The sequence below is a fragment of the Streptomyces sp. NPDC127595 genome (assembly GCF_042671685.1).
Lineage (GTDB): Bacteria > Actinomycetota > Actinomycetes > Streptomycetales > Streptomycetaceae > Streptomyces.
Map to the genome: position 1 here is coordinate 465,496 of NZ_JBHXWK010000007.1, position 42,982 is coordinate 508,477.

Genomic DNA, 42,982 nt, shown 5'->3' on the forward strand with positions numbered 1-42,982 from the left:
GTCGGTATGGAGGGCAACGTCAGCATCTTCCCCGATCTGCCGTCCACCGTGCAGCATTCGGCAACGCTCAACGGCGGCAATTCCGGCGGCCCGCTGCTCAACGGGAACGCGGAACTCGTCGGCATCAACACCTTCAGTCTTTCGGGCACAGAAGGCCAGTACTACTCCATCAGCAGCAACCACGCCCAACCCCTCCTCCAAGGACTCGCTGACGGACAGAGCAAGGACAATCCCGGATGGCAGGGGCTGATCTCGATCTCCGACCCGGACTTCGCCTCCTACTTCTCCGAGGACGCCCAGACCGACGCGCTGGCCCTGCAGAAACGGCTCTTGGCCAACAACATCGACGGCCTCTTCGTGTCGACCGTGGACAGCAACTCTCCGGCCGCCGACGCACAGTTGGTGCCCGGTGACGTCATCACCCAGCTCAAGGACAGTCCCGTCAACACCGTTCAGCAGGTCTGCGACATCCTTCAGTCGTCCACGCCCGGTGAGAAACTCGGCGTCACCGGCGCCTACACGGACAGCGGGACCTACGACGACGGGACACCATACGCGTTCGGCGACCCCTGGCAGATCAACGTCACCCTGAAGCAGTGACGCGACGGCAGAGACGTACTCCCCCTGCGCCAGCCACTGGCGACACGGTCGCAGGGGCGCACTCCCGCTACGCCACCCACTGCTGATACGCCAGATTCGCCACCAGCGCGAACACCACCGTCAGCAGCACGACCCGTACGAACCCGCTCCCCTTCTTGAGCGCGGTGTGCGCCCCGACCATCCCGCCCGCGAGGTTGAAGACGGCCATCAGCGCGGCCAGTTGCCAGAACACCGTGCCCTTCCAGGCGAAGGTCGCGAGGGCGCCGGCGTTGGTGCAGCAGTTGACGATCTTGGCGGTGGCCGAGGCGGTCACCAGGTCGAGGTGGAGGAGCGCGGTGAGGGCGAGCACGAGGAACGTACCCGTGCCGGGGCCGATGAGCCCGTCGTAGAAGCCGATGCCCAGGCCCGCGAGTCCGATCGCGGCGACGACGCGGCGCGGCGAGACCGGGGTGGTCGGCGGCGCCGTGCCGAAGGCGGGCCTGACGAGGACGAAGGCTCCGACGCCGAGCAGGACGACCATGACCACGGGCTTCAGTACGTCGGTACTCATGCCCGTCGCGACGAACGCCCCCGCCGTGGAACCCGCCAGCGCCCCGAGCCCGATCCGTACGGCCATGCCGACGTCCACGGGCGCCTTGCGCGCGTACGTCACCGCCGCGCCCGTCGTCCCCACGATGGCGACCGCCTTGTTCGTCCCGAGCGCGTACGCGGCCGAGGTGCCGCCCGGCAGCCCGAGCAGCATCGCCGGGAGCAGGAGCAGCCCGCCGCCGCCCACCACCGCGTCGATCCAGCCGGCCGCGAGTGAGGCGAGGCAGAGGACGGCGACCGTGGTCAGTGATATGTCGGGCATGATCGCGACCCTATGGACGAGATAGATGTGCCGTCCATGGGTCTCGGGAAGCTTGAGGGTCTTCTGAGCTTCGCCACGTGGTGAGGCCGCCCGCGGCGGGCGGGGCCTTGGCACCCGCTGGGCTCACCCCTGCGGGCGGGGCTTCTGCGACTCGGCACACGCTGAGGCCGCCGGGGCGGGCGGGACTCCAGCGGCTTCGCGCCTGCTGGGCGCGCCCGTGCGGCCGGGGCTTCCGCGCCTCGGCACACGCTGAGGCCGCCGGGGCGGGCGGGGCTTCAGCGGCTTCCCACCCGCCTGGACCCACCCATGCGGCCGGGACTTCCGCGCCTCGGCACACGCCGAGCCCGCCGGGTCGGGCGGGACTTCAGCGGCTTCCCACCCGCCTGGACCCACCCATGCGGCCGGGACTTCCGCGCCTCGGCACACGCCGAGCCCGCCGGGGCGACCAGGACATCCACCGCCCGGCACCCGCCCAACCCGCCCACGCGACCAGGACCCCCACCGCCGCCACCCACCCAACCCGCCCACGTGGCCGGGGCTTCTACCGCCCGCCACCCACCCAACCCGCCCACGTGGCCGGGGTTTCTACCGCCCGGCGGGCTGAGCCGTCCCTGCAGCTGGGTTTTCCGGTGTTCGGTGGAGTACTCCCGGGCTACCCGGTGACCTGAGGCCCGGCCCGCTGAGCTGCCGTACGGCCTGGTCATCCGAGGTTCGGCCCGCGGGCCCCCGCATCCTCACATCCGGCCCCGGGCCCCGCTGAGCGCAGCGTTCCCTCCGGGAAACAGCCGGGATGCGGCCGGGTAACACCGGCCCCGCACGCTGCGGTCATGACCTCGAATACGCGTGTGGTGGTGATCGGCGCCGGGCCCGCAGGCGTACGGCCCACTCGGCGGCCGGTCGAGTTCGGCACCGACGACGGAGGCTTCTGATGCAGACGGACACCACGAAGGCGGCGATGGCGGCCGACGGGTCCGCGTCCGCGCACACCATCGTGCTCGTCGGTCACGGCATGGTCGGTCAGCGCTTCCTCGAAGCGCTCGCCGAGCGCGGGCTGACCGGCACGCACCGGGTGGTCGTGCTGTGCGAGGAGCCCCGCCCGGCGTACGACCGGGTCCAGCTCACCTCGTACTTCTCGGGCCGGACGCCGGACGAACTCTCGCTCACGGACCGGGAGTTCATCGAAGAGCACGGCATCGAGCTGCACCTCGGCGACCCGGCCGAGACGATCGACCGGGAGGCGCGGACGGTAACGGCCCGCTCCGGCCGGGTGGTTGCGTACGACACTCTCGTCCTCGCCACCGGCTCCTACCCGTTCGTCCCTCCCGTCCCGGGCAAGGACGCGGAGGGCTGCTTCGTCTACCGCACCATCGAGGACCTGCTCGCCATCGAGGAGTACGCGAAGGCGCGCGCCACCACAGGCGCCGTCGTGGGCGGCGGGCTCCTCGGCCTTGAGGCGGCCGGCGCGCTCAAGGGGCTCGGACTGGCCACGCACATCGTGGAGTTCGCGCCGCGCCTGATGCCGGTGCAGGTCGACGACGGCGGTGGCGCGGCGCTGCTGCGCACCATCGAGAACATGGGCCTGTCCGTGCACACGGGCACCGGCACGCAGGAGATCGTCGTCGGCGACGACGGCGCCGTCACCGGCATGAAGCTGTCCGACGGATCCCAACTCTCCGCCGATCTGGTGGTGTTCTCGGCCGGCGTGCGCCCGCGCGACCAGCTGGCCCGCGACACCGGGCTCACGGTCGGTGCGCGCGGCGGCATCACGGTCGACGAGCAGTGCCGTACCTCGGACCCGCGGGTGTTCGCGATCGGCGAGTGCGCGCTGGCGTCGGACGGCCGGGTGTACGGGCTGGTCGCGCCGGGCTACGAGATGGCCGCGACGGCCGCCGCCACCATCGCCGCGGACGAGTCGAGCTTCACCGGCGCCGACCTCTCCACCAAGCTCAAGCTCCTCGGCGTCGACGTCGCGTCCTTCGGCGACGCGCACGGTGCGACCGCGGACTGCCTCGACGTCGTCTACTCCGACTCACGCTCGGGCACGTACAAGAAGCTGGTCATCGGCCGCGGCGGCGAGCTGCTCGGCGGGATCCTGGTCGGCGACGCGGACGCGTACGGCACCCTGCGCGCCTTCACCGGTTCGGTCCCGCCGGTCTCCCCCGAGCAGTTGGTCCTCCCGGCCGGCGCGGGCGCCCCGGTCGCCCTCGGCCCTTCCGCGCTCCCCGACTCCGCCGTCATCTGCTCCTGCCACAACGTCAGCAAGGGCACGGTCCGCGGCGCGGTCACCGAGCACTCCTGCGCCACCGTGCCCGAGGTCAAGAAGTGCACCAAGGCCGGTACGGGCTGCGGGAGTTGCGTGAAGGTGCTCGGACAGCTCGTCAACGACGAACTGGAGGCGAGCGGCGTCGAGGTCGACCACGGCCTGTGCGGCTGCTTCGGGCACACCCGCGAGCAGCTGTACGAGATCGTCCTCTCGCTCCGGATCACCTCGCACCAGGTCCTGCTCGACCGCTACGGCCGCGAGGGCGCCCGGGGCGGCGACGGCTGCGAGATCTGCAAGCCCACCGTCGCCTCCATCATCGCCTCCCTCGCCCCGACGATCGGGGCCAATGGCTATGTCCTGGCGGGCGAACAGGCCGCACTCCAGGACACCAACGACCACTTCCTCGCCAACCTCCAGAAGAACGGCTCCTATTCGATCGTGCCGCGCATCCCCGGCGGCGAGATCACCCCGGAGAAACTGATCGTGATCGGTGAGGTGGCGCGGGACTTCGGCCTCTACACCAAGATCACCGGCGGTCAGCGCATCGACATGTTCGGCGCGCGGGTGGAGCAACTCCCGCTGATCTGGTCCCGGTTGGTGGACGCGGGCTTCGAGTCGGGGCACGCGTACGGGAAGTCGCTGCGCACGGTGAAGTCCTGTGTGGGCCGGACCTGGTGCCGCTACGGCGTCCAGGACTCCGTCCGCATGGCCATCGACCTGGAGCTGCGCTACCGGGGGCTGCGTTCCCCGCACAAGCTCAAGTCGGCCGTCTCCGGGTGCGCCCGTGAGTGCGCCGAGGCCCAGTCCAAGGACTTCGGCATCATCGCCACCGCCGGCGGCTGGAACCTGTACGTCGGCGGCAACGGCGGCGCCACCCCGCGCCACGCGGACCTCCTCGCGCAGGACCTCTCCGACGCCGAACTCATCCGTCTCATCGACCGGTTCCTGATGTTCTACATCCGCACCGCCGACCGGCTGGAGCGCACCTCCACCTGGCTGGAGCGGATCCCGGGCGGCCTGGAGCACGTGCGCGAGGTGGTGGTGGAGGACTCGCTGGGCATCTGCGAGGAGCTGGAGTCGCTGATGGCCGCGCATGTGGCGGGCTACCGCGACGAGTGGGCCGAGACCATCAACGACCCGGAGAAACTGGCCCGGTTCGTGTCCTTCGTGAACGCCCCGGACACCCCCGACCCGGTCGTCGGTTTCGTCCCCGAGCGCGACCAGATCAAGCCCGACCTGCCGCTGCTGACCATCGGCACCCGCCCCCTGGAAGGAAGCGCCCAGCGATGACTCCTGCTCCCGAGACAACGGCGCTCAAGGTCCAACTCCTGCTGACGAAAGGCTGGTTCACGGTCTGCGAGCTGAGCCTGCTGACCCCGGGCCGCGGAGTCGCCGCGCTTCTCCCCGACGGCCGCCAGGTGGCGGTGTTCCGCGACCGCGCGGGCCGCACGTACGCCGTCGACAACCGCGACCCGTTCACCGGCGCGGCCGTCCTCTCCCGCGGCCTCACCGGCACCCACCAGGGCCGGGCCTTCGTCGCCTCGCCGCTCCTGAAGCAGCGGTTCGACCTGGAGTCGGGGCAGTGCCTTGACGATCCTGAGGTGCGGGTGGCGGTGTACGAGGTGCGCGCGGCCTGACGGTCCAGTGGGACCGCCCGGAACTCACATCTCCAGCTCGCCTCGAATGTCACACCTTCAACGCGTCGTACGTCACGCCCGTCAGCTCCTCCGAAGCCTCCCAGAGCCGCTCCCCCGCCACGTCGTTGAGCGTCCACCCCGCCCGCCAGGACTTCGCGGGCGAGCCCCGCCACATCGCGAACGAGGGCCCGGTGAAGGAGTCGGGCAGTACGCCGGGCGCGGTGGCGGCGTACAGCGAGGGCAGCGCGCCGGCTTCGGCGCTCTGCCCGAAGACCCGGTTGGCGATCTCGGCACCCCGCTCCGCGCTCTTGCGTCCGGCCAGCTTCGGGCCGGCCGTCTGGAGGTTCGTGGAGGCGTACCCGGGGTGCGCGGCGGCCGCGACGACCTCGGAGCCGATGGTGGCGAGGCGCCGGGCGAGTTCGTGCGTGAAGAGCAGGTTGGCGGTCTTGGAACGGCCGTAGGCGATCCAACGCCGGTACCTGCCCTCGCTGTTGAGGTCCCGGATGTCGATGTTGGCGAGCGCGTGGACGAAGCTGGAGAGGGTCACGACGCGGGCGCCGGGCGTGCCGAGCAGGGTGGGCAGGAGCAGCCCGGTGAGGGCGAAGTGCCCGAGGTGGTTGACGCCGAACTGCGTCTCGAACCCGTCCGCCGTACGGCCGTAAGGCAGCGCCATCACACCGGCGTTGTTGACGAGCAGGTCGAGCCGGTCGTAACCGCGCTCGTACGTCACCGCGAACTCGCGTACCGATTCCAGGTCCCCGAGATCCAGCCGTACGAACTCGACGAGCGCGCCCGGCACTTCGGAGACCAGCCGGTCCTCCGCCTCGGCCCCCCGCGCCTCACTGCGGCAGCCGAGGACGACCCGGGCACCCTTGCGGGCCAGCTCCCGTGCCGTGACGTATCCGATACCGCTGTTGGCGCCGGTGACGACGGCGGTGCGGCCGCTCTGGTCGGGGATGTCGCTCGTGTTCCAGCCCGTCATGACTGAGCTCCCTCCGGGTGTGCCGGTGGCGGACACTCCAGCGTATGCCGCGAGGCGGCCCGGTCCGCCCCCGCGGTGCCGCCGTCCGCGCCACCGTCGCCGGGGGCCTGACCGGCCCCCGGCTGGGTGAGGGCCCGACCGGCCCCCACCCAGCCGTCCGCCCACCCGTCACGGATTGTCCATGACACGTCAACTCGGCGCGTCTAGGATCCGTCAGCGCGCGACCCCGCCATCGACCCCGGCGGCGGGGCGGTCACGGCCCTCTGGAGCGAGAGTGGAACGTCGTACCCTTCTGCGTGCAGCCGTCCTCGGTGGTTCGTCCGCCGTGCTTGGCGGAACCCTGTGGCGTGGCGCCGCCTACGCGGCACCCGCCCAGCCCGGCACCGGCCCCTACGGAGCGCTCGGCACGGCCGACGCCAACGGCATCCAGCTGCCGGCCGGATTCACCAGCCGGGTGATCGCCCGTTCCGGGCAGACGGTGCCCGGCACCTCGTACACCTGGCACAGCGCCCCGGACGGCGGCGCCTGTTACGCCGACGGCACGGGCTGGATCTATGTCTCCAACTCGGAGATCAGCCCGTCGGGCGGGGTGAGCGCGGTGAAGTTCTCGTCCACCGGCGCGATCACCGCGGCGTACCGGATCCTCGCCAACACCCGGACGAACTGCGCGGGCGGCAAGACCCCGTGGAACACCTGGCTGTCCTGCGAGGAGGTGTCCCTCGGCTATGTCTACGAGACCGACCCGTGGGGCGTGAACGCGGCGGTGCAGCGGGCCGCGCTCGGCCGCTTCAAGCACGAGGCCGCCGCGGCCGACCCGGTGCGCCAGGTGATCTATCTGACCGAGGACGAGACCAACGGCTGCCTCTACCGCTTCGTCCCGACCACCTGGGGCAACCTGTCCTCCGGCACACTCCAGGTCCTCGTCGCGGGGACCGCCACCTCCGGCTCCTTCACCTGGACCAACATCCCCGACCCGGACGGCTCCCCGACGACCACTCGCACCCAGGTCGCCGCGGCGAAGAAGTTCAACGGGGGTGAGGGCTGCCACTACGCCGACAACACGGTCTGGTTCACCACCAAGGGCGACAACCGCGTCTGGCAGCTCAACCTGGCAAGCAGCACGTACGAGTTGGCGTACGACGACTCGCTCGTGACGTCCGGCACCGCCCCGCTGACGGGCGTCGACAACATCACCGGCACCGCCTCCGGCGACCTCTTCGTCGCGGAGGACGGCGGCAACATGGAGATCTGCGTGATCACGCCCAGCGACGTGATCGCCCCGTTCCTGCGCATCAGCGGCCAGTCGCTCTCGGAGATCACGGGGCCGGCCTTCTCGCCCGACGGCAGGCGGCTGTACTTCTCCAGCCAGCGCGGTACCAGCGGGAGTTCCTCGGGCGGGATCACGTACGAGGTGACGGGGCCTTTCAGGTCGTAACCACCCCGAGAGAGGTGCGGGTGGGACATATGGCGACCTCGGCGTAGTTCATGAAGTTCCCAGGGAGCGCTGCTTATCTGTGCTCGCCATGTCCCATCCGCTCTCTCCCCGGAGGCCTCGAGCCATGCCTCGGAACCATCCCGCCCCCACCCGCCGCTCGTTCCTCGGCGGTGCCGCTCTCGCTTCGTTCGCACTCGCGGCCGGCGCCGGAACGGCGAACGCCTCGTCCGCGCCCCGGACTTCCTCGTATCCCACCGAGATCCCGCTCCCGAACGGCTTCCTCCCCGAGGGAGTCGCCATCGGCGCCCAGCCGTACGCCTACTTCGGCTCACGCGCCAACGGCGCCGTCTACCGCGCCGACCTGCGCACCGGCGAGGGCGTCGTCCTCTACGCGGGCGCGACCGGCACGATCACCAACGGGCTGAAGCTGGACGACCGTGACGGCCTGCTGTACCTCTCGTCGGGGTCCGCCGGAGGCGCCGCGCGAGTCGTCGACTCCCGTACCGGCAGTCTGGTCGCCACGTACCAACTGACCGACCCGACCGGCCACTTCATCAACGACGTCGTCCTGCTCGGCGACCGCGCCTGGTTCACCGACTCCTACGGCGCCGTCCTCTACGGCGTGCCGCGCGGCGGCACGGGAACCGTCCGCGAGCTGCCGATCGGCGGCGCCTGGGTCCAGTCGGCCACGGGAATCAGCGCCAACGGCATCGTCGACAGCCCCGACGGCAAGGCTCTGATCGTCGTCAACGGCGGCAAGCTCTACAACGTGCCGCTCGCGACCGGCACAGCCACCGAGATCACCCTGAGCGGCACCACCGCCCTCACCAACGGCGACGGCCTCCTACGGATCGACCACACGCTGTACGTCGTCCAGAACCGCCTCAACCAGGTCAGCGTCCTCACCCTCGACGCCAAGGCCACCACCGCCACCCTGACCCGCACGATCACCGACCCGCGCTTCAACATCCCCACCACGGCCGCCGTGTTCGGCAGTCTCCTCTACGTCGCCAACGCCCAACTGGGCCTGCCCACAACCCCGGACACTCCGTTCAACGCGGTGGCGGTCGCGCTCTGACCCACCACGGCGACTCCTGAAACGCACACGGGCCGAGCAGGTCGGCGGTCAGCCCTCGTAGGCGTAGTCGGCGCCGAGTTCCCGCATGTACCCGGCCAGCGCCCGCAGGCCGTCGGCGCCGAGTCGTCGGGCCACGAGCGCGTCGAACTCGGCGACGAAGACGGCGAGTCCCTGTTCGGCCTGTGCGCGGCCGGCCGGCGTGAGCACGGCGTTGGTGACCCGCCGGTCGGACGCGGAGGGCTGCCGCTCGATGAGCCCGGCCTGCTCAAGGCGGTCGGCGAGCTTGGTGAAGCCCCCGCTGGACACCGAGATGGTCCGGGACAACTTGGTCAGCGACACGGGCTGATCGCCGGCCCGTAGCAGCCGGACAAGGACGTCGAAGGAACGCCCCGGCACCCCGGTCGCCGCCTCGACCTTGCCGGTGAGGTCCCGCGACACACGGTTGTACGTGAGAACGATCGTGGTCCACGCCTCGACGAGTTCCTCGGACGACGGACTCTCCCCGGGGACACTCGGCGGGAGTTCGGGCTGGGGTGGAGGCGCGACGGATGCCATGCCTCATGGTACCGACCGGCATGAATCTTGCTGGAAAAAAGCTTCCCGGCTAACCTCTTCCCAGGAAGATAAAATGGCTTTGCATTCCACCCACGCGGGCTTGGATCGGCCCTCTCCCCATTTCCAGGCCGACGCCAGATTCCGCACCCCCCGGGCCGGTCAGCCGACCGGCCAAGAAGCCGGAGTCGACAATGTCCACCCCTCCCCCACGCTTCAACGCGGCGGCCACACTATGGGCCATCACCCTCGTCATCGGCCTCGGCCTGGTCACCAACGGCGTCATTCCCAGCGTAGGGATGCTGGTGATCGTCCCCCAGGTCGTCTTCGCGCTGCTCCACGGCGCCCGGCGCTACGGCTGGCGCGCCATCTGGGTCTTCGTCGCCGCAGGTCTCCTGATCAGCAACTTCCTGGAAAACCTCGCCATCAAGGTCGGCTTCCCGTTCGGCAACTACCACTACACCGGCGGCGGCAAGCTCCTCCAGGTGCCCTGGTTCATCGGCCCGGCCTACCTGGCCACCGGCTACCTCGCCTGGATCGTCGCCACCGTGCTGCTCGGCGACGTACGCCGCAACTCGCCCTGGCTGACCACGATCGGCACCCCGGTCGTCGCGGCCTTCGCGATGACCGCCTGGGACCTGTCGCTCGACCCCAGGTCCGCGACCATCAAGCAGACGTGGATCTGGGAGCACGGCGGCGGCTACTTCGGCGTACCCATGGGCAACTTCCTGGGCTGGACCTTCACCGTCTGGCTCTTCATGCAGGTCTTCGCCCTCTACCTGCGCAGCCGGGGTCCGCTGCCCATCGCCGACCCGCGCGAGACCACCACCAGTGACCTCCAGGCAGTGCTGCTCTACCTGCTGACCACGGTGTCCTTCTTCACCCGGCTCTTCACCGGCGAGCACACGACCGTCACCGACGCGTCGGGCACCACCTGGCAGACCGCCGACATCTACGAGACCTCGGCGCTGGTCACGGTCTACGGCATGTGCTTCTTCGCCCTCCTGGCGCTCCTCCGGATCGCCCAGCGGCACACCGCGACACCGGCGCCGGCCCCACCGGTCGAGACACCCGAACCGACGGACCGCGAAAGTCTGCACCCGGCCGCGTAGCGCCCGCCGGCCACACATGAAGGAGGGGCTGCACCCCCGCACAGGGTGCAGCCCCTCCTTCGTGCGCCGGGACCGTCGTCGAGCCGGTGAGGGTCGGGTGACCCGACAGTGGTCCCGGGGGTTTCAGGGGGTCAGCGGTGGTCGCTGCCCGATGACGACGACGCCGCGCGGCCTGCCTCCAGGCGGGCCACCGGGATCCGGAACGGCGAGCAGGAGACGTAGTCGAGTCCGACCTCGTGGAAGAAGTGGACCGACTCGGGGTCGCCGCCGTGTTCGCCGCAGACGCCGAGTTTCAGGTCGGGGCGGGTCTTACGGCCGGCGATGACGGCGTCGTGTACGAGCTTGCCGACGCCGTCGCGGTCGATGGTCTCGAAGGGGGAGACGCCGAAGATGCCCTTCTCCAGGTAGGCGGTGAAGAAGGAGGCCTCCACGTCGTCGCGGGAGAAGCCCCAGACCGTCTGGGTGAGGTCGTTCGTGCCGAAGGAGAAGAACTCGGCCGCCTCGGCGATCTGCCCGGCCGTCAGCGCGGCCCGCGGGAGTTCGATCATCGTGCCGATGGCGAGCTTGAGGTCGGTGCCCGTCGCGGCCTGGACCTCGGCGATGACCTGGTCGGCCTCCTCGCGGACGATCTCCAGCTCCTGCACGGTGCCGACGAGCGGGATCATGATCTCGGCGCGCGGGTCGGCCTTGGCGTTCTTCCGCTCGGCGGCCGCCTCGGCGATCGCCCGTACCTGCATGGTGAAGAGGCCGGGGATGACCAGGCCGAGGCGTACGCCGCGCAGCCCCAGCATCGGGTTCGACTCGTGCAGACGATGCACGGCCTGGAGGAGGCGCAGGTCGTTCTCGTTGGAGTCCTTGCGGGACTCCGCGAGGGCCACCCGGACCGACAGCTCGGTGATGTCCGGCAGGAACTCGTGCAGCGGCGGGTCGAGGAGGCGGACCGTCACCGGCAGGCCGTCCATCGCCTCGAACAGCTCGATGAAGTCCTGCTTCTGGAGCGGCAACAGCTCCTTGAGCGACTCCTCGCGCTCCGCGTCCGTGTCGGCCAGGATCAGCCGCTCCACGAGCTCGCGGCGGTCGCCGAGGAACATGTGCTCGGTGCGGCACAGGCCGATGCCCTGGGCGCCAAAGCGACGGGCCCGCAGCGCGTCCTCGGCGTTGTCCGCGTTGGCGCGCACCCGCAGCCGACGGACCCGGTCGGCGTACGCCATGATCCGGTGCACGGCGGCGACCAGTTCGTCGGCGTCGTCGGCGCCCGCGTGCATCCGGCCCTCGAAGTACTCGACGACCGGGGACGGGACGACGGGGACCTCACCCACGTACACCTTGCCGGTGGAGCCGTCGATGGAGACGACGTCGCCCTCCTCGATGACGGTCCCGCCCGGCGCGGTCAACCGCCGCCGCTTGGTGTCGACTTCGAGCTCCTCGGCGCCGCACACACACGTCTTGCCCATGCCGCGCGCGACGACGGCCGCGTGGGAGGTCTTGCCGCCACGGCTGGTCAGGATGCCCTCGGCCGCGATCATCCCGTCGAGGTCGTCAGGGTTCGTCTCGCGGCGGATCAGGATGACCTTCTCGCCCGAACGCGACCACTTGATCGCGGTGTACGAGTCGAAGACCGCCTTGCCGACCGCCGCACCCGGCGAGGCGGCGATACCCCGGCCGATCTGCTCGACCTTCGCCTGGTCGTCGAAGCGCGGGAACATCAACTGCGCGAGCTGCGCGCCCGTCACCCGCTGGAGCGCCTCCGCCTCGTCGATCAGTCCCTGGTCGACGAGCTGCGTGGCGATCCGGAAGGCCGCGCCTGCCGTGCGCTTGCCCACCCGCGTCTGGAGCATCCACAGCTGACCGCGCTCGATGGTGAACTCGATGTCGCAGAGGTCCTTGTAGTGGTTCTCCAGGGTCTTCATGATCTGCATGAGCTGGTCGTACGACTTCTTGTCGATCTGCTCCAGCTCGGCGAGCGGGACCGTGTTGCGGATACCCGCGACGACGTCCTCGCCCTGCGCGTTCTGGAGGTAGTCGCCGTACACGCCCTGGTGACCGGAGGCCGGGTCACGGGTGAAGGCGACTCCGGTGCCCGAGTCGGGGCCGAGGTTGCCGAAGACCATCGAGCAGACGTTGACCGCCGTACCGAGGTCGTGCGGGATGCGCTCCTGGCGGCGGTAGAGCTTGGCGCGGTCGGTGTTCCAGGAGTCGAAGACCGCGTGGATGGCGAGGTCCATCTGCTCGCGCGGGTCCTGCGGGAAGTCCCGCCCGGCCTCGGTCTTGACGATCTTCTTGAACTTCGTGACCAGCTTCTTCAGATCGGCCGCTTCGAGGTCCGTGTCGACGGTGACCTTCTTGGCCGCCTTCGCCGCCTCCAGCGCGTCCTCGAAGAGGTCGCCGTCGACGCCGAGGACCGTCTTGCCGAACATCTGGATGAGCCGGCGGTACGAGTCCCACGCGAAGCGTTCGTCACCGGCCTGCTTGGCGAGGCCCTGGACCGACTTGTCGGAGAGCCCGATGTTCAGGACGGTGTCCATCATGCCGGGCATGGAGAACTTCGCCCCGGAACGGACGGATACGAGCAGGGGATTATCGGCCTGCCCGAGCGTCTTGCCCATCCGCTGCTCCAGCGCGTCGAGGTGTGCACTCACCTCGTCACGCAGTGCCGCCGGCTCCTCGCCGCTGTCGAGGTAGGTCTTGCACGCCTCGGTGGAGATCGTGAAGCCCGGAGGGACGGGAAGACCCAGGTTGGTCATCTCGGCGAGGTTCGCTCCCTTGCCGCCGAGGAGGTCCTTGAGGTCCTTGTTGCCCTCAGTGAAGTCATAAACGAACTTCACACCCCCCACCGCGCTCTCGGCTACGTGGGGATCTTTGTTTTCCGACACGAGTCTCGACTCCTCGACGTCGCGGTGGCTGCCCTGACGACGGGGAACATACCCAGATCGAAGGCGTCTGGGTACGTCCACTTGTGCGTCATGTGCCTGTAACCACTCGTCCGCCACCAGATCGAAAGTCAAGGCTTGGCAAGCGATGAGATGACGATGTTTTCACTTCTTGAACGGGCCGACGCCCGCAGACCGGTTTATTCACTCATCTGAGCGGCTCATGCCACGCCTGAGTTCAGTTGCTGAACGATCAAGGGGTGGCACTGAGTGCCACCCCTTGGAGAAGTGCAGCCGCTCATGATCCGCTCATCTGAGCCTATTCCCTATCAGGCGTGGCGAGAATCACGCCGGGACGGGGGCCGGATTTCACCATGCGGACCACGATGTGGACACGTCACACGGATGTCACACGACTACCCGAGCCGGTTCCGGTGCGGTCATGCGGCGGGCGGGTCACACCCCCAGCGCCGCCAGCCGCTCCTCGACCCGCTCCGGTGCGTACAGGTACTCCACGACCAGCGCCCCGGCCCCGACCAGACCGGCCCGCTCGCCGAGCCGCGAGGTCACCACGTCCAGATGAGCGGTGGAGCGGGGCAGCGCCCGCTGGTACAGCAGCTCGCGTACGCCCGTGAGGAAGGGAGTTCCGGCCAAATCTCCGGCGATCATCAGGACACCGGGGTTGAGCAGCGTCACCACGGTTGCCAGTACGTCACCCACCTGGCGCCCCGCCTCCCTTGCGAGCGCCATCGCCTCCGGATGCCCGGACGTCAGCAGGTCCCGCACGTCCGATCCAGAGGCGGCCGCCACCCCGGACTCGACGAGCCTGCGCGCCACCGCGCCGCCACTGGCCACGGCTGCCAGACAGCCCCGCGATCCGCACCGGCACAGCACGTCGGCACCCACCCGGATGTGCCCGATGTCGCCGGCGCCGCCGTCGATCCCGCGGTAGATCGTGCCGCCGACGACCATTCCCGCGCCGATACCGGTGGAGACCTTGACCAGCGCGAACGCCGAACAGTCGGGGTAGCCGGTGCGCTGCTCCCCGTACGCCATGAGGTTGGCGTCGTTGTCGACGAGTACCGGGACGCCGGGGCCCGTGCCCGTGTGGTGGGCGAACGCGCGGCCCAGTCTGCCTCTTATGTCGTAACCGTCCCAGCCCGGCATGATCGGCGGCTGCACGACCCGGCCGGTGTCCATGTCGACCGGCCCCGGCACGGCGAGTCCGATGCCGCACACGGCCTCGGCAGGCGTTCCGGCCTTCACCAGCAGGTCGGCGAACCAGCGGCCGAGTTCGCCGAGGACCGCCTCCGGGCCCTCGTCGATGACCAGGAGCCCCGACTGTTCGGCCAGGATCTCGCCGGTCAGGGTGAGGACGGCCGCCCGGCCGTGCCGGGTGTCGAGGTCGGCGGCGAGGACGACGGCGTGGGCGTCGTCGAACTCGAGGGTGATGGAGGGGCGCCCGCCCAGCGGTGAGTCCACCGGGCCGCCGGCGCCCTCGCGCAGCCAGCCCGCGCGGAAGAGCCGGTCGAGGCGCTGGCCGACCGTGGCCCGGGACAGCCCGGTGGCCTGTTGCAGCGCGCCGCGTGTCGTGGCTCGTCCGCTGCGCACCAGTTCGAGCAGCTCTCCGGCGGTTGCCTGATTCCCTGCCCTCACGGTCCTGTCCGCCCTTCCTGACATGCCCACCCTCTTGCGTTCCTCAACTCTGCATTACATATTGAGTTTTGCGTGTTAAATAGACGTAACCCTACGGTAGCTACAGCCGAACTGGTCGGCAGGATGTCTTCCGGGAGACCTGAGTGGACCGCACAACCCAGCTCACCGCCTTGCGCACGGAAATCACCACCTCCGTGCGCACCTCAGGCACACCCCTGGCCGCCTCGGGACCACCCTCCTCGCCCGGCCGGGCCGAGGTAACCCGTACCGGAACACTTGTATACGATCCTGCCGGGACGGCGGGTTCGCTGCACCTCAGGGCGGCCCGGGTTCTGAACGGCAACTGGACAGGAACGTCCACCGTGCCCTCGCGCGGTCTGTACCCGCACCAGTGGTCCTGGGACTCCGCCTTCATCTCCATCGGACTGCGCCATCTGTCCCCCCTGCGGGCGCAGACGGAGCTGGAGACGCTGCTCGGCGCGCAGTGGGGCGACGGCCGGATCCCGCACATCGTCTTCAACCCCTCCGTGCCGCTCGACGCGTACTTCCCGAGCCCCGACTTCTGGCGCTCCTCGGCCGCGGGGGCCGCCGCCGGTGCCCCGCGCACCGTACAGACGTCCGGCATCGTGCAGCCACCCGTGCACGCGCTCGCCGCGTGGCTGGTGCACCAGGCCGACCCGGGCCTCTCGCGGGCCCGCGGTTTCCTCTCCCGCGTCTATCCCCGGCTGGCGGCCTGGCACCGCTATCTGCTGCACCGCCGGGACCTGGGCGGCGGCGGTCTGGCCTCCGTGGTCCACCCCTGGGAACAGGGCATGGACAACAGCCCCTGCTGGGACGCCCCGCTGAGCCGGATCACCCCGGCCCCGCCCCGCTCCTTCCGCCGCGCCGACCTCGACCACGGGGCCGCCGAGGACCGGCCTACGGATCTGGACTACGGGCGGTACGTGCGGCTGGCGACGGACTACCGGGACGGTGGGTACGCCGACGGCGGCGGCGAGTTCGCGGTCGAGGACCCCGCGTTCAACGCACTGCTGATCGCCTCCGAGCACGCCCTCGCCCACATCGCCCAGGAACTGGGTGCGGCGGGAACCGCCCGCCACGCCCGCGCGGAGCGCCTCACGGCGGCCCTGGTGGAGCGACTGTGGGACCCGGCGGAGGGGATGTTCTTCTGCCGGGATGTGTACGCCCGTGGTGAGGGCCGGGGCCCCGAGCGGAACGGAGGTGCCGGGGAGCTGATCGCCGAGCGCAGTGTCTCCGGCCTGATCCCGCTGCTCCTCCCCGCGCTGCCGCGCGACATCGCCGCCACCCTCGTGCGCACCGCGAGCGGGCCGCACTTCGGGCTCGGGGACAGTACTCGGCTCGCGCCGAGTTACGACCTGACCGGAGACGCGTTCGACCCGCACCGCTACTGGCGCGGTCCCGCCTGGTTCAACACCAACTGGCTGCTGGAGCGCGGCCTGCGGCTGCACGGCGAGCAGACGCGCGCGGACGGCCTGCGGGCGGCGCTGCTCGACACGGCCGGCGAGTCCGGGTTCGCGGAGTACGTGGACCCGTACACCCGCGAGGCCTGCGGAGCACTCGGCTTCAGCTGGACGGCCGCGCTGACGCTGGACCTGCTGCACTCACCGGCGGGAGCGGACCAGTTCGCGTCCCACCCGGGACACGAGACGTTCGACAGGGCACACAGCGCGAGCACCTTCGGGAACGCGCGCGCATACGCATTCGAGACGGGCGCCAAGGGAGGGGACCGGGGATGACGGACCGGCATCATCTGCTCGTGCACGGTGGGACGTTCGCCGCCGTGGGCGACGGCGGGGACATCAGCGGGGTGCGGGGCGGCAGCTCCCCGGACGGCTTATTCGTGCGCGACGCACGGCACTTGAGCCGCTGGCAGCTGACCCTGGACGGCGCGGTGCCCGAGGCACTGACACCGGTCGCGGACGGCGACACGGCGCGCTGTGTGCTCGTACCCCGCGGCGGCCGCAACGAGCCGCCCGCGTACACGGTCTTCCGTGAACAGGCCGTCGCCGAAGGCGCCTTCGTGGAGGCGCTGCGCGTCACCAGCAACCGCCCGGCGCCCACGACGGTCCGCGTCGCGGTCACCGCGGACGCCGACTTCACGGACCAGTTCGAGCTGCGCTCCGACTACCGTACGTACGCCAAGACGGGCGTCGTCCGCTCCCGCCAAGTCCTCGACGACGGTGTGCGGTTCGGCTATCAGCGCGGTGAATGGCAGTCCTGTACGACGGTCACCTCCGAGCCCGCCCCGGACGGCGTGGAGGAGACGGGCACGGGCGCCCGTCGCCTCGTATGGACCCTGGAACTCGAACCGCACGGCAGCGCGGAGCTGTCACTCAGGGTCGCGGCGCGTCCGCACGGCGCCACGCACGATCCCGACGTACCGCTCTCCCCCGCAGCCGCGAACGACCAACTTTTCGCGCTCGAAGGGGAGTTCACGGAAGGCGTGCCCTTCCCGACCGGCTGGCCCGAACTGGCCGCGGCCTGCGCGCGAGGTCTGTCCGACCTGGCCGCGCTCCAGGTCCCGGCCCGTGGCCCGGACGGCGAGGAGCTGCGCGTCCCGGCGGCCGGAGTGCCGTGGTTCCTGGCCCTGTTGGGCCGTGACGCGCTCCTGACCTCACTCTTCGCCCTCCCCTACCGCCCCCAGCTCGCCGCCGCCACACTGCCCGCGCTCGCCGCGACGCAGGCGACCGAGGTGGGCGCGGAGGCCGTGTGCCAGCCCGGCAAGATCGTGCACGAGGTGCGGCACGGGGAGCTGGCGCACTTCGGGCAAGTGCCGTACGGGCGTTACTACGGTTCGGTGGATGCGACGCCGCTGTTCCTGGTGCTGCTCGGCGCGTACACCGAGCAGACCGGCGACCTATCCCTGGCCCGCCGCCTGGAGGCCAACGCCCGTGCGGCGATCGGCTGGATGCTGGACCACGGCGGGCTGACCTCGCGCGGCTATCTCGTCTACCGCGCGGACGGCGGCGGCCTCGCCAACCAGAACTGGAAGGACTCCCCGGGCGCCATCTGCTCGGCCGACGGCGGCCGCCCCTCAGGACCGGTGATGGCGGCGGGCGCGCAGGGCTACGCGTACGACGCGCTGCGCCGCACCGCGCACCTGTCCCGCACGGTCTGGGACGACGAGGTCTACGCGGCCCTCCTCGAACAGGCCGCCGGTGACCTCCGGGACCGCTTCCAGCGGGACTTCTGGATGCCCGAACACTCCTTCCCCGCCCTGGCGTTGGACGGTGACGGCCGCCATGTGGACGCCCTCGCCTCCGACGCGGGCCACCTGCTGTGGTCCGGCCTGCTCGACAAGGAGTACGGCGAGCTGGTCGGCCGGCGGCTCCTGGAACCCGACTTCTTCTCCGGCTGGGGCGTCCGTACCCTCGCCTCCGGGCAGGAGGCGTACCACCCGCTCTCGTACCACCGCGGCTCGGTCTGGCCGCACGACAACGCCCTGATCACCCTGGGCCTGGCGAGGTACGGCCTGCACGACGAGGCCCGCACCGTCGCCCACGCTCTGGTCGACGCCGCCACGGCCGCCGGCCACCGCCTCCCCGAGGTCCTCGCGGGCTACGGCCGCGACACTTACAGCGAGCCGGTTCCCTACCCGCACGCGTGCGTACGGGAGTCGAGGTCGGCGGCGGCACCGCTGGCGCTGCTGACGGCGGTGGGGGGAGCATAGGTCCACAGCCCTAGTCGTCGGGTTCGGTGAGCTCGGTGAAGAGGGTCAGCTGAAGGGCTCCCGGTGCTTCCAGCCGGGAGTTCAGCGAGTTCCAGGGGGTACGCGTCGGCTCCGCGATCACCTCGGCCCCGGCGGCGGCCAGCCTCGCCGTGGTGGCGGCGGAGTCGTCGACCTGGAAGGCGACCCGCACATGGCCCGCCACCCGCCGCCCGACCTCGAGCTCGTCGATGAAGGCGGCGTGGTTCGGGTCGGTCAGCTCCAGGGTGGCCCGGCCGGCGTCGAGAATGGTGACCCGCCCGTCGGGCGAGGAGAACGCCCCGCGCTCGGTCAGGCCGAGGACGTCGCGGTAGAAGTGCAGCGCGACGTCGTAGTCGGCCGCCGTGACGACAAGGCGGAGTTCGCTGACGGCGGGTTCGGCGGACTTGTCGTCGGCATCGGGCATTACGTCGACGCCGGGCATTACGCCGGCACCGGGCATTTCGTCGGCACCGGGCTTCCCCTCAGCGACGAACTCTCCCTCAACACCGGGCTTCCCCTCGGCGACGGACTCTCCCTCAACACCGGGCTTTCCCTCGGCGACGCGCTTTCCCTCTGTGTCGGACATGGCGGCTCCCTGGAGATCTCGAGTACGAGCTCGTCAACCGACCGTCCGAGCAGGCGATTCCCCATTCCGCCCGCTACGCGGCGACCATGGCCGTACGCGCCTCCCCGATGAACTGCTCCAGCCTGTCGCGGAACACGCCGTGGGTCTCCTCGAAGCGAGCGCGGGATTGCGGGTTGTCGTCGTCCGAAACCCCCGCCAGCGCACCGTTGGCCTCCGCTGCCGCCGCCAGGAGGACCTCGGCCGCTTCGGCGGCCGGTGCCGGTCCCTCCAGCACGATGACCCGGACGCAGCGCATGAGAGGGTCGAAGGCGCTGCGCAGCTCGGTGCGGAGTTCCTGAATGCGGGTCAGTTGGTCGGCGGGGTCAGGGAGTTGGTAGAACGCGTCGCCGACTCTCCAGTAGAGCTGGCCCGTGATGTGTGCCTGTTCCATCAGGTCCAGGTAGGCGGCCCGCCGGATCTCCCTGACTCGGCCGCGCTGCTGGGCCTGCGCCGAGGCCTCCGCCTGGACCTTCGCCGCGCGGGCGTTGCCCACAGTGGTCACCCAGCTGGCGAGCACCGCGGTCGCACCGGTGAACACCCCGACCCACACCACGCTGTCCGCCACCCGCACATCCTCGGCGAACCGGATTCCCCCTGTCGAGCCCAACTACCCCCCGGACGTGTCCAGTTCCGCGTCCACGCCGATGCCCGAGCAGTCGTACGGGTCCTTGAGCCAACCCTCCGGCAGGACAACCCTGTTGTTGCCCGACGTACGGCCACGAGGCCCGTCCGCGCCGAGCGGCCAGGGCTGGTCGAGGTCCAACTCGGCGAGCCCTTCGGAGAGTTCGGCGATGGACGAGGTGATGGCGAGGCGCTTGCGCATGTCGGAGCCGACGGCGAAGCCCTTGAGGTACCAGGCGACATGCTTGCGGAAGTCGATAACGCCGCGCGCCTCGTCGCCGATCCACTCGCCCAGCAGGGTCGCGTGGCGGACCATGACGGCCGCGACCTCGCGCAGGGTCGGACGGGCGTACTCCTCACGCCCCTCGAAGGCGGCCACCAGGTCGCCGAACAGCCAGGGCCGGCCCAGGCAGCCGCGCCCGACGACCACCCCGTCACACCCGGTCTCCCGCACCATCCGCACCGCGTCGTCGGCGGACCAGATGTCGCCGTTGCCGAGGACGGGGATCTCCGGCACATGCTCCTTGAGGCGCGCGATGGCGTCCCAGTCGGCCGTGCCGCCGTAGTGCTGGGCGGCGGTCCGGCCGTGCAGGGCGATCGCCGTGACGCCCTCCTCCACCGCGATCCGCCCGGCGTCCAGGTAGGTGATGTGGTCGTCGTCGATGCCCTTGCGCATCTTCATCGTGACGGGGAGATCACCGGCTCCGCTCACGGCCTCCCGGAGGATCGCCCGCAGCAGGTTCCGCTTGTACGGGAGGGCGGATCCGCCGCCCTTGCGGGTCACCTTGGGGACCGGGCAGCCGAAGTTCAGGTCGATATGGTCGGCGAGGCCCTCCTCCGCGATCATGCGGACGGCCTTGCCGACGGTCGCCGGGTCCACGCCGTAGAGCTGGATCGAACGCGGCTTCTCGGTCGCGTCGAAGTGGATCAGCTGCATGGTCTTCTCGTTGCGCTCGACCAGCGCCCGCGTGGTGATCATCTCGCTGACGAACAGTCCCTTGCCGCCGCTGAACTCCCGGCACAGCGTACGGAAGGGCGCGTTCGTGATCCCGGCCATGGGGGCCAGGACAACGGGCGGCTGGACGGTGTGCGGGCCGATCGACAGCGGGGGCGCGGGCACGAGGGTGGGCGTGGACATTCCCCCATTGTCACGTACGTCGGCGACTGCGGCGACAGTCGTTAGTTAGACGCACTATCGAAACCGTCGTACGATGGTGAAATGCCCGAGCTGAGCCCCCGCCACCGCATGTTGGTGCTCGCGATCTGCTGCATGAGCCTCCTGATCGTGAGCCTCGACAACACGGTTCTGAACGTCGCCCTGCCCTCCATGCAGAAGGAACTGCACGCGAGCCTGGCAGGCCTCCAGTGGACGATCGACGCCTACACGCTGGTCCTCGCCTCGCTGCTGATGCTGGCGGGCTCGACCGCCGACCGCATCGGCCGCCGGAAGGTGTTCATCGCGGGCCTGGTCATCTTCACGCTCGGCTCGTTGCTGTGCTCGCTCGCCCCGAACCTCGAATCGCTCGTGGCGTTCCGCATGGTGCAGGCGGTCGGCGGTTCGATGCTGAACCCGGTGGCGATGTCGATCATCACCAACACGTTCACCGACCCGCGCGAGCGCGCCCGCGCGATCGGTGCGTGGGGCAGCGTGGTCGGCATATCGATGGCCCTGGGACCCCTGGTCGGCGGGCTGCTCGTGGACTCGGTCGGCTGGCGTTCGATCTTCTGGATCAACCTCCCGGTGGGTCTGACCGCGCTCCTGCTCACCCTGCGCTTCGTCCCCGAGTCCCGCGCCCCCAAGGCCCGCCGCCCCGACCCGGTCGGCCAGATCCTCATCATCGCGCTCCTCGGCTCCCTCACCTACGCGATCATCGAGGCGCCCACCTCGGGCGCCGTCAAGATCGTGGCCTTCGGCGCGGTCGCCGTCGCCTCGCTGACCGCCTTCGTCCGCTACGAGCACCGGCGCGACGAACCCCTCATCGACCTGCGCTTCTTCCGCTCCGCGCCGTTCAGCGGGGCCACCGTCATCGCCGTCTGCGGATTCGCTGCGCTCAGCGGGTTCCTGTTCCTCTCGACGCTCTACCTGCAGAACGTGCGCGGCCTCGACGCGCTGCACGCGGGCCTGTGGATGCTGCCGATGGCAGCCATGTGCTTCATCTGCGCACCACTGTCGGGCCGGCTGGTCGGCAGCCGCGGCCCGCGCGTGCCCCTGCTGATCGCCGGAGTCGCGATGACGGCGAGCGGGGTGCTGTTCGCCGCGTTCGAGGGCGAGACCTCGAACACCACGCTGATCATCGGCTACGTCCTCTTCGGCCTCGGCTTCGGCTTCGTGAACGCGCCCATCACCAACACCGCCGTCTCCGGCATGCCCCGCACCCAGGCCGGCGTCGCCTCCGCCATCGCCTCCACCAGCCGCCAGATCGGCGGCACCCTCGGCGTCGCGGTGATCGGCGCGGTGCTGGCCTCCGGAGTGAGCACGACGGCGTACAAGGCCACCTTCGTGGCGGCCGCCGCCCCGGCCTGGTGGATCATCGCCGGATGCGGCCTCGCGGTCCTGGTCCTGGGCGCCCTGACCAGCGGAGCCTGGGCGCGAAAGACGGCCAGGCGCACGGCGGCCCGGCTGGAGGAGCCGGAACAGCCGGAGCTCCGGGGCGCGACGGGCGTACGGGCCTGACGCCACGACCCCGTCCGCGCCCGGGCCGGCTGACCCGGGCTCGCCGAGCCTGGCCGGCTGACCCGGGCTCGCCGACCGGGGCCGGCGGACCCAGGCCGTCTGCCCCAGGCCGGCTGCCCCGGGCTGGCTAACCTCTCCCGGTATGACCTTCTACGAAGCGGTCGTCGAGGCCTTTCGGCGTCGCGAAATGGACGTGGTGCAGCGCCTGAGCGAGGAGGAGATCACCCGCGCCCGGGCTGCCGGTGATGTCGCCGGCGAGGTGGAAGCGGTGGGCTGTCTGGCACGTGTCGCCATCGTGGGCGGTGACCTGCCCGAGGCAAGGCGGCTGGCCGAGGAGGCACGGGAGCTCGCACGGCGAAGCAGTGACCGCCGCCTGGAGCGGACCCCCCTGCACATCCTGGCGGGCACCGCGCGCATGGCCGGTGACGTGCCCGCCGCTCGCCGCCTGCTCGCGGAGAGCATCGCTCTCAACGAATCCCTGGGCGAGCGCGGAAGCGTCGCGAACGAACGGCACAACCTGGCGTATCTGGAACTGCACGCGGGCGAGGTCCACAAGGCCCGCGAGCTGTTCTCCGCGGCCCGACGCGAGGTGGTGGAGGGCGAGATGACGAACATGTACCCGCAGGTGGCCCTGAGCACAGCGGTCATCGCGGCCGCCGACGGCGACCACCGCCGTGCGACCCGGTACCTGGCGGCGGTCGACAGCGAACTGCGCAGGATCGGGCATCAACTGGACCCCGATGACGCCCAGGAGCACCAGACCCTCCGTGAACGGCTGGTGGAGGAGCTCGGCCGCGACTCGTTCGACGCCGAGTACGGGACGGGATCCGGCCATGCCCTCCTGGAAGTGATCTCCCGGTAGAACACCGCACCGCGGCCGGCCGGCCCGGTTCGAGAAGCCCGGGCTCGGGACGAACCCGGCACCGAGAGCCGCGAGCGTACGAAGCCCGAGCCAATGAGGCCCAAGCCATTGAGCTCAAGCCAATGAGCTCAAGCCAATGAGCTCAAGCCAATGAGCTCAAGCCAATGAGGCTCAGGCCATGACCGTTGCCCCGCGCTCCCCCGCGATCGCGTGCAGCTTCTCCAGCCGCTCGCGCGACTCCGCGTCGGCGGGCACGTACGTCACCAGGCGCGGCCCCACGTCAGGACCGAGCCACAGGTCGGTGTGGTCGACGGTGATGCGGCCGACGTACGCGTTGCGGAACTCCTTGCGCTTGGTGCTCGCGCCGACCACCTCGTGGCGGTCCCAGGCCTCGCAGAAGTCCGGCGACTCCGCGCGCAGCCGCTTGAGGAGCGTCTTCCAGGCGGGCGAGGCGAGATGCCCGGCCATCGAGGCGCGGAACTTGGCGGCCATGAGGCGGGTGGTCTCCTCCAGATGCACGATCGACGAGCGCCACTCCTCGTGCGTGTAGGCGAGGATCATGCAGTTCCGGTCCTCGGGCGGTACGGCGTCGAGGTCGCAGAGCAGCAGGCTGTACGTGCGGTTGTACGCGAGGATGTCGTACCGGCTGTTCTGGACACAGGCCGGCATCGGCTCGAGCTGCTCCAGGATGGTCTGCAGGGCCGGGGACACCGTCGGGCAGGTCATGGGGGGCGCCGGGTCGACGGCTCCGGCCAGCTGGAACAGGTGGACGCGCTCGCTCTGGTCGAGCATCAGCGTGCGGGCGAGTGCGTCGAGCACCTGCACGGAGACATGGATGTCGCGGGCCTGTTCCAGCCACGTGTACCAGGTGACGCCGACGGCGGCGAGCTGCGCGACCTCCTCGCGACGCAGGCCGGGAGTACGCCGCCGGGAGCCGCGCGGCAGACCGACCTGTTCGGGGGTGACGTGCTCGCGGCGATGGCGCAGGAAGGCGGCCAGTTCGTGCCGCCGGATATCCGCCTCGCGACCGCCGTGCCGCCTGGCCGACGCCCCCGAATACACCTGTGCCATCGTTGTCATGCTCCTAGCCTGCCGCACATCTCACCCTGTTTCCAGGTAGTTCCTCTACCAGGATAAGTAAACTCTGGTACCAGTCTGGGACCGGGAGCAGGCTGGAGCACGTGACCGAAACCGGAACCCTCACCACCCCCGTCCGATCCCCCGCCTCGCCACCCGTGCTCGGCGGCCTCGGACTCTTCACCGTGCTGATCGGCGCGGCGCTGCCGTTGATCGACTTCTTCATTGTGAACGTCGCGCTGCCGACCATGGGACAGGACCTCCACGCGAGCGCGTCCGTCCTCGAACTCGTCATCGCCGGGTACGGAGTCTCGTACGCCGTCCTCCTCGTCCTCGGCGGCAGGCTCGGCGACCTCTTCGGCCGGCGACGGCTCTTCCTCGTCGGCATGGCGGCCTTCGGTCTGACCTCGCTGGCGTGCGGGCTCGCGCCCAGCGCCTGGATGCTGGTGGCCGCGCGGGTCGCGCAGGGTGCGGCGTCCGCGGCGATGCTGCCGCAGGTGCTCGCCACCATCCAGTCTGCGACCGCCGGGCCGCGCCGCGCCAAGGCGATGAGCCTGTACGGCGCGACAGCCGGGCTCTCCATGGTGGCCGGGCAGATCCTCGGCGGCGTACTCATCGCCGCGGACATCGCGGGCACCGGCTGGCGTGCGGTGTTCCTCGTCAACGTGCCCGTGGTGATCCTCGGTCTGGTGCTGGCCACGCGGGCGGTCCCCGAGACGCGCTCGCAGCACCCGGAGCCGATCGACGGCCCCGGCACGGTACTTCTCGCCATAGCACTGCTCGCGCTGCTGGCGCCGCTGACCGAGGGCAGGGCTGCGGGCTGGCCGCTGTGGACCTGGCTGTCGCTCGCGCTGTTCCCCGTCGCGGCGGCGGCGTTCTACTTCGTCGAGCGCCGGGAGGACCGCAAGGGCCGTACGCCGCTGGTGCCGCCGAGCCTGTTCGCGCTGCCGTCGTTGCGCCGGGGGCTGGTGATGATCGTGCCGTTCTCGATCGGCTTCAGCGGGTTCATGTTCGTGATCGCGGTGGCCCTTCAGGAGGGTGCGGGGCTCGGTCCGGTCCAGGCGGGTCTTGCCCTCGCGCCGATGGCGGTGGCCTTCTTCGTCGTCTCGCTGTGCGGTCCGCGGCTGATCGCGCGGTACGGCACCCGGGTCGTCACCGCCGGCGGCGTGATCCAGGCGGTGGGCGTGGGCCTCATGGCGCTGGCCGCCTGGCGGTCCTGGCCGGACCTGGGTATCTGGGAACTGGCGCCGGGCGCGGCGGTAGCGGGCGCGGGCCAGGCCCTCCAACTCCCCGTTCTCTTCCGGATCATCCTCTCCGAGGTCCCGCCCGCCCGCGGCGGCGTGGGCAGCGGCGTCATGATCACCACCCAGCAGTCCGCCCTCGCCCTCGGCGTGGCCACCCTGGGCTCCCTCTTCCTGTCCCTCGTCCCGGGCCACGGAATGCAGGACGCGCTGGTGACCACACTGCTCGTCCAGCTCGCCATCGGGATCCTGACGACGGGCCTGAGCCTGCGCCTGCCCCGCACGATCAGCTGACGGCCCGGCCCCTGGCCGCCAACTCCCGTACGGGCACCGCAGGTGAGACTTTCATCACCTCGGCGGGACAGATCGTGACGAGGGACGGCCACGCCGCCAACTCACCGACAAAGAATCCCCGTTGATCTTCGCCATGCTGCACACTCCTTGCTGCGCAAGGGAATGCGGTATACGCGGCATCACGCGGTATCACCAGGAGGTGGCATGCTGCAGATCAACACGAGCAAGGTAAGCCGCTGGGACCAGCACGGCCGCGAGCACGTCGTACACGTTCAGCGGGCGGGCGTACAGCGCACGATCAAATGCGACACCTGCGGGTGGCGCAAGGCGGCACAGTTCCTGCCCTGGCTGAAGGCGGAGGAACACCTGGCGGAGGCGCATCAGGCGACGGTGGACCCGACGGAGGGGTAGCCGGTCCGGGAGCCTTACGGCGCCGGATCGCCGCGGGTCAGGCGCGCACCCCTCGTACGACCAGGTCCACGAGCGCCTCGAACTCCCCGTCGATGCCGGGCTGTTCCCACTCACGGGAGTAGCCGGGGTCGTGGAAACGGTTCGTGGCGTCGAAGAGGGCGCGGGCCGTGACGGCCGGGGCGTCGGACGCGAAGACGCCGCGCCGCACACCGTCCTCGACGATCTCCACGAGCTGGCCGGTGAGGTCGGCGATGTGCCGGTCGACGACACCGCTGTTCTCGCCGGTCAGCAACACCATGTAGGTGGCGAAGAGTTGGGGGTCGTCGCCCGCCTTGCGGCGCTTGGCGGCGAAGAGCGCCGTGAACCAGTCGCGCAGCCGGGACTCGGGGTCGCGGTCCTCGGCGACGATGCCCGCGAGGGACTGTGACGTACGGTCCAGCCAGCGCTTCGTGACCGCCTCCCGCAGCGCCGCCTTCGTGGCGAAGTGGCGGTAGACGCTGCCGTGACTGACGCCGAGCGCGCGGGCCACGTCCACCACGGTGGCCTTGGCGGGCCCGTGGCGGCGCAGCACCTCCTCGGTCGCTTCGAGGATGCGCTCGGCGGTCAGTGCTTCGGTGCTCGGTGCCATGACGAGGACGGTACCCGCCGGTGCCGTCAGCGCTCCGTGCCGAGGTGCGCCATCTGCGCCTGCGGGTAGCGGTCGCCCGCGGCGGCGCCGTCCGGCACGGCCTCCTCGATGGCGGCGAGGTCATCGGCGCCGAGCGTCACGTCCAGCGCACCCAGCGCCTCCGTCAGCCGGTCGCGGCGCCGGGCGCCCACCAGCGGCACGATGTCCTCGCCGCGCGAGAGCACCCAGGCGATGGCGATCTGCGCGACGCTGACGCCCTTCTGCTCGGCGACCTTCCGCAGCGCGTCGACCAGGTCGAGGTTGTGCTGGAGGTTGTCACCCTGGAACCGGGGGCTCATCCCGCGGAAGTCGTTCGCCGCGAGCTGCCGGTCCCGCGTGAAGTGCCCGGAGATCAGCCCGCGCGACAGCACGCCGTACGCGGTGATGCCGATGCCCAGCTCACGGGTGGTCGGCAGCACCTCGTCCTCGATGCCGCGCGAGATGAGCGAGTACTCGATCTGAAGGTCCGAGACGGGGGCGGTGGCGGCGGCCCTGCGGATGGTCCCGGCGCCCACCTCGCTGAGCCCGATGTGCCGTACGTGCCCGGCCTCCACCAGCTCCGCGATCGCGCCCACCGTCTCCTCGATCGGCACATCGGTGTCGGCCCGGGCGATCCGGTACACGTCGATGTGGTCCACGCCGAGCCGCCGCAACGAGTACGCGGCGAAGTTCTTCACGGCCGCCGGACGGCCGTCGTACCCCAACCAGACGCCGTCCGGGTCGCGCAGCGCGCCGAACTTGACGCTCGTCAGCGCCTGCTCCCGCCGAGCCACAGGCGCACTGCGCAAGGCCTCGCCGATCAGTAGCTCGTTGTGACCCATGGCGTAGAAGTCACCGGTGTCGAGCAGGGTCACGCCCGCTTCGAGCGCGGCATGGATGGTCGCGATGGACTCGGCCCGGTCCGCGTCGCCGTACAGCGCGGACATGCCCATACAGCCGAGGCCGAGGGCGGAGACCTGGGGGCCGGTGGATCCGAGGGGGCGGGTTTGCATGAGGGCTCCTTGGAGGTTCTCCGGGCGGGGGGCGTACTCGGACGGGTGTCGTACATCCACCATGACATGACAGCTGACAGATATCAATATCTGTCAGCTGTCATATGTCAGCCGCCGCACACCCGCGATCGGCCGCCAACCGCCATCACATTTGGTCCAGACCTCTTGACGACTGGTCTGGACCAAGAGCACTGTCATGCCTACGACACCTCACCGCACCCCCCACCGGGAGGCCTCGCATGATCCGTCGGAAGCTGCGCCTGCTCGCCGTCGCGCTGGCGACAGTGGTCCTCAGCCCACTGTCGATCGCCATCGCGCCGAGCGCATCCGCTGCCGATACCTGCGCCGTGAAGTCCCGCCCGTCCGGCAAGGTCCTCCAGGGTTACTGGGAGAACTGGGACGGCTCGTCCAACGGCGTGCACCCGCCCTTCGGCTGGACCCCGATCACCGACTCCCGTATCGCGCAGCACGGTTACAACGTGATCAACGCGGCGTTCCCGGTGATCCGTTCGGACGGGACGGCGCTGTGGGCGGACGGGATGGACACGGGCGTGAAGGTCGCGACGCCCGCCGAGATGTGCGCGGCGAAGGCGGCGGGGCAGACGATCCTGCTGTCCATCGGCGGGGCGGCGGCCGGGATCGACCTCAGCTCCGCCACCGTGGCCGACAAGTTCGTCGCGACGATCGTCCCGATCCTGAAGCAGTACAACTTCGACGGTATCGACATCGACATCGAGACCGGCCTGGTCGGCAGCGGCAGCATCAACACGCTCTCCACCTCACAGGCCAACCTGATCCGCATCATCGACGGGGTGCTGGCCCAGATGCCGTCGAACTTCGGGCTGACCATGGCCCCGGAGACGGCCTATGTCACCGGCGGCAGCGTCGCGTACGGCTCGATCTGGGGCTCGTACCTGCCGATCGTGAAGAAGTACGCGGACAACGGTCGGCTGTGGTGGCTGAACATGCAGTACTACAACGGCAGCATGTACGGCTGCTCCGCCGACTCCTACTCCGCGGGCACCGTCCAGGGCTTCACCGCCCAGACCGACTGCCTGAACAAGGGGCTTGTCGTCCAGGGCACCACCATCAAGGTGCCGTACGACAAGCAGGTCCCCGGCCTCCCGGCCCAGTCGGGCGCCGGCGGCGGCTACATGACCCCGACCCTCGTCTCCCAGGCATGGCGGAACTACGGCACCTCCCTCAAGGGCCTGATGACCTGGTCCATCAACTGGGACGGCTCGAAGAACTGGACGTTCGGCGACAACGTCAAGGCGCTGCAAGGCCGTTGAGCGTGAGCGCGTGAAGGGAGAGCGACCCCACCGCCCGGGGCCGCTCTCCCTTCACGTGGTCGCCGAAAGTTCCCGTGCCGTTCCCTTGGACACCGGTGACCTGGTCTCGGACAATTTGGACTGTCGGCGAGCGGTCACCTCGGCGGCGCCTGCCGCCGGCCCGCGGATACGCCTGCGCCGCTCGAGGAGGCGCCATGACCATCCGTATCGCCACCTACAACGCGGAGAACCTGTTCCGCCGGCCCAAGGTCTTCGAGCTCCCGGACGAAGGCCTGCGCAAGGAGATCCTGGACGACTTCAGCGAACTGGTCTCGCTGCTGGACCGGGACCCGTACCAGGACGCGGACAAGGACCGGATCGTCGAGCTGGTCAGGAAGCACCGCGCGTTCGACGTCGATCCGGACACCCGGGGGCCGATCTACGTCAACCAGGTCCGGGGAGGCGCGAAGCTCTTCACCGCGTCCGGTCCTCCGGCGAATCCGGTCATCAAGATCGTCGCCAAGGGCCGTTCGAAATGGGCGGGTTGGGCGGAACTCGTCCGTGACGACCTCGAATGGGCCGCCGTGGAGAACACCGCCCGGGTGATCGCCGCGGTCGACGCCGACATCCTGCTCACGGTCGAGGTCGAGGACCGCCTGACCCTGGCCCGCTTCAACGAACAGGTGCTGGGTGACGCGCTGAAGAAGCAGCCGTACCCGTACAGCATGCTGATCGACGGCAACGACATCCGCGGCATCGATGTCGGCATCCTCAGCCGTCACCCCGTCACGTCCGTGCGGTCGCACATCTTCGACCCGGGGCCGTCCTTCAGGCCGCTCTTCAGCCGGGACTGCGCCGAGTTCGAGATAGACGTCTTCGGGACGCCTCTGTGGGTCCTGGGCAACCACTTCAAGAGCCAGCGGGGCGGCGGGGGCGGCGGCCTGCGCCAGGCCCAGGCGGAGCGGACCAGGGACATCTACCGGGCCGCCCTCCAGCGCTCCGCCCGGGTCGTGGTCGCCGGAGACCTCAACGCCCCCTTGGACACCGACCCGATCAGGACGCTGCAGGGCGCCGGCCTCCAGGACGCGATGAGCCACCCCAGTTACAAGGGCGACCCCGGCACCTACGAGCAGGGCACCTCGCCCGACGACAAGCTCGACTACCTCATGTTCTCGCCCCAGTTGTGGGAGCGGGTGCAGCAGGTGGACGTGGAGCGCCGCGGGATCTGGGCGCCAAGGACCTTCGACTCCTTCGACACCGTGACGTCGAAGCTCACCCAGGCCTCCGACCACGGCGCTCTCCACGCGGACCTCGACCTCTGAACTCCCGTGAACGCACCGGTACCGGGCCCCTGCGAAAGGGACCCGGCACCAGTGACGTACAACCTGACTCAGCAGCCGATCAGCCGGCCGGCGAGACAGTCCTCGAACCCGGCTCAGCAGCCGATCAGCCGGCTGGCGAGGTAGCCCTCGATCTGGTCGAGGGACACGCGCTCCTGCTTCATCGTGTCGCGCTCGCGCACGGTCACGGCGTTGTCGTCGAGCGTGTCGAAGTCGACGGTGACGCAGAACGGGGTGCCGATCTCGTCCTGGCGGCGGTAGCGGCGGCCGATGGCGCCGGCGTCGTCGAAGTCGATGTTCCAGTTCTGCCGGAGCGCGGTGGCCAGGCCCTTGGCCTTCGGCGAGAGCTCCGGGTTGCGGGACAGCGGGAGGACCGCGACCTTGACGGGCGCCAGGCGCGGGTCGAGGCGCAGCACCGTGCGCTTCTCCATCTTGCCCTTGGCGTTCGGCGCCTCGTCCTCGATGTAGGCGTCGAGGAGGAAGGCGAGCATCGAGCGGCCGACACCGGCGGCGGGCTCGATGACGTACGGAGTCCAGCGCTCGCCGGCTTCCTGGTCGAAGTAGGAGAGGTCCTGGCCGGAGGCCTTGGAGTGCGCGTTCAGGTCGTAGTCGGTGCGGTTGGCGACGCCCTCCAGCTCACCCCATTCGTTGCCGCCGAACTGGAAGCGGTACTCGATGTCGGCGGTGCGCTTGGAGTAGTGCGAGAGCTTCTCGGCCGGGTGCTCGAACCAGCGCATGTTCTCCTCGCGCATGCCGAGGCCGGTGTACCAGTTCCAGCGCTCCTGCATCCAGTACTCCTGCCACTTCTCGTCCTCGCCCGGCTTGACGAAGAACTCCATCTCCATCTGCTCGAACTCGCGGGTGCGGAAGATGAAGTTGCCGGGCGTGATCTCGTTGCGGAAGGACTTGCCCATCTGCGCGATTCCGAACGGCGGCTTCTTGCGCGAAGTCTGCTGGACCTGGGCGAAGTTGGTGAAGATGCCCTGCGCGGTCTCGGGGCGCAGATAGGCGACGGAGCCGCTGTCCTGCGTCACGCCGAGGTGGGTGGAGAGCAGGCCGGAGAACTGCTTGGGCTCGGTGAACTGGCCCTTGTTACCGCAGTTGGGGCAGTTGACGTCTGCGAGGCCGTTCTCCGGGAGGCGCTTGTGCTTCGCCTCGTAGGCCTCCTCCAGGTGGTCGGCGCGGTAACGCTTGTGGCAGGAGGTGCACTCGGTGAGGGGGTCGGTGAACGTGGCGACGTGGCCGGAGGCGACCCAGACCTCGGTTGCCAGGATCACGGACGAGTCGATACCGACGACGTCCTCACGGGAGGTGACCATGTAACGCCACCACTGGCGCTTGAGGTTCTCCTTGAGCTCGACGCCGAGCGGGCCGTAGTCCCAGGCGGCCTTCTGCCCACCGTAGATCTCACTACAGGGGTAGACGAAGCCACGGCGCTTGCTCAGGCTGACGATGGTGTCGATCTTGTCGGCGGCCACGGTGCTCTCTTCATTACGAACGGACGGCAGCGAATGACTTAGGTTACCGGCGCTGCCCACCCCGGTATCAAATCGGTTGGTTGACTCAACCCTTGTTGACAATCGTTTCCAAATTTGTTGAAAATGACTGTCATGAACGTACGACGACGCCTTATATCCGGGACTGCTGTGACCGCGGCCACAGTCCTCGGTCTCGGCACCCTCTCCGCGTGCTCGGACTCGTCCGCCGCCGACAACAGCAGCGGGAAGCTCGACGTCGTGGCGTCGTTCTACCCCCTGCAGTATCTCGCCCAGGAGATCGGCGGGAACCACGTGAGTGTCACGAACCTGACCGAGCCCGGTCAGGAGCCGCACGACCTGGAGATCAGCGCCAAGCAGACCGCGCAGCTCCAGGAGGCCGACGCGGTCCTCTACCTGAAGAACCTCCAGCCGGCCGTCGACGACGCCGTGGCACAGTCCGAGGTCAAGACCAAGATCGACGCCGCGACGCTGACCACCCTGGAGAAGCACGGCAACGAGGTCGGCGGCCACGCGGCCGAGCACGACGACACCGAGGGCGAGGAGACCGGCGCCACCGACCCGCACATCTGGCTTGACCCGGTGAAGTACGCCGAGGTCGCCGAGGGCGTGGGCAAGGCCTTCGAGAAGGAGGACCCGGACAACGCCGCGGACTACAAGGCGAACACGGACGCCCTGGTCAAGAAGCTCGACGCCCTCAACACCCAGTACGCGGACGGGCTCAAGAACACCACGAGCAAGGTCTTCATCACCACCCACGCGGCCTTCGGCTACCTCGCCGAGCGCTACGGCCTCACCGAGGAGGCCATCAACGGCCTGGACCCGGAATCGGAGCCCAGCGCGAACCGCGTCAAGGACCTTGAGACCATGGCCAAGGCGGACGGCGTCACGACGGTGTTCTACGAGACGCTCGTCAGCGACAAGACCGCCAAGACCATCGCCAGCGACGCGGGCCTGAAGACCGACGTCCTCGACCCCATCGAGGGCATCACCGACAAGTCCAGGGGCGACGACTACCTCCAGGTCATGGAGTCGAACCTGAAGGCGCTGGAAACGGCACTGGGCGCGAAATGACAGGCACCCGGTGACAGAACGCACCACGAAGTGACGCAACGAACACGGAGGACGGCGGAATGAAGAGCGAGCCCGTCATATCCCTGCGCGGAGTGACCGCGGAACTCGGCTCACGCCCCGTCCTGCGCGGTATCGACCTCACCGTGAACCCCGGCGAGGTCGTCGCACTGCTCGGCGCCAACGGCTCCGGCAAGTCCACCGCCGTACGCAGCATCATCGGCCAAGTCCCGGTCAGCGGCGGCGAGATCGAGATCTTCGGCACCCCGCGCCGCCGCTTCGACGACTGGGCGCGGGTGGGCTACGTACCGCAGCGCACCACGGCCGCGGGCGGTGTGCCCGCGACGGTGACCGAGATCGTCGCCTCCGGACGGCTGTCCCGCGCCCGCTTCGGCGTGCTGCGCAAGGCCGACCACGAGGCCGTGCGGAAGGCCATCGCGCTCGTCGGCCTGGCGGACCGCGCCAAGGACTCCGTGAACGCGCTGTCCGGCGGCCAGCACCAGCGGGTCCTGATCGCCCGCGCCCTGGCCTCCGAGCCCGAACTGCTGATCATGGACGAGCCGATGGCGGGCGTCGACCTGGCGAGCCAGGAGGTGCTGGCCTCGACCCTGCGCGAACAGGTCGCCCAGGGCACCTCCGTCCTCCTCGTCCTGCACGAACTGGGCCCGCTGGAGCCGCTGATCGACCGCGCGGTCGTGCTGCGCGACGGCTGCGTCCTGCACGACGGCCCGCCCCCGGCCGCGCTCGGCCAGCACGCGCTGCCCGGCCACGACCACGTACACCCGCACGCGGCTCACGACGCCGAACCGATCCGGACGGGGCTGCTGAGCTGATGGGAACGGAGAAACTGGTGGAGCCGATGGGGCTGAAGAGCTGGATGGGGCTGGCGAGCTGATGGACATCCTCGATTACGCCTTCATGCAGCGGGCCCTGCTCGCCGCCGTCCTGGTCGGCATCACCGCGCCCGCCGTCGGCATCTACCTCGTGCAGCGCCGCCAAGCCCTGATGGGCGACGGAATCGGCCACGTCGCGATGACCGGCGTCGGCCTCGGCTTCCTGCTCTCCTGGTCCCCGGTGTGGATGGCGACGGCCGTCTCCGTGGTCGGCGCGGTCCTCATGGAGCTGATCCGCTGGTACGGCAAGACGCGCGGCGACATCGCCCTCGCCATGCTCTTCTACGGCGGTATGGCGGGCGGCGTGATGTTCATCAACCTCGCGCCGACCGGCTCGAACGCCAACCTCACCTCGTACCTCTTCGGCTCGCTGTCCACCGTCTCGGAGTCCGACGTGACGGCGATCTGCGTCCTGGCGGCCTTCGTCGTCCTGGTCACGGTGGGCCTGCGCCGCCAGCTCTTCGCGGTCAGCCAGGACGAGGAGTTCGCGCGCGTGACGGGCCTGCCGGTGCGCGCCCTGAACCTGCTCACGGCCGTCACGGCGGCGGTGACGGTGACGGTCGCGATGCGCGTGGTGGGCCTGCTCCTTGTGTCCGCCCTGATGGTCGTCCCGGTCGCCGCTGCGCAGCAGCTCAGCCGGAGCTTCGCCGCCACCTTCGCGATCGCGGTGGCGATCGGCGTGAGCGTGACGATCGGCGGCACCGTGACCTCGTACTACCAGGATGTTCCGCCGGGAGCGACAATCGTGCTGCTGACCATCGGCACGTTCATCGTGCTCACCGCGCTGGCGACACCGCTCGCACGGCGCAGAGCCCGGGCGCTGGCGGCGGCGCAGGCTGTCGGGGACCCGGCGGAATGCGCGATTCCGGCCACGCGTGGGACGGACGGGAAAGTCGGCGTCTGACTACCGACAGCCCGGACTGGCACAATGGCCGGGCAAGTGCAGACGTGGAGGAGGCAACGGTGACAACCGCTGGATCGCCCGTACGGGGCCGTTCCACCCGGCAACGTACCGCCGTGGCGGCGGCGCTGGACGAGGTGGACGAGTTCCGCAGCGCGCAGGAACTCCACGACATGCTCAAGCACAAGGGCGACTCCGTCGGGCTGACCACCGTGTACCGCACACTGCAGTCCCTCGCCGACGCCGGCGAGGTCGACGTCCTGCGCACCTCGGACGGTGAGTCCGTCTACCGCCGCTGCTCCACCGGCGACCATCACCACCACCTCGTCTGCCGCGTCTGCGGCAAGGCCGTCGAGGTCGAGGGCCCGGCCGTCGAGACCTGGGCCGAGGCGATCGCGGCGGAGCACGGGTATGTGAACGTGGCGCACACGGTGGAGATCTTCGGGACCTGCGCGGAGTGCGCGCGCCCATAGCTGTTCTGACCCGCGACGGGCTGGTGTCGCGCCGGGTCGAACCGACCGTGCCATCCGCCGGCTGTGGGCATACGCGGCGGGGCCGGCCGGGGCCGTCCGGCCGCCGTCTGCGTCATGGAAGAGTCATCGTTCGGTCATCAAACGGCATGCTCAGCCGCTGGGCACAGGGATAACCCTCGACCTCCCCGGCTTCGGATGACATGCCCTCATCAGGGGTGCCACTCTTCCTTCTGCCATCCCCCACGCCTGTCCCACCCTGCCCCCGCACGGGGGATGCGCACTGCTCAGCTCGTCCCGGGCCGCACACCCCCGTCCGCCCGGGTCTGTCTCCGGCCGCCGAAACGCGGCCGTCGCAGTAGGAGTACGAGTGAGACGCAACAGCCCCCACAGATCCACCCGCCTCTCGAACCGGAGCTCCTCCAGGGCGACCGCGACCGGCGCGCTGGTCACCGCCGCCGCGCTCCTGGCCGTCGGGGTCCAGACGGTTCCGGCCGCCGCGAAGCCCGCACCCCCTGGCCCAAGCCCCTTGCGCACCAGCGCACTTGAGGCAGAGCTCAGCCCCGCCCAGCGCACCGCGCTGATCAAGAGCGCGGCCGAGAAGACCACGCAGACCGCCGACACCCTGGGCCTGGGCGCCCGGGAGAAGCTGGTCGTCAAGGACGTCGTCAAGGACAACGACGGCACGCTGCACACCCGTTACGAGCGCACCTGGGCCGGTCTGCCGGTGCTCGGCGGCGACGTCGTCGTGCACACTCCGCCCGCCTCGCAGGCCTCGGGCACGGTGAGCAGCACTTTCAACACCAAGCAGACCATCAAGGTCGCCTCCACCACCCCGACCTTCAGCAAGTCGGCCGCCGAGACCAAGGCACTCGGCGCCGCCGAGGCACTGGACGCCGAGAAGGCCACCACCGACAGCGCCCGCAAGGTGATCTGGGCCGGCAGCGGCACCCCGAAGCTCGCCTGGGAGACGGTGATCGGCGGCTTCCAGGACGACGGCACGCCCAGCCAGCTGCACGTCATCACCGACGCGACCAGCGGCGCGGAGCTGTACCGCTACCAGGGCATCAAGACCGGTACCGGCAACAGCCAGTACAGCGGAACGGTCACCATCGGCACCACGCTGTCCGGTTCGACGTACCAGCTGAACGACACCACACGCGGCACCCACAAGACGTACAGCCTGAACAACGCCACGTCCGGCACCGGCACCCTGATGACCGACGCCGACGACGTCTGGGGCACCGGCGCAGGCTCCAACACCCAGACCGCCGGTGTCGACGCCCACTACGGCGCCCAGGTGACGTGGGACTTCTACAAGAACACCTTCGGCCGCAGCGGCATCAAGAACGACGGGGTCGCCGCCTACTCGCGCGTCCACTACAGCACCGCGTACGTCAACGCCTTCTGGGACGACTCCTGCTTCTGCATGACGTACGGCGACGGCACGAGCAGCACCCACGCGCTCACCTCGCTGGACGTGGCCGGACACGAGATGAGCCACGGCGTCACCTCCAACACCGCGAACCTCACCTACTCCGGTGAGTCCGGCGGCCTGAACGAGGCGACCTCCGACATCTTCGGCACCGGCGTGGAGTTCTACGCCAACAACAGCACCGACGTCGGCGACTACCTCATCGGCGAGAAGATCGACATCAACGGCGACGGTACGCCGCTGCGTTACATGGACGAGCCCGACAAGGACGGTGGCTCCGCCGACAGTTGGTACTCCGGCGTCGGCAACCTGGACGTCCACTACTCCTCGGGCCCGGCGAACCACATGTTCTACCTGCTCTCCGAGGGCAGCGGCTCCAAGACCATCAACGGCGTCACCTACAACAGCCCGACCTCCGACGGTGTCGCCGTCGCGGGCATCGGCCGGGCCGCCGCCCTGCAGATCTGGTACAAGGCGCTGACGACGTACATGACGTCCAGCACCACCTACGCCCAGGCCCGCACCGCCGCGCTGAACGCCGCCGCGGCGCTCTACGGCACCAGCTCCACCCAGTACGCCGGGGTCGGCAACGCCTTCGCCGGCATCAACGTCGGCAGCCACATCACCGTGCCGTCCACGGGCGTCTCGGTCACCAACCCGGGCAGCCAGTCCTCCACCGTCGGCACCGCGGTGAGCCTCCAGGTCGCGGCCAGCAGCACGAACGGCGGGACGCTGACCTACGCGGCGACCGGTCTGCCGACCGGCCTCTCGATCAGCGGCTCCACGGGCGCCATCACCGGCACCCCGACCACGGCAGGCACCTACAGCACCACGGTCACGGTGACCGACAGCACGGGTGCCAGCGGTACGGCGTCCTTCACCTGGACGGTCAGCTCAAGCGGCGGCGGCACCTGCACCTCGGCGCAACTGCTCGGCAACCCCGGCTTCGAGTCGGGCGCCACCACCTGGACGGCCACCAGCGGCGTCATCACCACCTCCACCAGCCAGCCCGCCCGCACCGGCACCTACAAGGCCTGGCTGGACGGCTACGGGGCGACGCACACCGACACGCTGTCCCAGTCGGTGACGATCCCGAGCGGCTGCACGGCCACCACGTTCACCTTCTACCTGCACATCGACACGGCCGAGACCACCACCAGCACGCAGTACGACAAGCTGACGGTCACCGCCGGGTCGACGACTCTGGCCACCTACTCCAACCTGAACGCGGCGAGCGGATACGTCGCGAAGTCCCTCAACCTGTCCGCCTACGCGGGCACCACCGTCGCGCTGAAGTTCTCCGGTGTCGAGGACTCCTCGCTCCAGACGAGCTTCGTCATCGACGACACGGCGGTCACGACACACTGATCCCGTAGGGCCTTTGGGCCCGTAGGCCGTACGACAGACAGCGGCATCCGGCGTGGGGAGCGCCGGGTGCCGCTGTCATGTCGTACGGCGGCTGCCTCAGGCTTCCGTGCGGCCCTGCATGTCCCGCTCCATCTCCAGCAGTTGCTCGTTCGGGACGGCTCCGCCGAAGCGCCGGTCGCGGGAGGCGAACTCGACGCAGGCGCGCCACAGATCGCGCCGGTCGAAGTCCGGCCACAGCACGTTCTGGAAGACCATCTCGGCGTAAGCGCTCTGCCAGAGAAGGTAGTTGGAGGTGCGCTGCTCGCCGCTCGGCCGCAGGAACAGGTCCACGTCCGGCATGTCCGGGTAGTAGAGGTACTTCGCGAAGGTCTTCTCGCTGACCTTCGACGGGTCGAGCCGGCCGGCCCTGATGTCCTCCGCCATGGCCTGCGCGGCATCGGCGATCTCGGCGCGACCGCCGTAGTTCATGCAGAAGTACAGCGTCAGCTTGTCGTTGTCCTTGGTCTGCTCCTGGGCGACCTGGAGCTCCTTGGCCACCGACTTCCACAGCTTGGGCATCCGGCCCACCCAGCGGACCCGGATGCCGAGTTCGTCGAGCTGGTCGCGGGTCTTGCGGATGAAGTCGCGGTTGAAGTTCATCAGGAAGCGCACCTCGTCGGGCGAGCGCTTCCAGTTCTCGGTGGAGAAGGCGTACAGCGAGATGGAACCGACTCCCACCTCGATCGCGCCCTGCAGTACGTCAAGGACGCGCTCGGCGCCGACCTTGTGCCCCTCGGTGCGCGGCAGCCCGCGGTCCTTGGCCCAGCGTCCGTTGCCGTCCATGACGATCGCCACATGGTTCGGCACGAGCTCACCGGGGAGTTTGGGCGCGCGGGCACCGGACGGGTGCGGTTCCGGCGTCCTGTACTCGCGGCGCTGGCGCCCCAGGATCCCGCGTACAGCCATGTGTTTCTCGTCTCCTTGGTTCTTTGGTTCTTTGGTTCTTTGGTTCTTCTCTACGCAATGATTTTTCTGCGCAATTACTTCTCTACTACTTCTCTACGTAACGCAGTGAGCGAAGGCCGCGTTCCAGGTGCCAGTGGAGGTAGGCCGAGACCAGCCCGCTGCCCTCCCGGACGTGCCGCGGCTCGGCGGCGTCCGCGGTCTCCCAGTCGCCCGTCAGCAGCGCGGCGAGCAGTTCGAGTGCCTGCGCCGAGGGTACGACGCTGCCGGGCACCCGGCAGTCGGCGCAGACGGAACCTCCCGCGGAGACCGAGAAGAACCGATTCGGTCCCGGCATCCCGCACTTGGCGCAGGCGCTGAAACTGGGCGCGTAACCGTTCACGGCGAGGGAGCGCAGCAGGAAGGCGTCGAGGACGAGATGCGGCTCGTGCTGACCGCGGGCGAGCGTTCGCAGGCCGCCGACCAGCAGCAGATACTGCTGCACCGCCGGCTCCCCCTCGTGGTCGGTGAACCGCTCGGCGGTCTCCAGCATGGCCGTCCCGGAGGTGTACCGCGCGTAGTCGGTCACGATCCCACCACCGTACGGAGCGATCGTCTCGCTCTGCGTACACAGCGGCAGCCCCCGCCCGACCAGCTCGCTCCCCCGCGCGAAGAACTGCACGTCCACATGCGAGAACGGCTCCAGCCGCGCCCCGAACTTCGACTTGGTTCGCCGCACCCCCCGCGCCACGGCGCGTACCCGTCCGTGACCACGAGTGAGCAGGGTGATGATGCGGTCCGCTTCACCCAGCTTCTGGGTGCGCAGCACGATGCCGTCGTCGCGGAACAGGCTCATGGGGTCATTCTCGCGTACTGAGTCAGCGTGCGTGGTCGGGGTGGCCGATCGCTTCCCACGGCGCCATGTTCCAGGGGCTCGTCCGGTTCGCCGGGTCGAGGAGGGACTTCAGGTGCGCGTCGGACACGGCCTGCGGGGCGGGGAAGTTCGCGTCCGGCGTGCCCTGGAGGTTGTCCCGCCAGACCATCCGGCCCAGCAGATAGTGATCGGCGTACTCGTTCCAGGAGGCGTACGAGCGCACCACCGCCGGCACGATGTTCTTGAGCGCGGTCCACGCCTCGGCCTCGCTCAGCATTCCGCACGCGAAGCCCCTGCGGGAGATGTCCACGTACAGCCCGGCGTCCCACGCCAGCGGTTCGACGCCGAGCCGCAGCCGCGCCCGCGTGCGGTACCCGGTCCGCGCGAGACCGTCGAGCCGGCCGACCAGAGCGTCACGCGAGGTGATCTCCCACTGGTCGGCCAGCCACCGCCTGGCCTTGTCGTCGTCGATGCGGGTGAACGGGTACAGGGTCGTCCGCGACGCGTCCCGGTCCCGGTTCACCGGCGCGCTGAGCGACACCATCCACAACTGGTGCGCGGTGAGAGGAACGGGGTACTTTTTCGCCGCCTTCGGCTTACGACGGTTCCATATCGCCATGGCGCAGCACCCTATGTCACCCCGCTCCGCAGGGGTTCAGGGCGCTCCCGCGTCAAGGGACCTCACCGCGGCTGCGTGCGTTGGCATACGCCGTCGCCGCGCTGAGCCGCTCCGCCGCGGTGGCTCCCCGGACGGCGTCCGGTTCGCAGTCCCACTCCTTGCCGCCGCCGTACGGTCTCAGCTGGACGTACGGCCCCTCGTACCCCATGACCATCCCCACCCTTCCGGTCCGTATGTCCATCGCGTACGAGCCGATCACCGGCCTCACCGCAGAGCCGCCGCGAGCCGGGCCGCCAACTCGACGGAACAACCGCCCAATTCGATCCGCGGGCAAGGCGCCTCCCGCGCCAAACTCGCCTGGTCGATCCGCAGTGACGGCAGCGTAATTCCTGCGCTCGTGAGCGCCGCCCGCAATTCCTTCACCGTTTCCTCCGCTTCTTCGACGCACCGCGCCGAGTGTTGTGCCTTCACCCTGCTCCCCTGTCTTTTCGACTTTCACTCTTCACATCTCCAGGATGAGGCTCCGCGCCTACACTCGGCAGGAGTCTGTCCTCTACAAGTGAAGGGCAGTGCAGGGGGGTTGGCCATGGCCAATGGTTCGCGACAAGCGGCTTGGGAGTTCTTCGGGACGGAGTTGAAACGGCAGCGGGAGAACGCCGGGTTAACCCAGGCGGAGTTGGGCCATCGCGTCTTTGTGTCGGGCGGCTACATTGGACAATTCGAACAGGCCATTCGCAAGCCGCAGTTGGATGTGGCACAGAGGGTCGACGAGATCCTACAAACCGGAGGCTTTTTCGAGCGGCTATGGCGAAAGCTCATCAAGGACGAGCGGTACGCGGAGTACTTCGCGCACGCGGCGGAGCTTGAGGGGCTGGCCACGGAGATCTGCGAGTACGCGCCGGCGGTCGTACCCGGACTGCTCCAGACCGCCGAGTACGCACACGCGATCTACCTGGCGAACAACCCACTCGCCGCCGACGAGTCCATCGAGGAGATGGTCAGGCTCCGCATGGACCGCACCCAGCTCCTCAAGGACGCTACACGGCCCGTGTATTGGGCGGTCCTGCACGAGACGGCACTGCGCGTCCCGGTCGGTGGCCCCGCCACAATGGCCCAGCAGCTCGAACACATCGCAGCCATGGTGCGCGAGCGCAAGGCGTTGGTGCAGGTGCTCCCGTTCTCAGCAGGGGCGCACCCGGCGATGGGCAAGATGATGACACTGATGGGATTCGAGGACGCCCCGCCAACTGTCTATACGGAGGGGGTGCTTTCGGGGAATCTGCTGGACGAACCGGCAGTAGTGAACCGCGCGCGGTCGCATTACGATCTGCTCAGGGCCGCCGCGTTGTCGCCGGAGGCGGCCCTGGCCCTGATCGAGTCGGCGGCGGAGGACTTCAGACGATGCCCGAGTACGACCTGAGCAACGCCCGCTGGCGCAAGAGCAGTTACAGCGGCGGCGACGGCGGCGAGTCGTGCGTCGAAGTCGCCGACGGATTCCCTGGCGTCGTCCCCATCCGCGACAGCAAGGTCCCGGACGGCCCCGTCCTCGTGATCGGATCCGTCGCCTGGACAGAGTTCACTCGCGCCGTGACGGAGTCACCCTAGTGCCGCTCCGCGCAAGTCCGTGGAGGGGTGTGAGGACTGTTCACGTGGTCTTGAGCGGGGTTCCGTCGTAGGTCTACTTGTACGGCTTCGCGGATTCGTTGCGGCCGATGACGTAGACGTCCAGTTTGTCGATGAGGTCGTTGCGGCTGGAGACGTCGCCGTGGCGGAGGACGCGGCGGGTCATGGCAGAGAAGTACAGCTCGATCTGGTTCAGCCAGGAGGCGTGCGGCGGGGTCCAGTGCACGGTCCATCGGGGGTGGGTTGCCAGCCACTTCTTGGTGTGCTTGCGGTGTGGGAGGACCCATTGTCCAGAACCGTGTGAATTTCCTGGCCGGGGGCGGTGATGGCGTCAAGCTGGTCGAGGAAGGCAGTGAAGGTCACCGCGTCGTTTCGGGCGATTACCTCGGTGAGGGCCTCGCCGGTGAGCACGTCCAGGGCGGCGATCAGGGATGCGGTGCCGTGGCGGCGGTACTCGAACTCCTCGCGGGCGGGCTCACCGGGCCGGGCGGG

At 69.6% G+C, this 42,982-nt stretch carries 39 protein-coding genes (1 of these 39 cut by a window edge); 21 read left to right on the forward strand and 18 right to left on the reverse strand.

Going from position 1 to position 42,982, the window contains the following annotated elements; genetic code table 11:
• Positions 1 to 600, forward strand: the 3' portion of a protein-coding gene (locus ACFVKT_RS24715; protein WP_385734933.1) for a S1C family serine protease. The gene continues 489 nt to the left of window position 1, outside the view; 600 of the gene's 1,089 nt are visible here — the last part of the coding sequence; its start codon lies off the left edge, out of view; the stop codon is at positions 598 to 600.
• 67 nt (positions 601 to 667) lie between these two features.
• On the opposite strand, the gene ACFVKT_RS24720 is transcribed toward ACFVKT_RS24715, so the two are convergent.
• Positions 668 to 1,450, reverse strand: coding sequence for a sulfite exporter TauE/SafE family protein (locus tag ACFVKT_RS24720; protein WP_385734935.1), 783 nt, complete (start codon positions 1,448 to 1,450; stop codon positions 668 to 670).
• A gap of 928 nt (positions 1,451 to 2,378) precedes the next feature.
• On the opposite strand from ACFVKT_RS24720, the gene nirB reads away from it, so the two are divergent.
• Together nirB and nirD are read left to right on the forward strand one after the other, a co-directional pair.
• The gene (gene nirB / locus ACFVKT_RS24725) at positions 2,379 to 5,003 is read left to right on the forward strand and encodes a nitrite reductase large subunit NirB (RefSeq protein ID WP_385734937.1); all 2,625 of its coding nucleotides are present in this window, start codon (positions 2,379 to 2,381) and stop codon (positions 5,001 to 5,003) included.
• Positions 5,000 to 5,350 (forward strand): nitrite reductase small subunit NirD, encoded by a 351-nt coding sequence (gene nirD / locus ACFVKT_RS24730; RefSeq protein ID WP_385734938.1) that lies wholly within the window; start codon positions 5,000 to 5,002, stop codon positions 5,348 to 5,350. The genes nirB and nirD overlap by 4 nt, the downstream gene beginning before the upstream one ends.
• A 49-nt stretch (positions 5,351 to 5,399) precedes the next feature.
• On the opposite strand, the gene ACFVKT_RS24735 is transcribed toward nirD, so the two are convergent.
• Positions 5,400 to 6,332 carry an oxidoreductase gene (locus tag ACFVKT_RS24735; RefSeq protein WP_385734940.1) on the reverse strand — a complete coding sequence of 311 codons (933 nt, stop codon included), beginning with the start codon at positions 6,330 to 6,332 and terminating at the stop codon, positions 5,400 to 5,402.
• Positions 6,333 to 6,606: 274 nt separating this feature from the next.
• Here ACFVKT_RS24735 and ACFVKT_RS24740 point away from each other — a divergent pair, with 274 nt between their 5' ends.
• Both ACFVKT_RS24740 and ACFVKT_RS24745 read left to right on the forward strand, forming a co-directional pair.
• Positions 6,607 to 7,767, forward strand: a complete 1,161-nt coding sequence (locus tag ACFVKT_RS24740) for an alkaline phosphatase PhoX (RefSeq protein WP_385734942.1) — start codon at positions 6,607 to 6,609, stop codon at positions 7,765 to 7,767.
• A gap of 124 nt (positions 7,768 to 7,891) precedes the next feature.
• Positions 7,892 to 8,845 (forward strand): SMP-30/gluconolactonase/LRE family protein, encoded by a 954-nt coding sequence (locus ACFVKT_RS24745; RefSeq protein ID WP_385734944.1) that lies wholly within the window; start codon positions 7,892 to 7,894, stop codon positions 8,843 to 8,845.
• Between the two features lie 48 nt (positions 8,846 to 8,893).
• Here ACFVKT_RS24745 and ACFVKT_RS24750 read toward each other — a convergent pair whose 3' ends face one another.
• Positions 8,894 to 9,400 (reverse strand): MarR family winged helix-turn-helix transcriptional regulator, encoded by a 507-nt coding sequence (locus ACFVKT_RS24750; RefSeq protein WP_385734946.1) that lies wholly within the window; start codon positions 9,398 to 9,400, stop codon positions 8,894 to 8,896.
• A 191-nt stretch (positions 9,401 to 9,591) separates the two neighbouring features.
• On the opposite strand from ACFVKT_RS24750, the gene ACFVKT_RS24755 reads away from it, so the two are divergent.
• Positions 9,592 to 10,509 (forward strand): carotenoid biosynthesis protein, encoded by a 918-nt coding sequence (locus ACFVKT_RS24755; protein WP_385734947.1) that lies wholly within the window; start codon positions 9,592 to 9,594, stop codon positions 10,507 to 10,509.
• A 131-nt stretch (positions 10,510 to 10,640) separates the two neighbouring features.
• On the opposite strand, the gene ppdK is transcribed toward ACFVKT_RS24755, so the two are convergent.
• Both ppdK and ACFVKT_RS24765 read right to left on the reverse strand, forming a co-directional pair.
• Positions 10,641 to 13,382 (reverse strand): pyruvate, phosphate dikinase, encoded by a 2,742-nt coding sequence (gene ppdK / locus ACFVKT_RS24760; RefSeq protein ID WP_385734949.1) that lies wholly within the window; start codon positions 13,380 to 13,382, stop codon positions 10,641 to 10,643.
• A gap of 453 nt (positions 13,383 to 13,835) precedes the next feature.
• Positions 13,836 to 15,059 carry an ROK family protein gene (locus tag ACFVKT_RS24765; RefSeq protein ID WP_385734951.1) on the reverse strand — a complete coding sequence of 408 codons (1,224 nt, stop codon included), beginning with the start codon at positions 15,057 to 15,059 and terminating at the stop codon, positions 13,836 to 13,838.
• Positions 15,060 to 15,178: 119 nt separating this feature from the next.
• On the opposite strand from ACFVKT_RS24765, the gene ACFVKT_RS24770 reads away from it, so the two are divergent.
• Together ACFVKT_RS24770 and ACFVKT_RS24775 are read left to right on the forward strand one after the other, a co-directional pair.
• The gene (locus ACFVKT_RS24770) at positions 15,179 to 16,792 is read left to right on the forward strand and encodes a hypothetical protein (RefSeq protein WP_385734953.1); all 1,614 of its coding nucleotides are present in this window, start codon (positions 15,179 to 15,181) and stop codon (positions 16,790 to 16,792) included.
• Positions 16,789 to 18,726, forward strand: coding sequence for a glycogen debranching N-terminal domain-containing protein (locus ACFVKT_RS24775; RefSeq protein WP_385734955.1), 1,938 nt, complete (start codon positions 16,789 to 16,791; stop codon positions 18,724 to 18,726). Before ACFVKT_RS24770 ends, ACFVKT_RS24775 begins: the two co-directional genes overlap by 4 nt.
• Positions 18,727 to 18,736: 10 nt before the next feature.
• Here ACFVKT_RS24775 and ACFVKT_RS24780 read toward each other — a convergent pair whose 3' ends face one another.
• The 3 genes from ACFVKT_RS24780 to dusB form a co-directional block, all read right to left on the reverse strand.
• A complete protein-coding gene (locus tag ACFVKT_RS24780) occupies positions 18,737 to 19,168 on the reverse strand; it encodes a VOC family protein (protein WP_385735045.1) in 432 nt (143 codons plus the stop codon).
• Between the two features lie 235 nt (positions 19,169 to 19,403).
• Positions 19,404 to 19,934 carry a hypothetical protein gene (locus ACFVKT_RS24785; RefSeq protein ID WP_385734957.1) on the reverse strand — a complete coding sequence of 177 codons (531 nt, stop codon included), beginning with the start codon at positions 19,932 to 19,934 and terminating at the stop codon, positions 19,404 to 19,406.
• A gap of 42 nt (positions 19,935 to 19,976) precedes the next feature.
• Positions 19,977 to 21,128, reverse strand: a complete 1,152-nt coding sequence (dusB, locus tag ACFVKT_RS24790) for a tRNA dihydrouridine synthase DusB (RefSeq protein WP_385734959.1) — start codon at positions 21,126 to 21,128, stop codon at positions 19,977 to 19,979.
• An 81-nt stretch (positions 21,129 to 21,209) separates the two neighbouring features.
• Here dusB and ACFVKT_RS24795 point away from each other — a divergent pair, with 81 nt between their 5' ends.
• Positions 21,210 to 22,664 (forward strand): MFS transporter, encoded by a 1,455-nt coding sequence (locus ACFVKT_RS24795; RefSeq protein WP_385734961.1) that lies wholly within the window; start codon positions 21,210 to 21,212, stop codon positions 22,662 to 22,664.
• 142 nt (positions 22,665 to 22,806) lie between these two features.
• Positions 22,807 to 23,526, forward strand: coding sequence for a tetratricopeptide repeat protein (locus tag ACFVKT_RS24800; protein ID WP_385734963.1), 720 nt, complete (start codon positions 22,807 to 22,809; stop codon positions 23,524 to 23,526).
• Between the two features lie 171 nt (positions 23,527 to 23,697).
• Here the strand turns inward: ACFVKT_RS24800 and ACFVKT_RS24805 are convergent, their stop codons facing one another.
• Positions 23,698 to 24,606, reverse strand: coding sequence for a helix-turn-helix transcriptional regulator (locus tag ACFVKT_RS24805; RefSeq protein ID WP_385734965.1), 909 nt, complete (start codon positions 24,604 to 24,606; stop codon positions 23,698 to 23,700).
• Positions 24,607 to 24,707: 101 nt separating this feature from the next.
• Between ACFVKT_RS24805 and ACFVKT_RS24810 the strand changes: the two genes are divergently transcribed.
• Positions 24,708 to 26,138 (forward strand): MFS transporter, encoded by a 1,431-nt coding sequence (locus ACFVKT_RS24810; protein WP_385734967.1) that lies wholly within the window; start codon positions 24,708 to 24,710, stop codon positions 26,136 to 26,138.
• A 204-nt stretch (positions 26,139 to 26,342) separates the two neighbouring features.
• On the forward strand, positions 26,343 to 26,549 hold the full coding sequence (locus ACFVKT_RS24815) for a hypothetical protein (protein WP_365438975.1): 207 nt from the start codon (positions 26,343 to 26,345) through the stop codon (positions 26,547 to 26,549).
• A gap of 37 nt (positions 26,550 to 26,586) precedes the next feature.
• Here the strand turns inward: ACFVKT_RS24815 and ACFVKT_RS24820 are convergent, their stop codons facing one another.
• Together ACFVKT_RS24820 and ACFVKT_RS24825 are read right to left on the reverse strand one after the other, a co-directional pair.
• Positions 26,587 to 27,177 (reverse strand): TetR family transcriptional regulator, encoded by a 591-nt coding sequence (locus ACFVKT_RS24820; protein ID WP_385734969.1) that lies wholly within the window; start codon positions 27,175 to 27,177, stop codon positions 26,587 to 26,589.
• 26 nt (positions 27,178 to 27,203) lie between these two features.
• Positions 27,204 to 28,208: an aldo/keto reductase gene (locus tag ACFVKT_RS24825; RefSeq protein ID WP_385734971.1), complete on the reverse strand. Its 1,005-nt coding sequence runs from the start codon at positions 28,206 to 28,208 to the stop codon at positions 27,204 to 27,206.
• A 239-nt stretch (positions 28,209 to 28,447) separates the two neighbouring features.
• Here ACFVKT_RS24825 and ACFVKT_RS24830 point away from each other — a divergent pair, with 239 nt between their 5' ends.
• Both ACFVKT_RS24830 and ACFVKT_RS24835 read left to right on the forward strand, forming a co-directional pair.
• Positions 28,448 to 29,500, forward strand: coding sequence for a chitinase (locus ACFVKT_RS24830; protein ID WP_385734973.1), 1,053 nt, complete (start codon positions 28,448 to 28,450; stop codon positions 29,498 to 29,500).
• Positions 29,501 to 29,694: 194 nt separating this feature from the next.
• A complete protein-coding gene (locus ACFVKT_RS24835) occupies positions 29,695 to 30,801 on the forward strand; it encodes an endonuclease/exonuclease/phosphatase family protein (protein WP_385734975.1) in 1,107 nt (368 codons plus the stop codon).
• A gap of 113 nt (positions 30,802 to 30,914) precedes the next feature.
• Here ACFVKT_RS24835 and ACFVKT_RS24840 read toward each other — a convergent pair whose 3' ends face one another.
• On the reverse strand, positions 30,915 to 32,297 hold the full coding sequence (locus tag ACFVKT_RS24840) for a glycine--tRNA ligase (RefSeq protein ID WP_385734977.1): 1,383 nt from the start codon (positions 32,295 to 32,297) through the stop codon (positions 30,915 to 30,917).
• Positions 32,298 to 32,429: 132 nt separating this feature from the next.
• Here ACFVKT_RS24840 and ACFVKT_RS24845 point away from each other — a divergent pair, with 132 nt between their 5' ends.
• The 5 genes from ACFVKT_RS24845 to ACFVKT_RS24865 all read left to right on the forward strand — a co-directional run bounded on the left by ACFVKT_RS24845 (position 32,430) and on the right by ACFVKT_RS24865 (position 38,453).
• Positions 32,430 to 33,389 carry a metal ABC transporter solute-binding protein, Zn/Mn family gene (locus ACFVKT_RS24845; RefSeq protein ID WP_385734979.1) on the forward strand — a complete coding sequence of 320 codons (960 nt, stop codon included), beginning with the start codon at positions 32,430 to 32,432 and terminating at the stop codon, positions 33,387 to 33,389.
• 59 nt (positions 33,390 to 33,448) lie between these two features.
• On the forward strand, positions 33,449 to 34,219 hold the full coding sequence (locus ACFVKT_RS24850) for a metal ABC transporter ATP-binding protein (RefSeq protein ID WP_385734980.1): 771 nt from the start codon (positions 33,449 to 33,451) through the stop codon (positions 34,217 to 34,219).
• 61 nt (positions 34,220 to 34,280) lie between these two features.
• Positions 34,281 to 35,183, forward strand: coding sequence for a metal ABC transporter permease (locus ACFVKT_RS24855; protein ID WP_385734982.1), 903 nt, complete (start codon positions 34,281 to 34,283; stop codon positions 35,181 to 35,183).
• 59 nt (positions 35,184 to 35,242) lie between these two features.
• Complete coding sequence (locus tag ACFVKT_RS24860) at positions 35,243 to 35,653, forward strand: Fur family transcriptional regulator (protein WP_385734984.1); 411 nt, start codon at positions 35,243 to 35,245, stop codon at positions 35,651 to 35,653.
• Between the two features lie 367 nt (positions 35,654 to 36,020).
• Entirely contained in the window at positions 36,021 to 38,453 is a 2,433-nt protein-coding gene (locus tag ACFVKT_RS24865; protein ID WP_385734986.1) for a M4 family metallopeptidase, read from the forward strand.
• Positions 38,454 to 38,549: 96 nt separating this feature from the next.
• On the opposite strand, the gene ACFVKT_RS24870 is transcribed toward ACFVKT_RS24865, so the two are convergent.
• The 4 genes from ACFVKT_RS24870 to ACFVKT_RS24885 form a co-directional block, all read right to left on the reverse strand.
• Positions 38,550 to 39,398 carry an isoprenyl transferase gene (locus ACFVKT_RS24870; RefSeq protein ID WP_385734988.1) on the reverse strand — a complete coding sequence of 283 codons (849 nt, stop codon included), beginning with the start codon at positions 39,396 to 39,398 and terminating at the stop codon, positions 38,550 to 38,552.
• A gap of 85 nt (positions 39,399 to 39,483) precedes the next feature.
• Entirely contained in the window at positions 39,484 to 40,230 is a 747-nt protein-coding gene (gene recO / locus ACFVKT_RS24875) for a DNA repair protein RecO (RefSeq protein WP_385734990.1), read from the reverse strand.
• 22 nt (positions 40,231 to 40,252) lie between these two features.
• Positions 40,253 to 40,867 carry a DUF1266 domain-containing protein gene (locus tag ACFVKT_RS24880; RefSeq protein ID WP_385734992.1) on the reverse strand — a complete coding sequence of 205 codons (615 nt, stop codon included), beginning with the start codon at positions 40,865 to 40,867 and terminating at the stop codon, positions 40,253 to 40,255.
• A 52-nt stretch (positions 40,868 to 40,919) separates the two neighbouring features.
• The gene (locus ACFVKT_RS24885) at positions 40,920 to 41,135 is read right to left on the reverse strand and encodes a hypothetical protein (RefSeq protein WP_385734994.1); all 216 of its coding nucleotides are present in this window, start codon (positions 41,133 to 41,135) and stop codon (positions 40,920 to 40,922) included.
• A 318-nt stretch (positions 41,136 to 41,453) separates the two neighbouring features.
• Between ACFVKT_RS24885 and ACFVKT_RS24890 the strand changes: the two genes are divergently transcribed.
• The gene (locus ACFVKT_RS24890) at positions 41,454 to 42,287 is read left to right on the forward strand and encodes a Scr1 family TA system antitoxin-like transcriptional regulator (protein ID WP_385734996.1); all 834 of its coding nucleotides are present in this window, start codon (positions 41,454 to 41,456) and stop codon (positions 42,285 to 42,287) included.
• Positions 42,269 to 42,472 carry a DUF397 domain-containing protein gene (locus ACFVKT_RS24895; RefSeq protein WP_385734998.1) on the forward strand — a complete coding sequence of 68 codons (204 nt, stop codon included), beginning with the start codon at positions 42,269 to 42,271 and terminating at the stop codon, positions 42,470 to 42,472. Before ACFVKT_RS24890 ends, ACFVKT_RS24895 begins: the two co-directional genes overlap by 19 nt.
• Before the next feature lie 73 nt (positions 42,473 to 42,545).
• Here ACFVKT_RS24895 and ACFVKT_RS24900 read toward each other — a convergent pair whose 3' ends face one another.
• Positions 42,546 to 42,740 carry a transposase gene (locus tag ACFVKT_RS24900; protein ID WP_385735047.1) on the reverse strand — a complete coding sequence of 65 codons (195 nt, stop codon included), beginning with the start codon at positions 42,738 to 42,740 and terminating at the stop codon, positions 42,546 to 42,548.
• A complete protein-coding gene (locus ACFVKT_RS24905; protein WP_385735049.1) occupies positions 42,683 to 42,919 on the reverse strand; it encodes a hypothetical protein in 237 nt (78 codons plus the stop codon). The genes ACFVKT_RS24900 and ACFVKT_RS24905 overlap by 58 nt, the downstream gene beginning before the upstream one ends.
• Between the last annotated feature and the right edge of the window lie 63 nt (positions 42,920 to 42,982).

Excerpts from the sequence above, each read along its gene's own strand:
- ACFVKT_RS24720 (WP_385734935.1), bottom strand. The coding sequence starts at position 1,450 with ATGCCCGACATATCACTGACCACGGTCGCCGTCCTCTGCCTCGCCTCA.
- nirB (WP_385734937.1), top strand. The coding sequence starts at position 2,379 with ATGCAGACGGACACCACGAAGGCGGCGATGGCGGCCGACGGGTCCGCG.
- nirD (WP_385734938.1), top strand. The coding sequence starts at position 5,000 with ATGACTCCTGCTCCCGAGACAACGGCGCTCAAGGTCCAACTCCTGCTG.
- ACFVKT_RS24735 (WP_385734940.1), bottom strand. The coding sequence starts at position 6,332 with ATGACGGGCTGGAACACGAGCGACATCCCCGACCAGAGCGGCCGCACC.
- ACFVKT_RS24745 (WP_385734944.1), top strand. The coding sequence starts at position 7,892 with ATGCCTCGGAACCATCCCGCCCCCACCCGCCGCTCGTTCCTCGGCGGT.
- ACFVKT_RS24750 (WP_385734946.1), bottom strand. The coding sequence starts at position 9,400 with ATGGCATCCGTCGCGCCTCCACCCCAGCCCGAACTCCCGCCGAGTGTC.
- ACFVKT_RS24755 (WP_385734947.1), top strand. The coding sequence starts at position 9,592 with ATGTCCACCCCTCCCCCACGCTTCAACGCGGCGGCCACACTATGGGCC.
- ACFVKT_RS24765 (WP_385734951.1), bottom strand. The coding sequence starts at position 15,059 with ATGTCAGGAAGGGCGGACAGGACCGTGAGGGCAGGGAATCAGGCAACC.
- ACFVKT_RS24775 (WP_385734955.1), top strand. The coding sequence starts at position 16,789 with ATGACGGACCGGCATCATCTGCTCGTGCACGGTGGGACGTTCGCCGCC.
- ACFVKT_RS24780 (WP_385735045.1), bottom strand. The coding sequence starts at position 19,168 with ATGCCCGATGCCGACGACAAGTCCGCCGAACCCGCCGTCAGCGAACTC.
- dusB (WP_385734959.1), bottom strand. The coding sequence starts at position 21,128 with ATGTCCACGCCCACCCTCGTGCCCGCGCCCCCGCTGTCGATCGGCCCG.
- ACFVKT_RS24795 (WP_385734961.1), top strand. The coding sequence starts at position 21,210 with ATGCCCGAGCTGAGCCCCCGCCACCGCATGTTGGTGCTCGCGATCTGC.
- ACFVKT_RS24800 (WP_385734963.1), top strand. The coding sequence starts at position 22,807 with ATGACCTTCTACGAAGCGGTCGTCGAGGCCTTTCGGCGTCGCGAAATG.
- ACFVKT_RS24805 (WP_385734965.1), bottom strand. The coding sequence starts at position 24,606 with ATGACAACGATGGCACAGGTGTATTCGGGGGCGTCGGCCAGGCGGCAC.
- ACFVKT_RS24815 (WP_365438975.1), top strand. The coding sequence starts at position 26,343 with ATGCTGCAGATCAACACGAGCAAGGTAAGCCGCTGGGACCAGCACGGC.
- ACFVKT_RS24820 (WP_385734969.1), bottom strand. The coding sequence starts at position 27,177 with ATGGCACCGAGCACCGAAGCACTGACCGCCGAGCGCATCCTCGAAGCG.
- ACFVKT_RS24825 (WP_385734971.1), bottom strand. The coding sequence starts at position 28,208 with ATGCAAACCCGCCCCCTCGGATCCACCGGCCCCCAGGTCTCCGCCCTC.
- ACFVKT_RS24830 (WP_385734973.1), top strand. The coding sequence starts at position 28,448 with ATGATCCGTCGGAAGCTGCGCCTGCTCGCCGTCGCGCTGGCGACAGTG.
- ACFVKT_RS24835 (WP_385734975.1), top strand. The coding sequence starts at position 29,695 with ATGACCATCCGTATCGCCACCTACAACGCGGAGAACCTGTTCCGCCGG.
- ACFVKT_RS24845 (WP_385734979.1), top strand. The coding sequence starts at position 32,430 with ATGAACGTACGACGACGCCTTATATCCGGGACTGCTGTGACCGCGGCC.
- ACFVKT_RS24850 (WP_385734980.1), top strand. The coding sequence starts at position 33,449 with ATGAAGAGCGAGCCCGTCATATCCCTGCGCGGAGTGACCGCGGAACTC.
- ACFVKT_RS24855 (WP_385734982.1), top strand. The coding sequence starts at position 34,281 with ATGGACATCCTCGATTACGCCTTCATGCAGCGGGCCCTGCTCGCCGCC.
- ACFVKT_RS24870 (WP_385734988.1), bottom strand. The coding sequence starts at position 39,398 with ATGGCTGTACGCGGGATCCTGGGGCGCCAGCGCCGCGAGTACAGGACG.
- recO (WP_385734990.1), bottom strand. The coding sequence starts at position 40,230 with ATGAGCCTGTTCCGCGACGACGGCATCGTGCTGCGCACCCAGAAGCTG.
- ACFVKT_RS24880 (WP_385734992.1), bottom strand. The coding sequence starts at position 40,867 with ATGGCGATATGGAACCGTCGTAAGCCGAAGGCGGCGAAAAAGTACCCC.
- ACFVKT_RS24890 (WP_385734996.1), top strand. The coding sequence starts at position 41,454 with ATGGCCAATGGTTCGCGACAAGCGGCTTGGGAGTTCTTCGGGACGGAG.
- ACFVKT_RS24895 (WP_385734998.1), top strand. The coding sequence starts at position 42,269 with ATGCCCGAGTACGACCTGAGCAACGCCCGCTGGCGCAAGAGCAGTTAC.